Here is a 55887-nt window from a genome sequence, read left to right as displayed (position 1 = left end):
GCCGAGGGCGCGGACCTGTTCCTGTGCGAGGCCTCCTTCACGTACGGCAAGGAGGCCATCCCGGACCTCCACCTCAACGGCCGCGAGGCCGGCGAGTACGCGCGCGACGGCCGGGTCGGGCGGCTCGTGCTGACGCACATCCCGCCGTGGACCGACGCCGGGCAGAACCTGGCGGACGCCCGCGCGGTCTACGACGGCCGCGTCGACCTCGCGCAGGCCGGCGCCGTCTACGAGGTCTGATACGAACGACGGAGCCCCCGCCCTCCCTTCCGGGAGAGCGGGGGCTCCGTCGCGTAGTGCCGCCTACGAAACCTACTTGGCCTCGGCCTTCGCCAGCTCCGCGAGCTCCTCGTCGGACTCGCGGCCCGGCGTCGGCAGGTTCCACTTGGTGATCGCGAAGCGGAAGATCACGTAGTAGAGCGCCGCGAAGCAGAGGCCGACCAGCGCCAGCCCGGCCGGGTTCGTGGCCTTGCCGAGGTTCAGCAGGTAGTCGATGGCGCCGGCGGAGAAGCCGAAGCCGTCCTTCATGCCCAGCGCCCAGGTGAGGGCCATGGAGACACCGGTCAGGACCGCGTGGACGGCGTAGAGCACCGGCGCGATGAACATGAAGGTGAACTCGATGGGCTCGGTCACGCCGGTGACGAACGAGGTCAGCGCGAGGGAGAGCATCATGCCGCCGACGACCTTGCGGCGCTCGGGGCGGGCGCAGTGGACGATCGCGAGGCACGCGGCCGGCAGGGCGAACATCATGATCGGGAAGAAGCCGGTCATGAACTGTCCGGCGCTCGGGTCGCCGGCGAGGAAGCGGGCGATGTCGCCGCTCTTGCCGTTGTACTCGCCCGCCTGGAACCACGGGAAGGAGTTGAGCAGGTGGTGCATGCCGACCGCGATCAGACCGCGGTTGGCGACGCCGAAGATGCCCGCGCCGACGGCGCCGGAACCGACGAGCCACTCACCGAAGCTGTGCAGACCCGTGCCGAGGACCGGCCAGATGAGGCCGAAGACGATGCCGATCAGCAGGCCGGCGAAGGCCGAGAGGATCGGGACCAGGCGGCGGCCGCCGAAGAAGCCCGCCCACTCGGGGAGCTTGGTCCGGTAGAACTTCTGGTAGATCAGGGCGACCACGAGGCCCATGACGACGCCGCCGAGGACCTTGGCGTCCACCGGCGCCTCGACCATGGCGATCTTCCCGTCGACCACCTTGGCGATCTTCGGGAGGTTGGAGTCGGTGAACGTGGCGAGCACGTTCTTGAAGACCAGGTAGCCGGTGACGGCGGCCAGGGCCGTCGAGCCGTCCGACTTCTTCGCGTAGCCGATCGCGATGCCCACGGCGAACAGCAGCGCCATGTTGTCCAGGATCGCGCCGCCGCCCGCGGACATGTAGCCGGCGATCTTGTTGATGAACTCCGGCATCGAGGCCGAGCCCAGCATGTCCTTGTCGCCGAGGCGGACCAGCAGTGCGGCGGCCGGCAGCACCGCGACGGGGAGCATGAGGCTCCGGCCGATGCGCTGCATGACGGCCATCACGCCAGCGCCCTTCTTCTTCTCCGCAGCGGTCGCTGTGGACATGGGCTTCCTCCAGTGGGCAAGGCGCTGCCAGGGACAGGGGAGAATGGGGTGGCGGCGTCTCGGAAGAGACCACTGGCTGCTCCGCAGCGGCATGGTCTACACCATTAGGTGGTGTAGACCAGTTGTAGCACGGTCGGGGTTAGATAAGGAACCTTCGATTTTGTGTGGCCTAGGCCACAGGACGAAGGGCCTCCGGATCGCTGGATCCGAAGGCCCGGGCCTTGCGTCACAAGGGGCTCGCCCCCAGGGCTACGCCTTGGTGTTCTCCCTCCGCATCGCCTCGATCTCCTCGTCCGACTCCCGCCCCGGCGTCGGGATCCCGAACTTCGTGATCGCGAAGCGGAACACGACGTAGTACACCGCCGCGAAGCACAGCCCGATCGGAATGATCAGCAGCGGTTTCGTCGCCAGGCTGAAGTTGATGACGTAGTCGATCAGACCCGCGGAGAAGGCGAAGCCGTCGTGGACCCCCAGCGCCCACGACACCGCCATCGACACGCCCGTCAGCACCGCGTGCACCGCGTACAGCACCGGCGCCACGAAGAGGAACGAGTACTCGATCGGCTCCGTGATCCCCGTGACGAACGAGGTCAGCCCGACCGACAGCATCAGACCCGCCACCTCCTTGCGCCGCTGCGGCTTCGCACAGTGGGTGATCGCCAGCGCCGCCGCGGGCAGCGCGAACATCATGATCGGGAAGAAGCCGGTCGTGAACTGCCCCGCGTCCGGGTCGCCCGCCAGGAACATGTTGATGTCACCGTGCACCGTCGTCCCGTCCGGCTTGGTGTAGCTGCCGAACTGGAACCACACCGGCACGTTCAGGAACTGGTGCAGCCCGACCACCAGCAACGCCCGGTTCGCCACCCCGAAGACGCCCGACCCCCAGGGCCCCAGCCGCGTCAGCCAGTCGGAGAAGCTCTCCAGCGCACCGCCCACCGGCGGCCAGATCCACAGGCACAGCGCCGCGAACGCGATCGCCACGAACGACATGACGATCGGCACCAGCCGACGGCCGTTGAAGAAGCCCAGCCAGTCGACCAGCCTCACCCGGTGGAAACGCTGCCAGAACCAGGCGGTCAGCAGGCCCATGACGATGCCGCCGAACACCCCCGGGTTCTGGTACGTGAACTCCACGAACGTGTTGTTCGGCCCCAGGCAGCCGCCGCGGATGTCGACGGTCCCGGCCGGACAGACATTGGGGAACGCGTGCAGCACGCCCCGGTAGACGAGGAAGCCCGCCACCGCGGCCAGCGCCGTCGAACCGTCCGCCTTCTTCGCCATCCCGATCGAGACGCCGACGCAGAAGAGCAGCGGCAGGCCGATGTCCGCGTTCAGCAGCGCGCCGCCCGCGGCCGCCATCACCTTCGCCACGACCGTCCACCCCAGGCCCTCCTCGCCCAGGACCCGGACCTGCCCCAGCCCGATCAGCAGCCCGGCCGCCGGCAGCACCGCGATCGGCAGCTGGAGACTGCGCCCCATCTTCTGCAGCCCCGGGTACAGGCCGCTCCACCACTTCGGCTGCGGTGCCGCCTCGGCACTGCTCGCGCTCATCCGCGTCCTCCCTGTGCCGGGCCCGTTTGGGCAGCCGCAGCACGTGCGGCACACTGGTGTAGACCAGTTGTGGGCAGGGTGCTGTTGATCGTCATCATTCGGCAGGCATCCCGCTCCCGCTCGCGTAGATGGGCCAACCGTGAGCTACCGTGACGAAGCGGACGCAGCTGGTTACGGCCGCCGAGACTCGTTCTTCGCCACACTCAGGGAGAAACACATGGCCACCAAGGCTGAGAAGATCGTCGCCGGGCTCGGCGGAATCGAGAACATCGAAGAGGTCGAGGGCTGCATCACCCGCCTGCGCACCGAGGTCGTCAACCCCGACCTCGTCGACGAAGCCGCCCTCAAGGCCGCCGGCGCCCACGGCGTCGTCAGGATGGGCACCGCCGTCCAGGTCGTCATCGGCACCGACGCCGACCCCATCGCCGGCGAGATCGAAGACATGATGTGAACCGCCCCCGCACCACCGCATGACGAGGACCCCGCACCGGCCCGACCGGACGGGGTCCACCCGTACCCCGCCGCACCCGCACCCGCACCACCCCCGCCCCCGCCCGTACTCCCGCCCGTCACCCGGCCCGTCCCCGCAACGACTAGGCTCACAGCCATGTCTCGCATCGACGGCCGCACGCCCGAACAGCTCCGCCCGGTCACCATCGAACGCGGATGGAGCAAGCACGCCGAGGGCTCCGTCCTCATCTCCTTCGGAGACACCAAGGTCTTCTGCACCGCCTCCTTCACCGAAGGCGTCCCGCGCTGGCGCAAGGGCAGCGGCGAAGGCTGGGTCACCTCCGAGTACTCGATGCTGCCCCGCTCCACCAACACCCGCGGCGACCGCGAATCCGTCCGCGGCAAGATCGGCGGCCGCACCCACGAGATCTCCCGCCTCATCGGCCGCTCGCTGCGTGCCGTCATCGACTACAAGGCCCTCGGCGAGAACACCATCGTCCTCGACTGCGACGTCCTCCAGGCCGACGGCGGCACCCGCACCGCCGCCATCACCGGCGCCTACGTCGCCCTCGCCGACGCCATCGCCTGGGGCCAGCAGAAGAAGCTGATCAAGGCCGGCCGCAAGCCCCTCACCGGCACCGTCGCCGCCGTCAGCGTCGGCATCGTCGACGGCGTCCCCCTCCTCGACCTCTGCTACGAGGAGGACGTCCGCGCCGAGACCGACATGAACGTCGTCTGCACCGGCGACGGCCGCTTCGTCGAGGTCCAGGGCACCGCCGAGGGCGAGCCCTTCGACCGCAAGGAGCTCAACGCCCTCCTCGACCTCGCCGCCGGCGGCTGCGCCGACCTCGAAGCCCTCCAGCTCGCCGCCCTGGACCTCCAGGCCCCGTAGCAACCGCACGGCGCGAGCACGCGTCTACGCCGGTACGGGCGCACGGAGTCATCACCGTGCGCCCGTACCCGTACCCACACCCCCGGGGGGACCCGTATGAACCGCACCCAGCCGAAACTCCGCGTCGCGGCCGTGGCCCTGGCCGCCGCCCTCACCGTCCCGGCCCTCACCTCCTGCGACGCCATCTCCACCGCCATGGACTGCGCCAACACGGCGGTCGCGATAGCCAACAGCGTCGACAACCTCCAGCAGGCCGTCTCGAACGCCGGCAACAGCGTCCAGGACACCCAGAACGCGCTCAACCAGATCGACACGGACCTCAAGAAGATCAAGGACCAGACCGGCAACGCCGACCTCGGCAAGGCCGTCGACTCGATGGCCACGGCCGTCAAGAACGTCCGCACCTCCGTGGAACAGGGCAACACCGCCCCCGACATCAAGCCGGTCGCCGACGCCGCCGCGGAGATCTCCAAGGTCTGCACCCCCGGCTGACGGCCCGGGCCGACCGGGATAATGGCGGCATGACCCGCCTGATCCTCGCCACCCGCAACGCGGGCAAAGTCACCGAACTCCGCGCCATCCTGTCCGACGCCGGCCTGCCGCACGAGCTGGTCGGCGCGGACGCGTACCCGGAGGTCCCGGACGTCAAGGAAACCGGCGTCACCTTCGCCGAGAACGCCCTCCTCAAGGCCCACGCCCTGGCCCGGGCCACCGGCCACCCCGCCATCGCCGACGACTCCGGCCTGTGCGTCGACGTCCTGAACGGCGCCCCCGGCATCTTCTCGGCCCGCTGGGCCGGCGCCCACGGCGACGACCGGGCCAACCTGGACCTCCTGCTGAACCAGCTCGGCGACATCGCCGACGAACACCGCGGCGCCCACTTCTTCTGCGCCGCCGCCCTCGCCCTCCCGGACGGCACCGAACGCGTCGTCGAGGGCCGCCTCCTGGGCACCCTGCGCCACACCCCGGCGGGCGACGGCGGCTTCGGCTACGACCCGATCCTCCAGCCCGAGGGCGAGACCCGCACCTGCGCGGAACTCACCCCGGCGGAGAAGAACGCCATCTCCCACCGCGGCCAGGCCTTCCGCGCCCTGATCCCGGTCCTGCACGAACTCCTGGGCTGACTCCGACCGGACAGCCCGAAGGCCCCGCGCGCGGATCCACGGATCCTGCGCACGGGGCCTTCGCGGTGGGCCCGGTGGGACTCGAACCCACGACACACCGGACCTAAACCGGCGCCCTCTGGCCAGCTGGGGTACGGGCCCAACGCGGCTACTTTACTGTGCCCCTCCTCGGGTTGTGCGGTGAGATCGTTTCGCGAACGTTCCTGTCTGGCTATGGCAGGACGGGCAGAGGTAGCGCAGGTTCTCGCGGCGGTTGTCCAGCCTGTCTCCGTTGATGTGGTCGATCTCCAGAACGAGCCGCTTGCCCTGCCAGGTGTCGTCGGTTCCGCATTCCTCGCAGACATGCGGTATGCCGAGGTCATCCAGCGCACGGCGCAGCACGGCGGTCTTCTCGCGGGCCGATCCGGCATCCAGACGCCGCAGGATGGCCTCGGCTGACCTGCGCGTCGGGGACGGGCGTCCCACGGTGTGGCCTTGCCCGGTGAAGTGCGCCGTCGACAGGCCGTACTCCTCGAAGCTCCGCCGGGCGCGTGCCCGTCCCCCACCGCCCGACTCGGGTTGCCCCAGCGATCGCATCACGCCAGCCATGCTCCGAGACTCGGCGACGGCACGGGTGATCTCATCACGTCCGAAGAGGCGTTCGCCCCGACCTGGTTGGCGGAGGAAGTGCGAGGTGTCGATCCCGAATGCATCGAGCTTTTTTCGGAGGTGCTTGAACACGCTGCCGTAGGGGACGACGCCCATGCGGTCGAGCATCTCGTTGAGGGTGGCCGAGCGGGCTGCGGCCTCGGCCAGACGCTCCTTCGTGTAGGACTGCGGTATCCGGGCAGGAAGAGCCTCCTCGCGGAAGTGCGAAGTGTCGATCCCGTAGTGGGCCAGCCGCTTGCGCAGGTAGTTGCGGGGGCTGCTGGTGAGCGGGGCGCCAAGGCGCCGCATGAGATCAACGAGGCTGGTGGCGTCCCGCGCCGTCTCCGTGAGCAGATCGCGTGTGTATCGCGGGCGCTTCATGAGGCCCTCCGGCGCTTCCGCCCGCGGTACGTGTCGGTCACTGCGTGACAGTTGGGGCAGAGGAGCCGCAGGTTCTCCGGCCGGTTGTCCCACCAGTCGCCGTTGACGTGATCGACTTCGTGGCGCAGCGGGCTGCCGTTCCACTCCACCCCGACACCGCAGTCCGCGCACTCCTCCGGCACGCCGGAGTTGAGGAGGGCCCGGCGCAGCCGCTCTCCCGGGACCCGCCCGTCCTCGGGCGCCCTCAGGGCGAGCACGGGTCCCAGGGTTCCCTTCGGGCGTGGCCGCCGTGACACCTGGAAGTGTGACGTGTCGATCCCCAGCGCCGCTATGCGTCGGCTGATGTGGGTCTGGTTCCCTCCCGCTTGGCTGATGCCGAGCCGGGCGACCACCTCCTTGACGGAGGCCGACACGGCGACCAGCTCGCGCAGCCGCTCCTCCGTGTGTCGCACCCACCGGGTGGGGAAATGCGAGAAGTCGACACCCGCTTCCGTCATCTTCGCGCGGATGTAGCGCCTGGAGCCCGGTGTCGGCGTGCCTCCGCACCATCGGACCGCGTCGTCGAAGTTCTTCGTTGAGCGGGCCGCCTCTTCCAGGAGTTCCCGCGTGTACCGCACCGCCATCGTTCCCCTCCATGCCGTGCCGTCCCGGCCGCGTGTTCGTGGCCTCGTACGGGCTAACGAACCGGTCTGCGGAGCGTTACGTCCGATAAGCGGAACGGCCCGCACCGGGAGGGTGCGGGCCGTTGTTCGGGGCCGGACGGGGGTCAGATGCCCAGGTCCTTGATGATCTTCGCTACGTGGCCGGTCGCCTTGACGTTGTAGAAGGCGTGCTCGACCTTGCCCTCCTCGTCCACGACCACCGTGGAGCGGATGACCCCGGTCACCGTCTTGCCGTACAGCTTCTTCTCGCCGAAGGCCCCGTACGCCGTCAGGACCTCCTTCTCCGGGTCGCCGACCAGGGTCACCTTCAGGTGCTCCTTCTCGCGGAACTTCGCGAGCTTCTCCGGCTTGTCGGGGGAGACTCCGATGACGTCGTAGCCGGCCGCGGCCAGGACGTCCAGGTTGTCCGTGAAGTCGCAGGCCTGCTTCGTGCAGCCCGGGGTCAGGGCCGCCGGGTAGAAGTACACGATCACCTTGCGGCCCTTGTGGTCGGCGAGCGAGACCTCGTTGCCGTCCGCGTCGGGCAGGGTGAAGGCGGGGGCGGTGACGCCCGGCTGGAGTCGCTCGCTCATGTCAGTGCTCTCCTCGGGAGGGGATCCGTACGGCATGAGCCTAAGCTGACTGAGCTGACAGACTGTCCATGACGGATCAAGCCCACACACGACGACACGACGACGGAGGCAGCGCGGTGCCGGAAGCCAGGACCCCCGCACAGATCGAGGCGGACATCGTCCGCCGCCGGGAGCAGCTCGCCGAGACGCTCGACGAGATCGGCGTGCGCATGCACCCGCAGACGATCATCGGGGACGCGAAGGCCAGGGTCGCCTCGACCGTCGACCACACCCTCGGGCGTGCCGTCGCGCGCGTCAACCGGCTCATCACCGACGTGACGGACGGCCTGCGCGACGAGAACGGCGCCCCGCGCGTCGAGCGGATCGTCCCCGTGGCGCTGCTCGCGGCCGGGGCGGTCGGGCTGGTCGTGGTCTCCGTGCGCCGCAAGCGGTGATGCGCACCCTCCGGCATGCGCCGCGCGCGGGGGCAGGTAGGTTCGGAGCGTGAGCGAGAACACCACCCACGACAAGCTGCCCATCCGCATGCTCCACGACCGCGTGCTCGTGAAGTCCGACACCCCCGAGGGCGAACGGCGCTCGGGCGGCGGGATCCTGATCCCGGCGACGGCCGCGGTGGGCAAGAGGCTCGCCTGGGCCGAGGTGGTCGCGGTCGGGCAGAACGTACGGAGCGTGGAGCCCGGTGACCGTGTGCTGTACGACCCCGAGGACCGTGCCGAGGTCGAGGTGCGCGGGGCGACGTACGTGCTGATGCGCGAGCGGGACCTGCACGCCGTGGCGGCGGAGCGGCTGGAGGGGTCGGAGGACTCCACGGGGCTGTACCTGTAGCAGGGGAGCGGGATGAGGGCTGGTGACCCTGGTCACCAGCCCTTTTTGCATTCCCTTTGCTACGGTGGTGGGGAACCACCCCGACGAGACGCGCCGTACCGGGTAGCTGGACGCAAAGACGACGCACCCCCGTTCCGTTCTCGTCCCGGAGGTGCCTGTCATGGCCTGGGTTCTGCTTCTCGTCGCCGGTCTGCTCGAGGTCGGCTGGTCGATCGGTATGAAGTTCACCGAGGGTTTCACGCGGCTGTGGCCGTCGGTGTTCACCGGTGCCGGGATCGTCGCGAGCATGGTGCTGCTGTCCTACGCTGCCAAGACCCTGCCCATCGGTACGGCGTACGGGGTCTGGGTGGGCATCGGTGCGGCGGGTGCGGCGGTGCTCGGCATGGCGGTGCTGGGGGAGCCCGTGACCGCCGCCCGGATCTTCTTCATCTGTCTGCTGCTGGTCGCGGTGGTGGGGCTGAAGGCCACCTCCGGTCACTGACGACCGGTCCTCCGCCGGTCCTCCGTCCTGCGTCCGTCTTCCGTCCGTCCGCCGGTCATTCGAGGAAGGCGGACGGGGGGCGGCGCGGGGTGAGGCCGCCGCCGGTGGTCTGGCCGCCGCCGTTGGTGTCGCCGCCGGTGGTCCGGCCGCCGTCGGTCTGGCCTCCGGTGGTCTGGCCGCCGTTCGTCTGGCCCCCGGTGGTCTGGCCGCCGTTGGTGTCGCCGCCCGTGGTCTGGCCGCCGTTGTTCTGGCCGCCGTTGTTCTGGCCGCCCTGGGTGCGGCCGCCGTTGTCCTGGCCGCCCTGGTTCTGCCCGCCGTTGTCCTGGCCGCCGTTGGGCGGGGTCGGCGGGTTGGGCCGGCCGCTCTGGTCCGGCGCCCATGGCGGGCGGCTGCCCTGCGGCGGCTGCGGGGTGCCGGTCTGCGGGGGCGGCGGGGGCTGGGCCGCGCCGGGCTGGAGCTCCAGGTCGAAGTCCTCCGGATCGCTGCCCTCCAGGGCCTTCTTCGTGTACGCCGCCCAGATCCGCGCCGGGTAGCCGCCGCCTCCGACGCGGGGCTCGCCCAGGGCCCCGTACAGGGACTGGAGGGTGCCGGTGTCCGGGTCCTGGCCCATCATCGAGACCACGGTCACCAGGTCCGGGGTGTACGCGGCGAACCAGGCGGCGCGGTCCTGCTCGGCGGTGCCGGTCTTGCCGGCGGCCGGGCGTCCGGCGGCGAGGGCCTCGGTGCCGGTGCCGTTGTCCACGACGCTGTTCAGCATGGACGTGGTGGTGTCGGCCGCCTCCCGGCTGATGGCCTGCTGCGGGGTGCGGTCGGGCAGGTGGACGTTCTCCCCCTCCTTCGTGATCTTCTCCACCAGGGTGTAGGGGGTGCGGCGGCCGTGGTCGGCGAGGGTGGCGTAGGCCTGGGCCATGTCGAGCACGCTGGCCTGCATGGTGCCGAGCGCCATGGCCGGGCCCGCGTCGAAGTTCGGGGTGTCCTCGGGGATGCCGAGGTCGATGGCGGTCTGCTTGACCTTGGCCGTGCCGACGTCGACGACCATCTGGGCGAAGACCGTGTTCACGGAGAGGTCGGTGGCGGTGTTGACGGTGATCGGGCCGTACGACTGCTGGCCCTCGTTCTCCGGGGCGTACGGGATCCGGGTGCCGACCACGGGGCGCTTGTTGTCGCCGTTGTAGACCGTGTTCGGGGTGATCCGGCGGCCGTCGCGGGTGCGGGAGTCGTTCTCGACGGCGGAGGCGAAGACGAAGGGCTTGAAGGTGGAGGCCACCTGGTAGTCGTGGCGGGTCGCGTTGTTGACGTACTGCTTGGTGTAGTCGGTGCCGCCGTACAGGGCGACGACCTTGCCGGTGGCCGGGTCGATGGAGGCCCCGCCGGCCCGCACCACCCGGTCCGCCGGCCGCGCCGCCGGGTCGAGCTTGTCGGCCATCTGCTTGCGGACGGCGTCGACGAAGGCGTTCTCGCGGCGCTTGTCGATGGTGGTGGTGATCCGGTAGCCGCCCTCGGCGAGGGTCTTGTCGTCGAGGATCTTGTGGTCGGTGATGTAGTCCCGGACGGCCTCCACGAGGTAGCCGCGCTGGCCGGAGAGGCCGGCGGCGGCGCGGACCTTGCCGGGCTCGGGGAAGGTGGCGGCGGCGCGCTCCTGCGGGGTCATCCACTTCTTCTTGACCATGCCGTCGAGCACGTAGTTCCAGCGGGCGAGGGCGCGGTCGCGGCTCTGCGGGTGCGAGACGACGTCGAAGGCGCTGGGGGAGTTGAGGAGGGTGGCGAGGTAGGCGCCCTCGGCGGTGGTGAGCTTGTTGACGTCCTTGCCGTAGTAGGCCTGGGCGGCGGCCTGGATGCCGTAGGCGTTGCGGCCGAAGTAGCTGGTGTTGAGGTAGCCCTCCAGGATGTAGTCCTTCGACTTCTCGCGACCGAGTTTGATCGCGATGAAGAACTCCTTGACCTTGCGCTTGATCGTCTGCTCCTGGCCCAGGTAGTAGTTCTTGACGTACTGCTGGGTGATGGTGGAGCCGGACTGCGTGCCCTTGCCGGTCGCGGTGTTCCAGGCGGCGCGGACCATCGCCTTGGGGTCCACCGCCCGTTCGGAGTAGAAGTCGCGGTCCTCGGCGGCCAGCACGGCTTCCTGGACGCTGCGGGGGATCTGGGACAGCGGGACGTTGACGCGGTTGACCTCTCCGTCGCGGGCGAGCGGGGACCCGTCGGCGTACAGGTACACGTTGGACTGGGCGGTGGCGGCCGCGTTGGCCGGGGGGATGTCGACCAGCAGGTAGCCGGCGACGAGCATGCCGCCGACCAGGAGGACGAGCAGCAGGATCCCGCCGACGACCATCCGCCAGGTGGGGACGAGGCGGCGCCATCCGGTGCGCCGGCGTCCGTTCCTCCCGCCCTTGGGCGCGCCGCCGCCCTTGCCGCGGGGAGCGGGGCCGCCCCCGGGCCGGGGGGTGTCCGGATCGCGAGGGGTCCAGCCCTGGGGCGGTGACTGGTCGCTCATCTCCGGGACTCCTCGTGACCGTGTGAATTACCCACATTTGTACCTCATGGCGGCTGCCCGGCGGCCGCTTGGCTCCGCTCCGGACGGGCAGGAAAAGCGGTCGCGCGGCCCGCCCCCGCGCACTAGGCTCGCGCGCTTTGGCCGACGTAGGAACGACGTGGGAAACGGAGGGATACGGTGCGGCTCTATCTGGCCGTCGCGGCGGGCGGGTTCCGGCGCTACGCGGCCTACGGGACGGCGACGGCCGCCGGGGTGTTCACCAACACCGTCTTCGGCTTCATCGTCGCGTACACGTACATCGCCCTGTGGGACGAGCGCCCGCACCTGGGCGGCTACGACCGGGCCCAGGCCCTGACCTTCGTCTGGGTCAGCCAGTCCCTGCTGGCGGCCGCCTCGCTCATCGGCGGCGGCTTCCAGGAGGAGCTCCAGGAGCGCATCCGTACGGGTGACATCGCCGTCGACCTGTACCGCCCGGCCGACCTCCAGGCCTGGTGGCTCGCCGCCGACCTCGGCCGGGCGGGCTTCCAGCTGCTGGGGCGCGGGCTGCTGCCCCTGGTGGCGGGGGCGCTGGCCTTCACGCTCGCGCTGCCGTCCGATCCGCTGCGCTGGCTGCTGTTCCTGCTGTCGGTCGGGCTCGGGCTGGTCGTCGGGTTCGGGGTGCGGTACCTGCTGGGGCTGGCGGCGTTCTGGCTGCTGGACGGGGCGGGGGTCAACCTCATGGCCACCGTCGTGACCATCTTCTGCTCCGGGATGCTGCTGCCGCTGACCGTCTTCCCCGGGGGCTTCGGCGAGGTGCTGCGGCTGCTGCCGTGGGCGGCGATGCTCCAGGTCCCGCTGGACGTGCTGCTCGGCACCCACGCCGGGGCCGGGGGAGCCGTGCGGGCGCTGGGCTTCCAGGCCGTGTGGGCCCTGGTGCTGCTGGGGGCGGGTCGGTTGGTGCAGTCGGCGGCCACGCGGAAGGTGGTGGTCCAGGGTGGCTGAGGCGACGGCGGTCCCGGCGGAGCCGGCGGGTGGTGCGGGGGCGGTCGGGACAGGGCCGGTCGGGACAGGGCCGGTCGGGACAGGGCCGGTCGGGCCGGGGGCGGTGGTGGCCGGGGCGGGGTACGGCGCCCCGGGGTACGGCGGCCGGCTCCGCGACGGGCTGCGCGGCTACGGGCTGATCGTCGGGATGTGGATCCGCTCGACGATGACGTACCGGATGTCGTTCCTGCTGGCCACCGTCGGGAACGCGGCGATCACCGTCCTCGACTTCGTCGCGATCGCCGTCATGTTCTCCCACGTGGAGGCGCTCGGCGGTTTCACCCTGCCCGAGATCGCCCTCCTCTACGGGGCCTGCTCGGCCTCCCTGGGCCTGGCCGACCTGCTCCTCGGCAACACCGACCGCGTCGGCGCCCGGATCCGCGACGGCTCCCTCGACACCATGCTGGTGCGCCCCGTCCCGCTGCTCGCGCAGGTCGCCGCGGACCGGTTCGCGCTGCGCCGGCTGGGGCGGATCGTGCAGGGGCTGGCGGTGCTGGGCTGGGCGATCTCGGTGCTGGACGTGCACTGGACGCCGGGGAAGGTGCTGCTGGTGCCGGTCATGGTGGTGGCCGGGGCGGGGATCTTCGGCGCGGTGCTGGTGGCCGGCGCCGCCTTCCAGTTCGTGGCCGGGGACGCGGCGGAGGTCCAGAACTCCTTCACCTACGGGGGCTGCACCATGCTCCAGTACCCGCCGACGGTGTTCGCGAAGGACCTGCTGCGCGGGGTGACCTTCGTCGTCCCGCTGGCCTTCGTCAACTGGCTGCCCGCGCTGTACGTGCTCGGGCGGCCCGATCCGCTGGGGCTGCCGGGGTGGGTCGCGTACCTGAGCCCGCTGGTGGCCTTCGCGGTGTTCCTGCCCGCGTCGCTGGCCTGGCGCGCGGGGGTCCGTTCGTACCGAAGCACGGGGAGCTAGTCGTGTCCGATGCCCTCATCTCTCTCGACGCGGTCGAGAAGGTCTTCGACGTGCGGCGCCGTTCGGGGCTGATGCGCCGGGAGAAGCGCCGGGTCACGGCGGTGGACGGGATCAGCTTCGAGATCGCGCGGGGCGAGGTCGTCGGCTACATCGGGCCCAACGGCGCCGGGAAGTCCACCACGATCAAGATGCTGACCGGCATCCTCACCCCGAGCGGCGGCCGGCTGCGCGTCGCCGGCATCGACCCCGCGCGGGAGCGGATGCGGCTCGCGCACCGGATCGGGGTGGTCTTCGGGCAGCGCACCACCCTGTGGTGGGACCTCCCGCTGAAGGACTCGTACGGGCTGATGCGCCGGATGTACCGGATCCCGGAGGCCCGCTTCCGGGAGAACCTGGACCGCTGCGTGGACCGGCTCGACCTCGCCGCGCTGCTGGACGTACCGGTGCGGCAGCTCTCGCTGGGCCAGCGGATGCGCGGGGACATCGCGGCGGCGCTGCTGCACGACCCGGAGGTGCTGTACCTGGACGAGCCGACGATCGGGCTGGACGTGGTCAGCAAGGCGCGGGTGCGGGGTTTCCTGCGGCAGCTGAACGAGGAGCTCGGGACGACGGTGCTGCTGACGACGCACGACCTCCAGGACATCGAGCAGCTGTGCGAGCGCGTGATGGTGATCGACCACGGCCGGCTGATGTACGACGGGGCGCTGGGCGGGCTGCACGCGATGGGGGAGGGCGGCGAACGGACGCTGGTGGTCGACCTGGAGCGGGAGCTGCCGCCGCTGGAGGTCGCGGGGGCGCGGGTGGTGCGGGTGGAGGGGCCGCGGCAGTGGCTGGCCTTCCCGGCCCGGTCCTCGGCGGCGCCGCTGGTGGCGGCGGTCGCGGCGGAGTACCCGCTGCTGGACCTGTCGGTGCGCGAGCCGGACATCGAGGACGTGATCGCGCGGATGTACGCGGGGCGGGGGTAGGCGGGGGTACGCGGGGCGGGGCGGGAAGGTAGGGGGGAAATCAGGGGCGGTCCCGGGGTACGAACCGGGGTCCGGGCCGTTCAACCGGGCGGTTTCCCTGCATAGTCTGACCCGCATGAGTGACGAGCGCCCGGAGCAGGCGACGCCGGAGAAGACCTCCCTGGAGAAGACCTCCCTGGAGAAGGCCCCTCAGGGGGCGGCGGTTTCGTCCATGAGGGCGTCGGACGCCGACCGCGAGCGGGTGGTCGAGCGTCTGCGGGACGCCGTCGCGGAGGGCCGGCTCGACATGGAGGAGTTCGAGGAGCGGCTGGAGGCGGCGTACGCGTCCCGTACCTATGCGGAACTCGAACCCCTGACCAGGGACCTGCCGGCGTCCGCCGAGGCCTTCTCGCCTCCCTCCGCCCCTTCGTCCGCGTCCTCCTGGCAGTCCCGGGTCAGCGGTTCGGGGGGTGCCTCCTCCTCGGCGGTCGCGATCATGTCGGGGTTCCAGCGCAAGGGGCGCTGGACGGTGCCCGCGCAGTTCAACGCCGTGGCCTTCTGGGGCGGCGGGGAGCTCGACCTGCGCGAGGCCGACTTCGCGGCGCCCGAGGTCGTGATCACCTGCGTGGCCATCATGGGCGGCATCGAGATCACGGTCCCGCCGGGCGTCGAGGTCGACGTCCGGGGCATCGGCATCATGGGGGGCTTCGACCAGGGCCGGTCCCCGGAGAACCGTCCGGAACCGGGTGCTCCGCGGGTTGTCGTGAACGGCCTCGCCTTCTGGGGCGGGGTGGCGGTGAAGGTCAAGCAGCCCAAGCCGCCGAAGGAGCTCAAGCGGTCGAAGGGCGGCAAGGACCTGGGCGGCGGAGAGGTCCGCAAGGAGCTCTAGCCGGGACCGGGGATCCCGTCAGCGGCGCGCCGGGAACTCCTCGGCCCTCCCGGGAGTCGGATGCTATGCAGACAAAACCGGCCATCGGGGGAAGGCAGGAGCAGCACGTGAAAGATCCGGGAACGCCAGCGCCACCACTGTCACCACCAGCGCCTCCGCCGTCGCCGTCCGCCGTCCGCGGCGCGTTCGTCTTCAACGAGGCGGACGAGGAGCGGCGGCGCGGCGTCCGCCGCATGAAGACCACCGCGACCGGCCTGCTGATCGTCGTCGCCGCGGTCTACGCCCTGGCCAAATGCGCCCAGCAGGCGTGGGGCGCGGGTGCCTGGGCCGGATACGTCGCCGCCGCGGCGGAGGCCGGCATGGTCGGCGCGCTCGCGGACTGGTTCGCCGTGACGGCCCTCTTCCGCCGGCCCCTGGGACTGCCCATCCCGCACACGGCGATCATCCCCACGAAGAAGGACCAGCTGGGGGTCTCGCTCGGCGAGTTCGTGGGCGAGAACTTCCTCTCCGCGGACGTGGTGCGCGCCCGGCTGCACGCCCTCGGCATCGGCGGCCGGCTCGGCGCCTGGCTGGCCGAGCCCGAGCACGCCGACCGGGTCACGGCGGAACTGGCCACCGCCCTGCGCGGGGCCCTGACCGTACTGCGCGACTCCGACGTCCAGGCGGTGGTGGGCGAGGCGATCACCCGGCGGGCGGAGGCGGCGGAGATCGCGCCGGGCCTGGGCAAGACCCTCCAGCGCGTCGTCGCCGACGGCGGCCACCGCCGCGCGGTCGACCTGGTCTGCGCCAGGGCCCACGATTGGCTGGTCACCCACGGGGACTCCGTCATGGACGCGGTCCAGGGCGGGGCCCCCGGCTGGACCCCGCGCTTCGTCGACCGCAAGGTCGGCGACCGCGTGTACAAGGAGCTGCTCCGGTTCGTCACGGAGATGCGCGACATGCCGGGCCACCCGGCGCGCGCTGCCGTGGACCGCTTCCTCGTCGACTTCGCCGCGGACCTCCAGTCGGACACGGAGACGCGGGCGCGGGTGGAGCGGCTGAAGTCCGAGATCCTGGCGCGGGGCGAGGTCCAGGACGTGATCGCGTCGGCGTGGACCGCGGTCCGCTCGATGGTCATCTCGGCGGCGGAGGACGAACGCAGCGAGCTGCGGCTGCGCGTCCGCTCCTCCCTGATGTCCCTGGGCGCCCGCCTGGCGACGGACGGGCGGCTCCAGTCGAAGCTGGAGGGCTGGATCGAGGGCGCGGTGGTCTACGTGGTCACGACGTACCGCGCGGAGATCACCTCGCTGATCACGGACACGGTGGCCGCCTGGGACGCGGAGCACACCTCCCGCAAGATCGAGGCCCACATCGGCCGCGACCTCCAGTTCATCCGCATCAACGGCACGGTGGTGGGCGCACTGGCGGGCCTGCTGATCTACACGGTGTCGCGGCTGCTGGGCGGGTAGGGGGAGAGGGAGGCAGGGGGTAGGGGGAGGCAGGAGGTAAGGGGAGGCAGGGGGTAGGGGGGGAGGGGGTAGGGGGTAGGGGGCGCCGTCCGGGGTGGTGAGGGTCGGCGTCCGACCCGGGCGGCCTCAGAGCCGGTCTGGGGGGTTCCCGGCAGTCCTTGTCCTTCCGACCTCGGCCGCTCTGCGGAGCGGGCGGGGGCGCCGGGCGGCTACCGGCTGCCCGGATCCGGGCGCGTGGAGGTCTCGTCCTGGGTTGATGGCCGCACCCGGGGACGCAGGAGCCGCCAGGTGGCAGCGGATCGCTCCGCGCTGCTCGGGTCTCGGTGTCCGGCGGCTGTTCCGTGCCGGGGGCCCGTTCGGGCGGCTGTGGTGTCGGTTCCTCCGGGACCGGGCGCCTGTCCGGCGTGCCGCCCGGTCGGCGGCGCGCCGGACAGGCGGTACATGTCCGTCACCCCGCCTGGAGGCGGGCCCGGAGCCCCGGAGGGGCCGGTCAGGCCCGGTCGGCGACCGCCCAGGCCGTGGCGGCGACGACGCCCGCCGCGCCGACGACGGCCGGCCAGGCGCCGACCTTCTTCGCCAGCGGGTGCGCCCCCGCGAAGCCCGCCAGGTACAGCGCCCCCAGGCCGGCCGCCGCCGGCACCCCGCCGCGGCGGTGCCACTCGCGCCCGGCCACGACGCCGGCGGCGCCGAGCACGACCCCGCCCAGGGGCCGCTTCTTCGTCCAGCGGGCGACGGCGTAGCCGCCGATCAGCCCGGCCGCCGCCACCGCGGAACTCGGTACCCGCGCCATGTCGAACTCCCTCGTCGTGTCATCGGTACGTCATACAAACCGGTCATCTCGTGCGATGAACCGCTGTCGAGGCTAACGCGGACGCCTGGAGCCCCGACGGACACCCGTCGCCCCGAGCGCGAGCACGGCCCCGCCCACCACGGCGTGCGGCACCGCCTCCCTCAGGGCGCGCGGCAGCAGCGCCACGACCCCGAGCACGAGAAGAAAGGCGAGCGCGCACCGCCCCGCCACCCGCAACACTCTGTCCACGGCTGCTCAACGCCCCGCGCCGCCCCGCGACACGCACCCGCGGCGGCCGAATTGTCGGCACACGCCGGGTTCCTCCCCTCCGGGCGTTCGGGAACCCCAATCGCATAGTTTCGGTCTTCCACCCCAAAACGCCCTCCCCCACGCCCATACACCCCGGAGCCGCACGTGATCTCCTACGGCCGTTCCGTCCTCGACCTGGCCGACGAACTCGTGGACGCCTATGCCGACGTCTTCTCCGCCCCGCCCTGGAACGAAGACGCAGAAACCATTCGCCAGTTCGCGGACCGCCTCCAGAGCGACGTCCGGCGCGCCGGATTCCGTACGGCCTTCGCCCAGTCCCCCACCGGCATCGACGGCTTTGCCACCGCCTGGCTGACCCAGGCCCCCTTCCCCCGGGGCCGCGGCTACCCCCAGGTCGCCGCCCAGCTCGGCCCGGACCGGGTGCGCGAGCTGCTGATCGGGGCGCTGGAGATAGACGAACTGGCCGTACGGGCCTACGCGCGCGGCACCGGCACCGGGCGGGCCCTCCTCACCGAGATCACCGCCGATGCCCCGCACCACCGCGCCTGGCTACTGACGTCCCGCCTCGCCACGGAGACCGTCGCCACCTACCACCGCCTCGGCTGGCACGAGGTCCCCGCGCTCCCCGGCACGGAAACCAACGTGGTCGTCTTCCTGGCCCCGAACCACCCCGGCCGCCCCTGACCCCCCCAGCCGCCCCAACCTGCCTCTGCCCCCCTCGGCTCCGACCTGTCTGTGGCCCCGGTCCGTCCGGGCCGTCTGTGCCCCCCCGTGGGCTCCGACCTGTCTGTGGCCCCGGTCCGTCCGGGCCGCCCCTGCCCCCAGCCCGCCCCAACCTGCCGCTGGCCCCGCGACCTGCCCCGGCCACCCCGCCCCTCCGCCACCCGAAAGGGACGACTGGACCTCTCGGGACCGGGCATACCGGGGCCATGATCACCCACAAGGCCCCCGAGCCCTTCGCCCGCCGGCAGCTGAACCTCGCCACCCGCCACCAGCTCACCACCGCCGCCGGCGTCCCCCACGCCACCCTCACCTCGCGCACCCGTCCCGGAGGTCCCTGGCAACGCCTGCTGCCCCGCGTCTACCTCCTCCAGACGGGCCCTCCCGACCACCGCCAACGCGCCCTGGCCGCCGTCCTGTACGCCGCCGAACCCGCCGCGGACCCCCTCTCCGGTGACACGGCCGCCCTCACCGGCGGAGCCGCCCTCGCCCTCCTCGGCATCCGCGACGCCCCGCGTGCCCCGGCCGACGTCCTGATCCGCAGTCCGCGCCGGCTCACCGCCCTCGCGCAGGTCCGCCCCGTGACGACCTCCCGCTGGCCGGGCACCCTGACCGTCTCGGGCGTGCCCAGCGCCCGCCCGGTCCGCGCCGCCGCCGACTTCGCCGCCCGCTGCCCGAGCCCCGACCGGGTCCGCTCCGTCCTGGCCCAGGTCGTCCAGTCCGGCTGGTGCCACCCGCGCGACCTCCACGCCGAACTCCGCAGCGCCCGCCTCCTGTCCCGCCCCGCGATCCGCGCCGCCGCCGGGGAACTCCTGGCCGGGGTCCGCTCGATCGCCGAGGCCCGGGCCCGCGACGTCCTCACCGGCACGGACCTCCCGACCCCGCTGTGGAACGCCCGCCTCTACACCCCGGACGGCACCTTCCTGGCCAGCCCGGACGCCTACTGGCCCGACGAGGGCGTGGCCCTGGAGGTCGACTCGGCGGAGTACCACTACACCCGCGACGCCTGGCACGCCACCCTCCGCCGCCGCCTGCGCCTGGAATCCCACGGCGTCCTGGTGGTCAGCGCCACCCCGTCGATCATCCGCGACACCCCCACGGAAGTCCTGAACGCCCTCCGCACCCTCCTCACCCTCACCACCCCCCACCGAACCCCACCCACCCTCAAGGCCCGCGGCCACCAGCAACTGCCTTTGTTCGGCGCTTAGAAGGACAGGTTCCGGCTGCGGATACACTCCGATTCCCATGAGCGACCAGTCACCAGAAGGCATTGCTTGGACCCCTCCGCCTGGGTCCTGGGCTTCATCTGCGGCGAACCGTCGGAGCATGCGGGGCAACCGGAGCCGGGACACGTCTCCGGAGCGGGCGCTGCGCTCCCTGCTCCATGCGCGGGGGCTCCGATACCGGGTGGCGGCCAAGCCGCTCCCGGGGATGAGGAGGACGGCTGACCTTGTGTTCCGCCCCGCGAAAGTAGCGGTGTTCGTCGACGGATGTTTCTGGCACGGATGCCCGGACCACTTCGTTCCTCCGAAGACGAACCCCAGCTACTGGCGGGACAAGATCGGGGGAAACGTCAGGAGGGACCGGGAGACTGACGCGAGGCTTGCTGCCGAGGGGTGGCTCGTCATGCGCTTCTGGGAGCATGAGGGCGCAGCAGCCTGCGCGGAGGCAGTCGTGGAGGCAGTGAGCGCGCGCCGTAACCAAAATCGGTAGCTGTCCGCGGCCTGCGGGGCCGCGGACAGGGACTTGACTCTTGGCTCTGCGTTCTACGCCGATTCCTAGGCGGAAGCTGTGCCGGTGTCGGCGAACAGGGATCCGGGCGCCTTCATGCGGGCCGCGTCTACCGCGCTGTCTTCCGTGAAGCTGTATCCCTTGATCAGCTCTTCGCGGCGTTCCGGGCGCAGCACGGCGGCGATGGCGCGGCCGATGGCCTCGGCTACCGGCGGGGGGAACGCGTTGCCCACTTGGCGGTACTGGGCCGTCTTGCCGCCAGAGAACTTCCAGTTGCGGAATCCCTGGATCTGCGCGGCCTGTTCGACGGTGAGCATCGGGCCCTTCTCGCGGAAGAGGTCGCGCTCGGGATCGCACGCTTCCATTGTGTTGGCCACGCCATTGCCGTCGACGCCAAGCAGGGCCCATGCATTCTTGGCCCGAGTGGGACCCAGGTCTGCACCGCCGTGCTTGCGGGAGCCGCCGACCAGCGTCGGGGCGACTGTCACCCCGCGGTCCTCGGCCTCCTTGGCCTTCGTACGCCACCGGCCGAAGGCCTCTTCGCCGGTCAGGTCGAGGCCTGGAACCGGCTTCACGCCCCAGTAGGCCTTATAGCGCGGGAGCATCGTCTTCTCCAGCGTCTCGCGCAGAGTTTCACCGGCCAGGTCATCCTTTACCGGCCAGGCAAATTCATGCTCCGACACCACATCCTTGTGAATCGCGACAAGAATAGCCCGGGGGCGCAGCTGGGGAACCCCGAAGTGCTTGGCGTCCACGCGGCGCCAGACTCGCCGCATGACACGATCCTGCTCCTGCGGTGAATCGGTGCTCTTCACTTCGGGAACGTCGTAGCCAAGCTCGCGCAGCCTGTCGAGGATCTTGCGCCGGTAATCAATAAATACTTCGGGGGGTTCGAGGATTCCGCGGACGTTCTCGATCATTATGGCCCGCGGCTTGAGCTTCTCCACGATATCCAGCATGTCCGGAAAGAGGTCACGCTCATCGTCCGGCCCGAGCTGCTTTCCGGCGAGGGAGAACGGAGGGCAGGGCACTCCGCCCGCCAGGAGGTCGATCTCCTGGCCGTTGCTGACGATGTTCTTGTAGTCGTCGGACTCCAGGAATTTCCGCACGTCGCCCGGGGCGAGGCTGTCGATCTTCTTCTTCGTCCAGCCCGGCCACGAGGTGATGTTCGCCTTGAGGGTCTCCACTGCGTGGGCGTCCCACTCGACGAGCGCCTCGTGGTCGAAGCCCGCCTCGTGGAGCCCGGACGCCTGCCCGCCTGCGCCGGCACAGATCTCGACAGAGACGAGCGGCGTGTCGAACTTTGGGCGGGTCCGCCGGGCGGTCATCGGATCTCCTCATGTGTGGCGCGAGCAGCAAGTCTGGCAGGGTACGCCAGACGCCATCCTCACATGAAGTCGCAGCCTGTGCCGGCAACAGATCCGGGATGGGGTCTGCCGCCGGCACTGCGGGGGGCTCCTAGTGCTTCCTGAGGTGCCCGAGGAGGGCCGCGACGTCCTCCGGCCCCAGCCCCGCTGCGACCGACGGCTCCTCCTCCAAGTCCGCAAGCTGCTGAACCGAGGGGTCGTCCAAGATCTTCCCCATGAACTCCAGCTTCTGGTCGAGTCTGACTTCGACGACCTCGTCGATGGTGTTCCGCGCGGCCAGCACCGTGACACGCGTCTCGGTATCGGGGGCGAGCCCCAGGCGGTGGATCCGGTCGAGGCTCTGGAGATAGCGGCCGGCGACGAAGTCGCGCTCCACGTAGACAGCGTCATGGCAGACCTGGTGGAGGCTGATTCCCTCGCCCAGGGTTGCCGGGTTGGAGATCAGTACGGCGCAGTCGGCACTCTCCCGGAACCTGCGGATCTGCTCGTCGCGGTCAGGTGTTCCGCCATGGACCACCGCTGGCGAGAATTCGGAAAGGAGGCGTTCCAAAGTGGTAAGGCTTCGCACAAAGGTTGTCCAGACGAGCGTCTTGCGGCCTGAGGCGGCGTTCTTCGCCACGATAGCCGCCGTCTCCGCGTATTTCGGCGACAGCTCGTAGTCCGGCAGCTTCTGCATCAGGGAGTAGAGGGAGTGCCCGCGAGGGATATCCAAAGGATCCAGCTGGTAGGTCAGGGGCTCGTAGCGGTGGCCTCCTTCCAGGAGGAGCGCGGGGCTGGTCGCGGCCATCAGCAGCCGCAGCGCAGTCTTCCCGAGGGCCGTGAGATCGTCCCTTCCAGGCAGGGCCCCTTCCCTGCCGACCAGGGCATCGTAGATTTCCGAATGGAGCGGCGGCATGTCGACGTAGCGGACCCGGGGCTCCATCGGAGGCAGGCCGAGCTCCTGCTTCGTGGTCCTGGTGAACAGCGGCTTCAGAGCCTTGCTCGCATCGGCAAGCGAGCCCCCGCTGACAGCACGCTCCACGGCCCGCTGGCCGTGCCCCGGCCAGACGAACCCCAGCAGGTTCTCCAGGTCCTTTCGCCCGTTGGGCGCCGGCGTACCAGTCAGGATGAGTCGGCGCTTGGCGAGCGGGCCGAGTGCCATACAGGCGGCGCCGTAGGTACCGCGCGCCCCCAGCTTCATCCGGTGGGCCTCGTCCAGAATGAGCATGGCGGGCTCCTTCTCCAGCCATGCGGACAGAGTGGGGAGCGCCCGGTCCAGTCGCTCGTAGTTGACGATCAGCACTTCCGCGTACTGGTCCATGGCCTTGTCGAGCACGTGGGGCCGCAGCGCGTGCCTGAAGCAGACGGCGGTCTCGTACTGCCAGGACTCGTAAGCGGACTTCGGACACACAACAAGCAGGCGTGTAACGAGGCCTGCGGCCTTCTGCGCCGCGTAGACGCCGAGCGCGCTCCGGGTCTTCCCCGCGCCGGGAACGCTGAAGTTCGCTCCGTGCTGCAGGCTGAGGGTTTTGGCGATGTCTCTCAGCTGGAACGCCCCGAGCGGGGCCGTCCACTCGTCGCCGAGCAGCGCTGGAACCTCGTCTGCGCTGATTTCGTCGGCGAGCGCGGCTTCTGGGCTGCGAAGCCGCTGCTCCACCTTTGCGGCGTCCTGGATGGTGCTGACGACGAGGTTCCTCAGATCGTCAGCCCACCGCACGCCGGCCTGGTCGGGCCAAGAGGAGAGCTGGTCGACCCGGGTGAGGACATCGTCGAGGTCGGCGACGGCAGTGCCGGGCCCCAGATGGCCGCCAGCGCGGAAGCGCCCCGCGAGCTGGACGAGGTCGTCCGCGAAGCCGACGGCCGCGCGGAAGACGACCTTGGTGCGCGTCTCATCGAACTCAAGACGCAGAGTGACTGCCTGCCCGGAGCTGTCGGTCATTCGCCCGCCCCGGCGGCGGAGGCGTGGAGAAGCCATGCCACGCCGTCGCCCGCGGTGTCGATTCGCTCCGCCTGGTCGGCGAGCTTGGCGAGGCTCTTGCGCAGCTGGAGGAGGGCGTCATCGAAGGCGGGGACGTCGAGCGTCCGGGACGCCCGAGCCTCTACGAGGTCCACCACGCACTGGTCGATGTCGGCGCAGGCGTCGGCCAGCCGTGCGGGAGCCAGCTGTTTGCGCTTGCGGACCCGGGCATCACGGCCAGCGTCGTCAATGGCCTTGTCGAATGCGGCCCTAGCGGCGTTGAAAGTCTCTCGGGCAGCCTGCCGCTCGCTGTCGGGGCAGTCGCCCGGCGCGTCGATGACAGCCTTGGCCCGGAGGACCTGGTCGTTGAGGGCGCGAGCGGCGGACACCTTGGAGGTGTCGCCGGCGACGGAGATCCCAAGGCCGGGCACGACGATGGAGTCCGGCGCCTTCTCCCCGCCGAGCCCCATGCCTTCAGGCAGGTTCCGGTCCAGGTAGTCGGACTTGGCGAAGTTCTCGTCGATGTGGCGGACGTCTGTTTTGGAGAAGCCCATGAGGATTGCAGCCAGACGCCATTCCCGGATGACCTCGGCCTCGTCCCGCTCCACCTCGGAGAGGTTCTTGTACAGGCGCTCGAGCTCCTTCAGCTTCTCCTGATCCCCCTCGAAGGCCAACAGGGAGAGCACAGCGGCCCCGGTGCGGCTGCGCTCGATGAGCTCCCGGATCGTCGTGAGGATCCAGCGCTCCTGGTGGTACGTCTTGGTCTGAACGCGGAACTCCTTCGCGATGTGCTCGGGTGTGCGGCCCAACTGGGCCTGCTCCTCCATGGCCAGCAGCCGGTTGAGGTACGAGTAGTCGCGGCGGTGGTCCTTGCGGAGCTGCAGAGACAGCTCGACGGCGTTGATGTCCGCCCACGAGAACGATGCCGGCAGCACACCTACCCGCATCGACTGGGCACCGAGCTCGCGCAGGGCGGCGGCCCTTGTGTTGCCGTTGACCAGTACCCCGTGATGGGTGACCAGACCCGGGTCGTTCTGGCCGAACTGTGCGAGGCTCTCCTTGAGCTTCTCGAAGGCGGCATCCCGCATCGCCGGATTGGCGGGGTCCGCCTGCAGGAGGTACGCCAGGTACTCCTGGCCGGAAGTCTCCCAGGGAGCCTCTTCCAGCTGCCCGTCACGGGCCGGGTCGTGGCTGCGCTGGGCCCGGATCCGATGCGTGCCGGGGTTGAAGTACAGGCTGCTCAGCGGCAGGTCGATGACCTCGACATGCGCGGTCTGGGAGTTCCAGTCGACGGTGACCGTCTCGCGGGTTCCCCCTGCCTCCTTTACCTCTTCCACCTTTGCCTTGATGAGCGCGCTGAACTCCTCGGCGCGCGGCGGTGCTGCAAATTCCCGGAACACGGGCCACTCCCTATTTATGTGTGTGCTGCTACGACTGGGTGCCGTCGGACACTGCATCGCGGATCGCCTGCCGGGATGCGGCGGGCAGGGTGCGGTATACCCCCCACAGGGCTTCCAGCGAGCCGCGGACGCGGCGGTCCGAGGCGATCCAGCCGGCCAGGGCGTTCTTTTCCAGAGGGGACAGCGCGGCCACCGCATCCAGCGTCCCGGCCAAGTCCGCTACCTCCCCCGAGCTGGAGCTGATGCACCGGCTGCACGCGGTCTCCAGCTGGTAGTCGACCGTGCCGTCGGGCAGCAGGACCTCGCGCCGGGCTACGCCGAGCTGCTTCGAGCTGCCCGGTCCGTCGATGTACTTCTCGGCTACGCCGATGCCGCAGGTCCGGCAGAGGAAGTCGTCCTCGCGCAGCACCTTGGCGCGCTGGGCCGCGCTGAGGCTGTGCTTGTGCTTAGGCAGTGACGCCTGGCCCGGCAGCCAGATGTCTGCGCCCTTGGCGACGAACTTCTGCTCCTGCTGCTTCAGGGCGGGATTGTCGCGGCTTGTGTCGATCTGCCATCCGTGGTCGCGCAGTTCGCGGAGCCGACGGTCGATCTGGGTGTTCTCCGGGAAGGCCTGACGGAGCATCGCCTTGGTGAAGATGCCGCCGACTCCGACCACCTCCACGAGCCAGAGGGCCGCGCGGGCCTTGGCGCCGAGCTCGGTGTCCGTCCATGAGGGAACTGCCATGCCGATACTCCGTTCGGTTGCCAGCCCGCTGATTGGAAGGTCGGGATAGACATCAGCGGGAAGGAGGTGAAAGGAATGCAAACCTGATCTTTGGCTCTGCGTCGCTTTTCTGCGTTCTGCAGCGCTCCTAGCGGAATCGCGGCGTGATCGCGGATCCCATTAATGACTGGCGCCGCTGCCGGAGTCCAGAGGTTTCGAGAGTTGCTCGATAACTTGGCAACAATCTGGCGGCAGTCGTCATAGCTATGCCGCTGAATCCCTTGACGGGGAGGCTAGGGTGGGGAGTTGCCTGAGATCGGCCACGGCCCAGTGCGGCCGTCGGTGCTCGGCAGAGGGCGGACAGGGGAGGGCGTGTATGAGTGGCTGGAAAAAGCCTGCTGGTAGGTCTCTACCGGCGGGGCGGCAGCACTTTCTCGGGATTCTCAAGAACCTGGAGGAGGTGATTGCTGCAGACTCCCAGGCGCACCTGGTGCGCCTGCTGCAAGAGCGGGGCTGCCCCGTCGACCGCAGCTCGCTCTCCAGATATCTCGGCGGGCAGCGCAATCCGGGGCAGCGGTTCGTCGCTGGACTGTACGAGCTTGCCGTGCATCGTGCAGGGGAGCCGGAAGCGGTGGGCCTGACATGGCCTGAAGTGGCTGAAGCGCATGAGCGTACCGAGCTTCGCAAGGCGCCCAAGTGCTCTAACTGTGTTGTCTTGGAAGGAAGAAACGCGGAGTTGGGGGCCGCCTTGGCGGCGGCGGAAGCCGGCCCTCGCAGTGTCGCTTCTGCGGTGCGGGGTGCGCCGACGCCGCCGCCGGTCCCCCTGAGGAGGGGGGACCGGCGGCGAGACGGATCCGATGCGCGAGCCGCCGAGCGCTTTGCCGCGAGCGCTATGGCGCTGGATGCGGACGGCAGAGTGAACGAGGTCGTGGCCGCGATGGCGGACGCGGTTGACTTCCTGACGCCGGTGGAGGCCGCAGCGGCGTACGTGGCGCTGGGTGCTGGGGGAGACGGCCAACTCGCTGGTTCTCTTGGTCAGATGTATGCGCGGGAGCGCCAAGGCCGCACCGTCATCCGGATGGCCCTAGAGCTGCAGGACAAGGGGATGGCCCAGGACGCGACCGCGATCCTGAGATGGGCCGCAGCCGTCGATGGTGTGGAGCGGGCTGCCAACAGTGAAGCCGGCCGGCGGCCCTGAGCCGGCGCGCTCACGGCAGGCGAATGGGCGGACCGCAGTTCCCAGCCGGTCCGCCCATTCGCCGGGTGTGCGGGCGACGAGCCTGTCGTTGCTAAGCCGCCCCTGCGCCGTGGCACTCCGCGTACGGCTTGCCCGAGGTGCACCAGCAGGGGGACGTGGGGGTGGGGGGCCAGGGGGTGGCTTTGCCTCGGGCGGCCAGGGTGGTGGCGTATTCCGCCAGGAGGGACGGGGAGGCCGGGGAGGACTTCTCCGAGGCGGCGAAGGCCTCGTACGAGGGGACGCTGCCCGTGACGATGCCCAGGTTCGTGGTGCCCGAGGCGGCCAGGGCGCGGAGGGAGGACTCGACCTTCGCCAGGTGGGCCTCGTGGGAGGGGTACTCCGAGGTGAGGGTGGGGTAGCCGGTCAGGAGCTCGGCCAGTTCGCGGGCGGGCCAGTGGAGGATGGCCACGGGGAAGGGGCGCGAGAGGGCGGCGCGGCGGTCGCCGAGTTCGGCGCGCAGGCGGGCGATCTCGGCGCGGAGCTCCGCCGGGTCGTTGGAGCCCAGGGCCCAGATGCGCTTGGGGTCGTGGAGCTCGTCCAGCGGGATCGGGCCGATGTGGCGGGTGTCCGCGACCATGTCCCAGTCGTCGTGGGGGAGGGCGAGGAGCCGGCGGACGCGGTGGCGGCCCGTCAGGAGGGCGGTCGTGGCCTGGGTGAGGGGGGTGTCCTCCGAGGTGAGGAGGGTGGCCGCCTCGGTGAAGCACTCGTGTGAGGCTTCCAGCTCGTCGTGGGATTCGAGGGCCTCCGCGATGACCTCCCAGGGTGCGGGGTCCGTGGGCGCGGCGGCGCGGATGCCGGAGATGAGGGCGCGGGCCTCGGCCTCGTGGCCGTACTCCCACAGGTTCGCGGCCTGGCGGGCCTTGATCAGGTGGGGGTTGGCGGGGGAGGCGGAGAGGAGGCGGTCGTAGAGCGCGCTCGCGCGGTCCCGGGCGTCGCCCAGTTCGAGGTGGGCCGCTGCCTGGAGGAGCAGGGGCTCCTGGTCCTCGGGGTAGCGGGTCGCCGTGCGGATGAGGCGCTCGGCTTCGGCGATGTGCTCTGCAGGCGTGTCGGGGCGCATGGTTCACACCGTACTGCCGCTGGTCAGTTGAGGGGGGAAGTCTTAGGGTGCCGGCCGTGCGGGATCGCGTGCGGGTGGTGGTGCAGGGGGGCGGTCGGCGGGCGCGCCGGATCGGGCTCGCGCGGCTGCTGTGGGTGGGGGCCGAGGTGATCACCACGGTGGGGGTGGTGGTGGCGCTGTTGGTGGTGCACCAGGTGTGGTGGACCAATCGGCAGGCCGTGGCCGGCGCCGAGGAGCAGGTCCGGGCGCTGGAGAGGCGCTGGGCGGGTGGGGGCGGGGATGGGGATGGGGTTGGGGGCGCGGGCGGGGGTGGGGGGCCGGATGTGCCTGGGGTGGAGGAGGCTCCGGGAGTGGTCGTGGGGGGATCGGAGGGTGGCTCGGGCGGAGGGGCCGGGGGCGGTGCCGGCGTGGGGGCGTCGCCTCCCGCGGGGGCCGGTGCGCGGCCCGCGCCGGCGGGTTCCGGTCCGGCGCGGGACGAGGCGTACGGCGTGTTGCGGATCCCGAAGCTGGGGCTGTCGGTGCCCGTGGCGGAGGGGGTGGACCGGCGGGCCGTGCTGGACAAGGGGTACGTCGGGCACTATCCGGGGACGGCGCAGCCCGGAGCGGAGGGGAACTTCGCGGTGGCCGGGCACCGGAACACGCACGGGGAGCCGTTCCGGTACCTGAACCGGCTGCGGGAGGGCGACGAGGTGCTCGTCGATCTGCGGGGGCGGCGGTACACGTACGTGGTGGGGAAGGTGCTGGCGGAGACGAGCCCGGGGGACGTGGGGGTCATCGCGCCGGTGCCGCGGAGCGGGGTGGGGCCCGGGTACGGGTACGGGGAGCCCGGGTCCTACATCACGCTGACGACCTGCACGCCCGAGTACACCTCGAAGTACCGGATGGTGGTCTGGGGGGTTCTCAAGGGCGTTGTCGGTGCCGGCCGTTAGGGTTGACTAGGATCGAGTGTGCGTTCTGGTGAAGTGAGTTGAGGGGGTGGTTCGTGTGGGGCGGATGGTTCGTGCACGGTCCTTCCTGTCTTCCTTCTCCTTCTCGTCCCTGCTCGTCGCCCTGCTGTTGCTCGGCGGGGTCCTCGGGCTGCTGTCCGGGGAGGCCGGGCTGGCGGCCGGGATGGTCGTGCTGGCCGCGGCGGTCGCCGTGGGCGCGGCCGTGCTGGCGGGCTGCCTCGTGCGGCCCGTGCCGCCGCACCGAATACGCACCGCGATGCGTGATCGCGAGCAGCGCACGGCGTTCCTGCCGCAGCGCGATCCCGACGCCTCGGGCCGGTCGCGGCCCAGGGCTCCCGGCCGTCCGTTCCCGACGGCCGCGTAGGGGCGCGCAGTGTCCGCTGCCTTCCGCTCTTCCTCTGACTGAACGCTGTTGCCGCCCCTCGCGGGTCGTCACGCCGAAATGCACCGTTTTCGACGTTTGACGAGACCCCTCGGAGGGCCCGCGTGTCCGTTTTCACTCATCTCGTTGCCCAGCTGGGCCGGCTCCTGGAGCCGGTGCTGGCCGAGTCCGCGACCGCTGCCGCGATCGTGCTGTTCACCCTGCTGGTACGGCTCGCCCTGTACCCGCTGGGCCGTGCCGCGTTCCGTGCGGCGACCCCGGGGGCGGGGTGTCTGCCGATGCTGTTGCAGCTGCCGGTGTTCTACCTGATGTACCGCTCGTTCTCCTCGGGGGACGAGCTGCTGGGCCACCGGCTGTTCGCCGCGCCCCTCGGGGCCCGGTGGTCCGCGGCGCTGGAGGAGGGCGGCCCGTTCGGGGCGCAGGGGCTGGTGTTCCTCGGGCTGTTCGCCGCGATCGCGGCGGTGGCCGCGTGGAGTGCGGTGCGGGGGCGGCGGGCCGCGGCGGCCGCGCCGGCCGTGGCGCCCGTCCTGCCCGCGGTGAAGGGCGCGGCGGGGGCGGCGGCCGCGCCGACGGCCGAGCAGCTGGCGGCGATGCGCAAGCTGGGCGGCGTACTGCCCCTGCTGTCGTTCGGGACGCTGATCACGGCTGCCGTCGTACCGCTGGCCGCCGGGCTGTACCTGCTGACCACGACGGCCTGGTCGGTGGCCGAGCGGGCCTGGCTCCAGCGGCGGGCGGCCGCCGGAGCGGCGAGCGGAGCCGCGGCGGGTGCGGCGAGCTGAACGGGGGCGGGTGCGGCGAGCTGAGCGGGGGAGTGGGGCTGGGGGGTGGGGCGGGCAGGGGCGCGGAGCAGCGCGTTCCAGTCCGTGAACAGGGTCTTGCGGATTGGTCGGACATCTTGGAGGATCAGCCAATCCTCCGATGGCCGCAACCCATCGGCCGGCCCTGGGCGCGCCCCGGGCCGACCACCCACGACCACGGGAGAATGCTCATGAAGCTGCTGCGTGTCGGACCCGTCGGGTCGGAGCGCCCCGCGCTGCTCGACCAGGACGGGACCCTCCGGGACCTGTCCGGCCTGATCACGGATGTGGACGGGGCCCTGCTGGCCGACGACTCCGTGCTGTCCCGCGTACGGGAGGCCGCGGCGGACGGCGGGCTTCCGGTGCTCGACGCGGAGGGGCTGCGCATCGGCTCCCCGGTCGGCCGGATCGGCAAGGTCGTGGGCATCGGCCTGAACTACTTCGGGCACGCGGCCGAGATCGGTGCGGAGCCGCCCGCCGAGCCGATCCTGTTCCTGAAGGCCGCGGACACCGTGGGCGGCCCGGACGACACCGTGCTGATCCCGCGCGGCAGCGTGAAGACCGACTGGGAGGCCGAGCTCGGCGTCGTCATCGGCAGCACCGCCCGCTACCTGGGCTCCGCCGAGGAGGGCCTCGCGCACGTCGGCGGCTACGTGCTGGTCAACGACGTGTCGGAGCGCGAGTTCCAGATCGAGCGCGGCGGCACCTGGGACAAGGGCAAGAACTGCGAGACGTTCACCCCGCTCGGCCCCTGGCTGGTCACCGCCGACGAGGTCCCGGACCCGCAGGTCCTGGACGTGAAGCTGTGGGTCAACGGCGAGCTCAGGCAGGACGGCAACACCTCGGACCAGATCTTCCCGGTGGGCGAGGTCGTGCGGTACCTGAGCCGGTTCATGACGCTGTACCCGGGCGACGTGATCGTCACGGGGACCCCGGCGGGCGTGGCCATGGGCCAGCCGGAGCCGAAGCCGTACCTGAGGGCGGGTGACGTCGTGGAGCTGGAGATCGAGGGGCTCGGGCGTCAGCGGCAGGAGTTCAAGGGCGCGTAGGGCCTTCGGCGAAGGGGAGGGGCGGGCCGCCCGGGCGGCCCGCCCCTTCGGGTGCGTGCGGGTACGCGTCGCGCGGGCGGGTCAGCCTTCGGCCGACGCGCGGCGGCGGCGGTTGGCCACGACCAGGCCGGCGCCCGCGGCCAGGGTGCCGGCGGCGGCGCCCGCCATCCAGGTGGTCCCGCTGCCGGCGCCGGTGCTGGCCAGCGGGCCGGAGGAGGAGCCGCCCGCCGGGGCGGTGTTGCCGTTGCCCTTGCCGGTGCCCGTGGCGACGGCCTGCTGGACGCCGTCCTTGGTGCCGGCACCGGCACCGGCACCGGTTCCGTTGCCCGTGCCCGTGCCCGTGCCGTGGCCCTCGTCCTTGGCGCGGGCCACGTGCTGGCCGGTCTTGAGGAACGCGGTGCGGTCCTCGGGCGTGCCCTTGAGGGCGGCGAGGGCGGCCTTCTTCAGCTCCGGACCGGCCTTCGCGACCATGGACGCGATCAGCACCTTGTTGTCGTCGTCGCGCAGCTCGAACTGCGTGGTCGTCATGAAGGTGCGCAGCTGCGCCGGGGTCGGGTTGCCTTCGAGGAACTTGATGATCCCCTCCTTCAGGCCCGGCCCCGCGTCCTTGAGCATCCCGAACAGCGCCACCCGGTCGTCCTCGGCACGGACCTTGTGCTGGCCGGTCGCGACGAACTCACGGATCTGCTCGCGCGTGCCGTGGTCCATCAGCTCGTTGACGGCCCGCGTGATGCCCCGGCCGGCGCCGTTCAGCATGCGCATCATCTCGACGCGGTCGTCCTCCAGGCGGGCCACGTGCTGCCCCTCCTTCAGGAACTGGGTGAACGCCTCCTGGGTGTCCTTCCGGAGCGCCTCCTTCGCGGCGGCCTTCACGGCGCGGCCGCCGAAGTGGTGGATCCGCGAGATGAGGACCGCGTCGTCGTCGAACTGCTGCTCCGCCAGCTCGACCGTCAGGAAGTGCCGCATCTGCTCGGGCGTGCCCTTGAGCGCCTTCGCGGCCGCCTCGCGGACGCCGGGGCCGCGCGCCGGGTCGGCCAGGATCTTCTCGATCTCGGCCCGGTCCTTCGCCGCCTGGGGGTCCTCGGCGGGCTTGTCCGCCGCCGGCTTCCCCTCGACGCCGCGGTCGGGCGCGGTCGGGGACGACGGCGTGGCGGCCGCGCCGTCCGCCGTGTCGGCCGCGAAGGCGGGCGAGGAGAGCAGGACGGCCGGGGCGATCGCGGCGGTGGCCACGATCGATGCGATCCGGGGCAGCTTCACAGGTGGGGTTTCCATTCTTCACATGTGTGATGAGCGGCAGCCTGTGCAGGATAGATCGTTTAAGCGTTCGAAAACCGTCGATTTTGCGACAGGCTGGATCACACGGCGACGACCGACCCGTCGCGGGACGAAGTGCGCGCCGCCTCCAGCACCGCCAGGCACTGGGCCGCCTCGTACGCCGTGACCGGGGCCGGGCCGCCCGTGCGCAGCGCCTCCTCGACCGCCGCGTAGTAGGCGGGGTAGTCGCCCGGGACCGTGGGCACCGGCACCCCGCCGCCGGTCAGCGGGGATTCGCCGGAGCCGAGCCGTCCCCACAGGTGCTCCGGCTCCTCGCCCCAGGCCGCCCCGCCCGCACCGCCCGGCCGCAGCCCCTCGCGCAGGGCGGCCTCCTGCGGGTCCAGCCCGTACTTGACGTAGCCGGCCCGCGAGCCGAGGACGCGGAAGCGCGGACCGAGCTGCGCGGCGGTGGCGCTGACGTAGAGGTGCGAACGGACGCCGTTCGCGTGCGTGATCGCGATGAACGTGTCGTCGTCGGCCTCGGCGCCCGGACGGCGCACGTCGGTCTCCGCGTAGACCCGTACGGCCGGGCCGAACAGCACCAGCGCCTGGTCGACGACGTGGCTGCCGAGGTCGTAGAGCAGGCCGCCGATCTCCTCCGGCGCGCCGGACTCGCGCCAGCCGCCCTTGAGCTGGGGGCGCCAGCGCTCGTAGCGGGACTCGAAGCGCTGGATCTCGCCGAGTTCGCCGTCGGCGAGGAGGCGGCGCACGGTGAGGAAGTCGTTGTCCCAGCGGCGGTTCTGGAAGACGGACAGGAAGGTCCCGGTCCGCTCGGCGAGCGCGGCGAGTTCGCGGGCCTCGGCGGCGGTGGCGGCGAGCGGCTTGTCCACGACGACCGGGATGCCGGCGGTGAGGGCCGCGGTGGCGAGCGGGACGTGGGTCTTGTTCGGGGAGGCGATGACGACGAGGCCGAGGGCGTCCTCGCCGTCGCCCGCGCGCTCCCACAGCTCGTCGGCGGAGCCGGTGACGTGGACACCGGGGTGGGCCTCGCGGGCCTGGGCCTGCCGGCCGGGGTCGGAGGTGACGACGGTGTCGAGGACGAGGCCCTCGGTCGCGGACACGAGCGGGGCGTGGAAGACGGAGCCGGCGAGCCCGTAGCCGATGAGCGCGACGCGCAGCGGGGTGCGGGGGGCGGCGGCGGAGGAGGCCGAGGGGGAGGTCGAGGGGGAGGCGTTCATGGGATCCACTTTGGCAACAGTGTTGTGTAAGTGCAAGGAGGGTGGACAATGGGTGGGTGAACAGGGGAAACGCGGAGGGCGGCCGGGGCGGCGGGAGCGGCGGCGGCCGGGGCGGGGTGAACCTGCCGGCGCTGCGCGGGCACAACGAGGCCCTGCTGCTGGACCTGCTCCGCGCCGCGGGTCCGCCGGGGCTGGGGCGCCCCGAGCTCGCCGCCCGTACGGGGCTCACCCCGCAGGCCGTCAGCAAGATCACCGCCCGGCTCGCGGCCGAGGGCCTGGTCGCCGAGGCGGGCCGTGACGCGTCGACCGGAGGCAAGCCCCGGACCCGGCTGCGGCTGGTCCCCGGCGCCCGGCACGCCGTGGGGGTGCACCTGGACCGCGACGGGCTCAGGGCCGTACGGGTCGACCTGGCGGGCGGCGTCGTCGCCGAGTGGAGCGGCCCGCTGGACTTCGGGGCGGGCCCGGAGGCGGCGGTGGACGCCGTCGTACGGGCGGTGGTGCGCGTCGCGGGCGGCGGCGCGGGGGCTCCGCCGCTGCTCGGGGTGGGTGTGGCGGCGCCGGGACCGCTGGACTGGCGCAGCGGGGTGCTGGGGCGGGTGACGGGGTTCCCGGAGTGGGAGGGGTTCCCGTTGCGGGAGGTGCTCGCGGGGCGGTTGGGGGCCGCGGTGGTGGTGGACAAGGACACCAACGCCGGGGTCGCGGCGGTGGGGCCGGACGCGCCGGGTGTGCCGGGCGGGGCCGGTGCCGCCGCCGGGCCGGGCTCCGGATCTTCCGTGTACCTGCACGTCGGGACCGGGCTCGGGGCGGGGCTGCGGCTGGACGGCGCGGTCTACCGGGGTGCGCGGTCGGGCGCGGGGGAGTTCGGGCACCAGGTGCTGCGGCTGGACGGCCCGCCCTGCCGGTGCGGGGGCCGGGGCTGCCTGGAGGTGCTCTGCCTCGACGCCGTGGCCCGGGGCGATCTGGCGGAGGCGGCGCGGGTGCTGGGCGAGGGGGCGGCGAACCTGGTGGCGCTGCTGGACGTGGACCGGGTGCTGCTGGGGGGCCGGGTGGTGGCGGCGGAGCCGGAGGTGTTCGTGGAGGGGGTGCGGGAGGTGCTGGCCGCCCGCGCTTTGACGGCCGGCCCGCCGCCGGTGGTGGCGCCGGCGCCGGCCGGGGTCGCGGAGGGCGCGGCGGAGCTGGCGCTGGCGCCGCTGTTCGGGCGCGGCTGAACCCGCCGGGGGCCGGGGCGGGCAGGTCCGGGCGGGCGGGGTGGGCCGGTGGCAGGGAACGCCGGTCGGGTCCGGGGCGCGGGCCGGCGTCTGCGGTGTCGGGAGGGGGTGCGGCACGGTGGGTGCTGCGGGTCCAGGGCCGGGGCACGGGTCGGCGGGTGCGTGCCCCTCGGGCCCGGGGTGGGCCGGTGGTCGGGAAGGGCGGTCGGGTCGGCCGCGGGCCGGCGTCTGCGGTGCCGGGAGGGGGTGCGGCACGGGGGGCGCTGGGGGTCCAGGGTCGGGGCACGGTCCGGCGGGTGCGTGCCCCTCGGGCCCGTCTGGCCGCGTCTGGCCATGTCTGAGCCCGTCTGGCCCGTCGCCCGGTGGGTCGCCCCGTCCGGGCTTGGCCGACGGGGTGGGTTTCGGCTCGGGCCGGGGGCCATCCGGGGGTAAAGCGGGAGGACTCGGGCGTGGGCGTGGGGAGGGGGAGCGGGGGCGTGGGAAGGTGCGGGCGGAGGCGGGGTGATTGTCGCCTCGTCCGATCATCACTTCCGTCCGGCGAGCAGCGAGGTCTTCCATGCGACTGCGCAACGCCCTTGCCCTCACGGCCCTGCTCCTCTTCCTCGCCGCACCCTCCGCCGGCGCGGACAACGGCACCGGCGGCGCCCCCCACCCCGCGCCCGCCCCGGCCATGCCCGCGCCCGCGACGCCCTCCCGCGCCCGCGCCACCTGCGGGGACGGCAAGAGCGGCGCCTTCCCCATCGGGGCCCGGATCCGCGGCGGACCGGTGGTCTACCGGGCCGGCGGCGGACCGCAGGGCTGGCTGCTGGACCTGACGAACACCACCGGCGGCCCCTGCACCGCCATCCACCCCGTCATCGTCTTCACCGACCCCGCCAGGGCCCTGCGCCCCGCGCACCTCCGCATGGCGTTCGAGGCCCCCGGCGGCCCCTACCCCGTGACCCTGGAGCGCAGCGACCGCGACGAGATCATCGCGGTGTTCGACGGGAAGGACGCCTTCCCCGGCTTCTCCGTGCCGGCCGGCGCCTCCGTCACCGTCAAGGTGCAGCTGGCCTTCGCCCCTGACGCCCCCCTCGGCGAGGTGGTCGCCGACGCCGCCCTGGTGCAGCGCAAGGGGGACGACGGGGAATGGGTGGGCGAGGCCGGCGGGTACCGGTTCTCCGTGGAGGGCCCCGAGGACCCCGACGACGCCGTCACGGCGGGCTCGCTCGCGCACACCGGCCGGCGGGACCGCGCCTACGGGGCCGGAGCCCTCGCCGCCCTGGCCGTCGGCGGCGGCCTGCTGCTCGGCGCCCGCCGCCTGCGCCGGAACCCGCGCTGAGCCCCACCGCGGCCGCCCCCCCGCACCCCCGTCCCCGCCCGCACCTCCCGTACACCTCCCGCACGTACAGTCCGACCGTGGAAGAACAGAACCGCCCCGCCGCCCCCCACCGCCCCGGCTCGCCCGTCCGCTCCGGGATCCCCGAGCACGGCCGCATCCCCAAGTACTACGCCGTCAAGGCCCGCATCGCCGATCTCCTCGACGAGCTCGGCGAAGGCGGGGCGCTGCCCACCGAGCGGGACCTCGCCGAGCGGTACGAGGTGTCCCGCGAGACCGTGCGGCAGGCCCTGCGGGAGCTGCTGCTGGAAGGCCGCCTGCGCCGCTCCGGCCGCGGCACCGTCGTCGCGGGACCCAAGCTGGAGCAGCCCCTCTCCCTCGCCAGCTACACCGAGGGCGTGCGCCGCCAGGGCCGCCGGCCCGGCCGTAACCTGATCGGCCTGGAGCGGTTCCCCTGCCCGCCCGAACTCGCCCGCGGCATCGGCGCCGAGCCGGGCGAGCCCGTCTGGCACCTGGAGCGCGTGCTGCTCGCCGACGACGAGCGCGTCGGGCTGGAGAGCACGTACGTCCGGGTCGCCCGGGCCCCCCGCCTCGACATCGATTTCCAGCCGGACTCCTCCTTCTACGGATACCTCCGCGACAGCCTCGGGATCTCCTTCGGGGACGCCGACGAAAAGCTGGAGACGGTCCTCGCCACCCCTCGCGAGGCCCTGCTGATCGGCACCCCGCCCGCGCTCCCGATGCTGCTCATCCACCGCTTCTCGCGCGACCAGGACGGCCTGCCGCTGGAGCGGGTGCGTTCGCTCTACCGTGGCGACCGGTTCAGCTTCACGACCCGCCTGCGGCCCGAATAGTCCCCGAAGAAAAGGAATCCAGCCGACAAACCAGACCAATCGACATCACGGAACGGTAACGGGTCTAGTCCAAGCGTCGAGGGCTGTTCACCGGCCCGTCGCCCGCCCGATCCTCCGGGGTCACGGACCGCCCCGACGGTGGACGGCGTGAGAGTCATAGTCGTCGGAGGCGGCGTGGTCGGCACCATGCACGCCTGGCAAGCAGTCCAACGCGGCCACGAGGTCGTCCAGATCGAGCGCGAGGCCGAGGCGCGCGGCGCCTCACTGCGCAATTTCGGCCAGATCTGGGTCAGCGGCCGGGCCGGGGGCGAGGAGCTCGACACCGCCCTGCGCGCCCGCGAGCTCTGGGAGCGGATCGGCGCGGAGGTGCCCGGCCTGGGTTTCCGCGCCATCGGCTCCCTCACCCCCGTACGCAACGCCCGCGAGCACGCGGTCGCCGAGGCGGCCGTCGCCCGCCCCGACGCCGCCGCCCGCGGCTACAAGCTGGTCACCGCCGCCGAGGCGCGGGAGATCAACCCGGCCCTGCGCGGCGCCTTCGAGGCCGCCCTGTGGTGCGAGCGCGACGCCGCCGTCGAACCGCGCACCGCCCAGCTCCACCTCCGCGAGGCCCTCCGCGCCTCCGGCCGCTACACCTTCCTGCCCGGGCGCGAGGTCCGCGACCTGGCCGGCCCCGGCGCCGTCCGCGACGACCACGGCGACGTCCACCGCGGCGACGCCGTCGTCCTCGCCACCGGAGCCTGGCTCTCCGGAATGGTCCGCGAGCTCGTCCCCGACCTGCCCGTGCGCCGCGTCCGGCTCCAGATGATGCAGACCGCCCCCCTCGGCGAGCCGCTCACCACCTCCGTCGCGGACGCCGACAGCTTCCGCTACTACCCCGCCTACCAGAGCGACGCGCTCGACCGCCTCAACGCCGAGCAGGCCCAGACGCCCGTCGCCGCCGCGCACAAGATGCAGCTGCTGATGGTCCAGCGCCAGGACGGCGGCCTGACCATCGGCGACACCCACGAGTACGAGCACCCCTTCGCGTTCGACACCGTCGAGGACCCCTACGACCACCTCACCGCGGTCGTCGAGTCCTTCCTGGGCCGCCCGCTGCCGAAGATCGGGCACCGCTGGGCGGGCGTGTACGCGCAGTGCACCGACACCAGCCGCGTCGTCCACCGCCAGCAGGTCGGCGAAGGCGTCTGGCTCGTCACCGGACCGGGCGGCCGGGGCATGACCTGCTCGCCCGCCATCGCCGAAACCACCGCGAACGAACTGGGCTGGTGAGCCGCATGACCGAAACCCGCACCCCCGGGAAGCTGATCGTCCTCGACATGGCCGGCACCACCGTCGCCGACGGCGGACTCGTCGAGCGCGCCTTCGAGCGCGCCGCCGAACGCCTCGGCGTGGAGCCCGGCACCCCCGACCACGCCGACAAGCTCCAGTACGTCCGGGACACCATGGGCGAGTCGAAGATCTCCGTCTTCCGCCACCTCTTCGGCACCGAGGAGCGCGCCCGGCTCGCCAACTCCGCCTTCGAGCAGGCCTACGCGCAGCTCGTCGACGGCGGCCTCGTCACCGAGATCCCCGGAGCCCGCGCGACCATCGAGCGGCTCCGCGCCGACGGCCACACCGTCGCCCTGACCACCGGCTTCGCCCGCGTCACCCAGGACGCCATCCTCGCCGCCCTCGGCTGGCGGGACCTGGCCGACCTCACCCTCTGCCCCGCCGACGCGGGCGGCCGCGGCCGCCCCCACCCCGACATGGTGCTGGCCGCGTTCCTGCGTACCGGCGCCGTGGCGGACGTGCGCGAGACCGTCGTCGCCGGCGACACCGCCTACGACATGCTCAGCGGCAGCCGCGCCGGCGCCGGCATCGTCGCCGGGGTCCTCACCGGAGCCCACGACCGCCCCGCGCTCACCGCGCACGGCGCCACGCACGTCCTCGGCTCCGTCGCCGAACTCCCGGCGCTGCTCGCGGAGTCGGATCCCTCGTGAGCGGCATCCGCTTCGACTCCGTCTCGGTCGCCTACCACGGCACCACCGTCCTGGACTCCCTCGACCTCACCGTCGAACCCGGCGAGGTCATGGCCCTGCTCGGCCCCTCCGGCTCCGGGAAGACCACCGCCCTGCGCGCCGTCGCCGGCTTCGTCCGGCCCGCCGCCGGCCGGGTGCTGATCGGCGGCCGGGACGTCACCGCCCTCCCGCCGCACAAGCGCGGCATCGGCATGGTCGTCCAGCAGTACGCGCTCTTCCCGCACCTGAGGGTCGAGGACAACGTCGCCTTCGGCCTGCGCGCCCAGAAGGCCCCCAAGGCCGAGATCCCGGCCCGGGTCACCGAGGCCCTGGAGATGACGGGGATGGCCGCCTACGCCAAACGCCACCCCCGCGAGCTCTCCGGCGGACAGCAGCAGCGGGTGGCCATCGCCCGGGCCCTCGCCATCCGCCCCGGGGTCCTCCTGCTCGACGAGCCCCTCTCGGCCCTCGACGCCCAGCTGCGCTCCGGGATGCTGGCCGAGCTCGCCCGGCTGCACCGCGAACTCCCGGACGTCTCCATCCTGTACGTCACCCACGACCAGGTCGAGGCCCTCACCCTGGCCGACCGGATCGCCGTCATGGACCGGGCCCGCCTCCAGGACTGCGGCACCCCGCAGCAGCTGTACCGGGCCCCGCGCACGGAGTTCACCGCGTCCTTCGTCGGCAACGCCAACCTGCTCCCGGTGACGGTCGCCGAGGGCGGCGCCCTGTTCGAGGGCCGCTCCCTGACCCTCGACCGGGGCCCGGCGGCCCCCGGCTCCACCGCCACCCTGTGCGTACGGCCGCACCTGCTGGCCCTCGGCGAGGGGCCCAACGCCCTGCGCGGCACCATCGCCGAGGTGCAGTGGCGCGGCTCCACGCACCGGCTGTACGTCGACGTCGGCGGGCACCGCGTCAAGGCCGACCTCCCCGAGCTGCGGGAGACCCCGGCCCTGGGCGACGAGGTCACCCTCCACTTCGAGCCCCGCGACGCGGTGCTCCTGGCGGCGGGGGTCGCCCGTGCCTGAGGCCGCCCGGCGCCCGGCAGCCCCCGCCCCGGGCCGCCCCGCCACCGCCACGGCGGCCCCCGCCGCCCCCGACCCGGCCCGCCCGTCCCCGCCGATCCCGGCCCCGGCGGCGGCCCCCGCCCCCGTCACCGCACCGCCCCCCGCGCCCGACCCCGCCCCCGTACCCGCACCGCCCGCCGCCCCCGACCCCGGAACCGCCCCGCGGGGGAGCCGGCGTGCGCCGCGGGCCCTCTGGGCCCTGCCTCCCGTCGCCCTGCTCGGGCTGGTGTTCCTCTACCCGCTCGCCCTGGTCGTCCAGCAGTCCCTCACCCCCGACGACGGCGGCGGCGCCCTCGACGCCTACTCCGCCGTCTTCGCCTCCCACGCCTTCCGCGAAGCCCTCGGCACCACCGTCTGGCTGGCCCTCGCCGCCACCGCCGGCTGCCTCCTCCTCGGCTTCACCCTGGCGCTGGTCATCGCCTTCGTCCCCTTCCCCGGAGCCAAGGCCGTCGCCAAGTTCATCGACGTCTTCCTCTCCTTCCCCTCCTTCCTCATCACCCTCGCCCTCCTCTTCATCTACGGAACCGTCGGCCTGGCCAACGGCCTCTGGACCGAGACCCTCGGCGGCGCCGAAGGCCCGTTCCACTTCCTCACCACCCCCTGGGGCGTCCTCCTCGCGGAGATCACGTACTTCACCCCCTTCGTGATGCGCCCGCTGCTCGCCGCCTTCTCCCAGCTGGAGACCGCCCAGCTGGAGGTGGCCGCCGGCCTCGGCGCCCGCCCCGCCCGGATCGTCCGGCAGGTGATCCTCCCCGAGGCCCTCCCCGCCCTCGCGGCGGGCGGCAGCCTCGTCCTGGTCATGTGCCTCAACGAGTTCGGGATCGTCCTCTTCACCGGCGCCAAGGGCGTCACGACCCTGCCGATGCTCGTCTACGGCAAGGCGATCCTCGAATCCGACTACCCGGCCGCCTGCGTGGTCGCCGTCGTCAACATCGCCATATCCATCGGCCTGTTCGGCCTCTACCGGGTGGTGGGCAAGCGTGCTGGTGCATAGCAGGGGCGGCCGCTGGGCCGCCTGGACCCTGTTCGGGATCCTCTTCGTCCCCCTCTTCGCCCTTCCCCTCCTCGTGGTCGTGGCCGCCTCCTTCGCCACCCACTGGTCCGGCGCCTTCCCCTCCGGCCCGACCACCGCGAACTACGCCTCCGCCGTCCAGGGGGAGTCGCTCCAGGCCCTGACCACCTCCCTGGTCACCGCCCTGGCCGCCAGCCTCCTCGCGCTCACCGCCGGCACCTGGGCCGCCCTGGCCGCCGCCGCGCTCGGCCGGCGCGGCAAGCGAGTCCTCCACGCGCTGTTCATGCTGCCGGTCGCCGTGCCGTCCGTGGTCGTCGGCCTCGCCGTCCTCGTCGCGTTCAGCAAGCCCCCGCTGCTGCTCAACGGCACCAGCACGATCGTGGTCCTGGCGCACACGATTCTTGTCACGGCGTTCGCCTTCCAGTCGGTCTCGGCCGCCATGGTGCGTCTCGACCCCGCGTACGAGCAGGCGGCCGCCTCCCTGGGCGCCCGTCCCGCGTACGTGCTGTGGCGGGTCAAGCTCCCCCTCCTGCTGCCGTCCCTCACCGCGGCCGCCGGACTCTGCTTCGCCCTCTCCATGGGCGAGCTGAGCGCCACGATGATGCTCTACCCGCCGGACTGGACGCCCCTCCCGGTCCGGATCTTCACCGCCACCGACCGCGGTTCGCTCTTCGGCGGATCCGCCGTCGCCGTCGTACTGATGGCCACCACCCTGCTGGTCCTCCTGGCCGTCTCCCGCGTCCGCACCAGGGCCTCCTACCGCTGACACCCCCCCCGCACACCCCCGCCCCGCCCCTTCCCCCATAAGGAACCCCCGTGTCCAGAGCCCTCCTGCTCCGCACCGCCACCGCCCTCACCACCGGCCTCGCGCTCGCCACCACCCTCACCGCCTGCGGCGGCGGCTCCTCCTCCGCCTCCGCCGGTTCCGACTCCGCGGGCGGCGGCGGGAAGACCGTCACCGTCTACAGCGCCGACGGCCTCAAGAGCGACAAGGGCGACGGCTGGTACGACAAGGTCTTCGCCGACTTCACCAAGAAGACCGGCATCGAGGTCAAGTACGTCGAGGGCGGCTCCGGCGAGATGGTCCAGCGCGCCGTCCGCGAGAAGACCAACACCCAGGCCGACGTGCTGGTCACCCTGCCGCCCTTCATCCAGCAGGCCGACGGCAAGGGCCTGCTCCAGGCCTACGCCCCCCAGGGCTCCGACAAGGTCAACGGCGCCGACAAGTCCGCCGACTCCAAGTGGACCTCCGTCGTCAACAACTACTTCGGCTTCGTCTACAACAAGAAGGAGCTGACCTCCGCCCCCAGGACCTGGGAGGAGCTCCTCGACGCCAAGTACAAGGGCAAGCTCCAGTACTCCACCCCCGGCGTCGCCGGCGACGGAACGGCCGTCCTCGTCAAGTCGATGCACGACTTCGGCGGCAAGGACCAGGCGATGGAGTACCTCAAGAAGCTCCAGGCCAACAATGTCGGCCCGTCGTCCTCCACCAGCAAGCTCGCGCCGAAGACCGACAAGGGCGAGCTGCTCGTCGCCAACGGCGACGTCCAGATGAACTTCGCCCAGTCCAAGTCCATGCCGAACCTCGGCATCTGGTTCCCCGCCAAGGACGGCGGCAAGCCCACCACCTTCGCCCTCCCGTACGCGGCCGGCCTGGTCGCCAAGGCCCCGCACACCGAGAACGGCAAGAAGCTCCTCGACTACCTGCTCGGCGAGGACGCCCAGAAGCTGGTCAGCGAGGTCGGCGGCGGCTTCCCCGCCCGCACGGACGTCAAGCCCACCGACGCCAACGCCATCGAACTCACCAAGCTGATGGGCGGCGTCGAGGTCTTCGAGCCGGACTGGGCCGACATCGACAAGAACCTCACGGGCTACGTCGACGCGTGGAAGTCCGCGACCGGCAGCTGAGCCTTAACCTCCCGGCCACCCCCGCCGGGAACCATATCGAACAGATAACGGGTCTGGACCGAGGCTGTACCTCGGTCCGGACCCGCCGCATGCGCGCCCGTCCACGCGCTGCGGCGCCCGCACGCGCACACACGCCACACACACCCAGCTGCTCCTGGAGGAGTACGTGTCCCCTGTCCTGCGCGGACGCACCCTCGCCGTGACCGCCACCGCCACGGCCCTGCTCGCCACCACCCTCGGCCTCACCGCCACGGCCACCGCCGCCACCGGCGACCCCAGGGCCGCGGCGGAAGCGGCGGCCAGGGCCGCCGCGGCCGCCCCTCCGGCCGCCGCCGGCTCCACCGACAAGGTCCTCGTCATCGGCCTCGACGGCGTGGTCCTCGACCGGGTCAAGGCCGCCAACGCCCCCAATTTGAAGGGCCTGATGGCCGAGGGCCTCACCGCCCGCAGCACCCTCTACGCGAGCCCCATGGCCGCCACCTCCTCCGGCCCCGGCTGGTCCACCATCGCCACCGGCGTCTGGCCCGACCAGCACGGCGTGAAGGACAACTCCTTCACCGGCAAGAACTACGCCGCCCACCCGGACTTCCTCACCCGCGCCGAGAACGCCGAGCCGGCCCTCAACACCTACGCGGCCGCCGACTGGGAGCCCATCACCTCCACCGACGCCGGCGGCCCGATCTTCTCCGCCAAGGTCGACAAGCGCCTCTCCCTCAAGGGCGACCGCGACGGCTACGGCAGCGAGGACCCGAAGATCGCCACGGCCGCCTCCGCCGAGCTGCGCGACGGCAACCCCGACGCCTCCTTCGTCTACTTCGGCCAGGTCGACGGCGCCGGCCACTCCTACGGCGCCGCCAGCCAGCAGTACCTCGACGCCATCGCCCGCGTCGACACCCTCGTCGGCCAGGTCCTCACCGCCGTCAAGGCCCGCCCCTCCTACGCACAGGAGAACTGGAAGATCCTGGTCACCACCGACCACGGCCACACCGACGCCGGCGGCCACGGCGGCTCCACCCTCCAGGAGCGCGGCACGTTCGTCATCGCCAAGGGCGCCGGGATCCCCGCCGGTTCGGTACGCGACGACGTCAAGCTCGTCGACGTCGCCGCCACCGCCCTCGCCCAGGTCGGCGTCCCCACCACCGGACTGGACGGCGTCCCCCTCGACGCCCCCGGCGACGACCCCTTCGACACCCTGCGCCCCGCCCTCCAGGCCCGCGTGGACGAGACCGGCATCCCGGCCGGGACGAAGGGCTTCACGCACGCCCCGCCCGCCGGCTGGTCCGTGGACAACTCGAAGATGGGCACGGGCGGCGTCACCGAGTGGGCCGGATGGGCCTTCGCCACCGACGAGTTCTGGACCCAGGCCCAGCGCGACCAGTGGCGCGAGCTGAACGTCCGCTCCCGTGACGTGTTCGCCGTCGCCGACTCCGACGAGTGGGACGACAAGAGCCACACCGGCACCTTCGACTCCACCCTGATCACCCCCAAGTGGCCCGTCACCGGCGGCTCCACGCGCACCCTGTCCTTCCAGACGCACTACCGCCACGAGGCCGGCCAGACCGCCCAGGTGCTCGTCTCCTACGACGGCGCGCCCCCGGTCGTGGTGAAGACGTACACGGCCGACGCCGTCGCGAAGGCCGAGTCCCTCCCGCTCCAGATCCCGGCGGGCGCCACCGACGTCCGGATCCGCTTCCGCTACAGCGGCACCAACAACTGGTTCTGGACCGTCGACGACGTCCGCCTGGGCTAGGCCGTCCGGGCCGTGGACGTCCCCGGCGTCCACGGCCCGCGCCCGATAGGGTGGTGGTACAGACCACAGACCCACAGGTCAGAGGCCACCAGAGCGGAGAGAAGTCCGTGGCAGAGCGCAAGCCGATCGAATCCTGGCTCACCGACATGGACGGCGTCCTCATCCACGAGGGCACGCCGATCCCCGGCGCCGATGCCTTCATCAAGCGGCTGCGCGAGTCCGGCAAGCCCTTCCTGGTCCTCACCAACAACTCGATCTACACCCCGCGCGACCTGCAGGCCCGGCTCAGCCGCATGGGCCTGGACGTGCCCGTGGACAACATCTGGACCTCGGCCCTCGCCACCGCGAAGTTCCTCGACGACCAGCGCCCGGGCGGCACGGCCTACGTCATCGGCGAGGCGGGCCTGACCACCGCCCTGCACGACATCGGCTACATCCTCACCGACCACCAGCCCGACTACGTGGTCCTGGGCGAGACGCGCACCTACAGCTTCGAGGCCATGACCAAGGCCGTCCGCCTGATCAACGCCGGCGCCCGCTTCATCTGCACCAACCCCGACGAGACCGGCCCCTCCACCGAGGGCCCGCTCCCGGCCACCGGCGCGGTCGCCGCGCTCATCACCAAGGCGACCGGCAAGCAGCCGTACTTCGCCGGCAAGCCCAACCCGCTGATGATGCGCACGGGCCTCAACGCCATCGGCGCCCACTCCGAGACCAGCGCGATGATCGGCGACCGGATGGACACCGACGTGCTGGCCGGCCTGGAGGCGGGCATGCAGACCTTCCTCGTGCTGACCGGGCTGACCACGATCGAGGACACCGAGAAGTTCCCCTACCGCCCCACCAGGACGGTCGACTCCATCGCGGACCTCGTCGGCCTCGTGTAGCCCCCCGTGGGCCGGGCGGGGGACCCGAGGGCGGCGGGCGTTGGGGCGTATGGATGACACGTACGGGCCAAAAGGGCGCCGCTCCGGATGCGGGGCGGCGCGCCGCGCGTGAATCTCCTTGTCGAGGAGGTTCACCATGCGCTGTTCTCTGACCGCTCTCCGTGCCGCGGCGGTGGCCGTGACCCTGGCGGCCTGCACCGCCGTGACCGCCCCCGCCGCCCTGGCGAACGAAGGGGACCGCGGAGGTGTCTCCGTCGAGCCCAACCCGGTCGAACCGGGCGGGCGCGTCAAGGTCCGGGTCCGGGCCTGCGAGGGCGACTGGGCGGTGGCCCGGTCCCCCGTCTTCGACTCCGAGGTCCGGCTGCGCAAGGGCCACGAGGACCCGCGCACCCTCTTCGGCGAGGCCGAGATCCGCTCGCACGCCGACCCCGGCTGGCACGAGGTCCGCGTCAAGTGCGAGGGCCGTGACGAGGGCCTGCGCGGCTCCCTGGAGGTCCGCCACCGCGACCACCGCCCCGAGCCCCACCACTCGCCCGTCTGGCCGGTCCACGCCGGCGGCGGCGCGATGGCCGCCCAGGTCGCGGAGACCACCCGGCTGGCCGCCGCCGCGAAGAAGAGCCACCACGGCGACGGCCCCGGCCTGCCGCAGACCGTCATCGGCGCGGTCCTGGCCGCCGCGGCCACGCTGGCGGTCGCCGGACGCGCCCTGACCCTGCGCCGCCGCCGCAACGGCGGATGAGCGGGCCCCGGCCCGCCGCCGGCGGCCGGCTGGTGACCTTCACCGCCTGGTCGGTGCTGGTGCTCGGCCTCTGGCTGTGGGGCAAGGAGATCACCGGCGTGCCGGCCGGTCCGCCCTCCGCGGGGGCCGGCGGCCGGGCGGCCGGCCCGGGTCTGCCCGCCGCGCGGCCGCCGCTGACCGCGGCGATGCCCGCACGGGTCGACGTACCGTCCCTGGGGGTGCAGGCGCCGGTGATCGCGCGGGGCCTGGACCGCCACGGGGCGGTCGAGCCACCGCCGTACGAGCTCCCCGGCACGGTGGGCTGGTGGGGCGCGGGCCCGGCGCCCGGCGCGGCGGGGGCGGCGCTGATGGTGGGGCACGTGGACACGAAGTCCAAGCCGGCGGTGTTCTTCGGGCTGAGCTCGGTCAAGCCGGGGGAGAAGGTCCGCGTGGCGCGGGCGGACGGGACGGTCGCCGAGTTCACCGTCGAGGACGTGCGGGTCTACGAGCGCGCGGGCTTCGACCCCCACAAGGCGTACGGGCCCCGGATCGAGGGCCGCGCGGAGCTGCGGCTGGTGACCTGCGGCGGGACCTACGACAAGGCGGCCGGGCAGTACTCGGCGAACGTGGTGGTCTCGGCGTACCTGACGGGCGCGGGGACCGGGCGGGGCGCGGCGGCTTAGCCGTCGGCCGGACGACGAAGAAGCCCCCCGCAGCTTTCGCTGCGGGGGGCTTCCCCTGTCTGTGCGCCGCCAGGGACTCGAACCCCGGACCCGCTGATTAAGAGTCAGCTGCTCTAACCAACTGAGCTAGCGGCGCTTGCTGACAGGGAAAACTCTACCCCACTTCCAGTGGTGCTCGTGACCAGCCGCGCCCGCGTTGTCCGATTAACCCATGTTTGAGGGGTTTGTCGTGCACGATATGTCTGGGCCGGGCCGCTTCTGACGCTCCGTCGGATACGGGCCGGGCCCTGACCGACGCCGAGCAGGAGCGATCGGGCCGCTCAGGACCGATCAGGGGAGTGGACGGAACCGCATGACGACGCAGCCTCCGGTGCACGGACCGACGCCGACGCCGATGCCGATGCCTGTCTTCGAGGAGTACGAGCCCGTCGGCGACTGCGTGTGCCCCGGGTGCGCGCAGCGGCGCCGGACCCTCGCCCGCGGGCGGGCCATAGCGCTGCGCGACGCCGGGCTCCCGGCCGTGCGGGGGGCCCGCAGGGCACTGGTGCTGGCCACGGCGGCCGGGGTGGTCCTGGGCGGCGGCGGTCCGGCGGCCGCGCTGGCGGACCACCCGGCCCCGGCGCGACCGCGCCCGTCGGAGCCGGCACCCCTCCCGGGCCGGGCGACCGCCCCCGAGCCCACGGGCGACGCCCCGCCCGGGGCCTCCCCCGGGCACGGCGAGGCACCGCACGCGGCCGGCGCCGGCCGCGCGGGCCGCCGCGGCCCCGGCACCGGCACGCCGCCCGCGGCAGGCCCCGGGCGCGAGGCAGGTCCTGGGCGCGCACCCGGTTCCGGGCGTGGCGCCGGCGCTCCGCACGCGGTCGGCGCCCCGCGCCCTCCGCACGCGGCCGGCGCCCCGCGCACTTCCCCGCACGCGCCCCCGTACGCTCCTGCGCAAGCTCCCGGGAACGCCCCTTCGCAGGCCCCTTCCCACGGCCCTGCGCCGACGTCCGGACCCGGGCCCTCGGGCCGGGACACCCCGGGGAGCCCGCAGGGCGGACGGGCCCCGCTGCACGGCCGCCCGCCCTCCACCGGAGGCCGCCCCCCGACCCACGGACCGGGCCGGCCGGGTGCGCCCTCCCTGGCGCGGCGCATCGACCGGGCCACGATCATCAACCGGGCGAAGCTGTGGCTGGAGGCGCAGGTCCCCTACAGCATGTCCGAGTACTGGACGGACGGATACCGGCAGGACTGCTCGGGATACGTCTCCATGGCCTGGAACCTCGGCACGAACGAGTGGACCGGCAGCCTCGACACCTTCGCCACGAAGATCACCAAGGACGAGCTCCTGCCCGGGGACATGCTGCTCTTCCACAACCCGGCCGACCCCAACAAGGGCTCGCACGTGGTCCTCTTCGGCGGCTGGGTCGACGAGACGCACACGCACTACACCGCCTACGAGCAGACCCCGCCGGTCACGCGGCGGCTGGCCACGCCGTACGGGTACTGGGAGAACGGCGCCAAGTACGTCCCGTACCGCTTCAACGGGGTGGCCGGCGGGATCCTCCCGGGCGACGCGGTGCCGCCCGCGCAGCAGCCCACGGTCACCTTCCCCGGGGCGGCGAAGTTCGGGCCCGGCGCCGACAACAAGTACGTCGCCGAGCTGGCCCGGATGCTGATCGACCGCGGCGCCCTGCGGTTCTACCCGCACGGGCCGAGCACGAAGTGGAGCGAGGCCGACCGGCAGGCCACGCAGGCGTTCCAGCTGGCGCAGGGCTGGACGGGCGCCGATGCGGACGGCATCCCCGGGGAGCACACCTGGCGGCTGCTGGTCCAGCGGCAGGGCAACGACATCGTGCCCACGAGCCGCACGACGCCCCCGCCGGCCCCGCTTCCCGGCCCCGCAGGGGCTCCCGCCTACCCGGGGCGGGGGGTCTTCCGGCCGGGCGGCTCCCATCCGGCGATCGCGGCGATGGGCCGCCGGCTGGTGCAGAAGGGCTTCGGCAAGTACTACACGTCCGGCCCGGGCCAGGCCTGGACGGAGGCCGACCGCCGCAACGTCGAGGCCTTCCAGCGCGCGCAGGGCTGGCGCGGCGCCATGGCCGACGGCTACCCGGGCCCGGAAACCTGGCGCCGGCTGTTCGCATGACGGAGGCAACGATGCAACCCACCCGCACCACGTCCACGACGGGCACGTTCCACCCCTGCGCGCCCTCCGCCACCCGACCGACCGAACCCGCCGCGACGGCCTCGGGCCCGCCCCCGTCCGCGCAGGCGCCGACGCACCCCGCCCCCGCGCAGCCCCGGCACGAAGCCCCGCCACCCGAGCTCCGCCCCGACGCCCCGACCAGCGAACGGCTGCCGGCGTCGCCTCGGTCCGGGCAGGCGGGGGCGTACCCCGGCGCTCCGGAGTCCGGGTACGGCGGTTCGACCCCTGAGGCCGCGCCAGGTGCCCCGAGCAGCGGGCCTCCGTCGGTGTCGCCTCGGTCCGGGCAGGCGGGGGCGTACCCCGGCACCCCGGAGGTCCGGCTCGATGCCCCGAGCGTGCCGCCCGCGTCCCCGGCCGGGCAGGCCGCGGCGTACCCGGGAGCCCCGTGGGCCCGGTACGGCAGCCTGCCGCCCGCGTCCGGGCCCGATGCCCCGGCCCCCCAGCGGCCCACCCCGCCGGGGACGGCCCCGGCCGGGCAGGACGCCGCCACCCCGGAGTCCCGGGAGGGCGGTCCGACCTCCGAGGCCCGGGCCGGTGCCCCGAGCAGCCCTCAGCGGCCCACCCCGCCGGGACCGCCCCTGGCCGGGCAGGCCACGGCGTACCCCGCCGCCCGGGAGTCCCGGGAGGGCGGTTCGACGTCCGATGCCCTGGCCCCACAGCGGCCCACCCAGCCGGGGACGATCCCGGGGGCCACGGCGTACCCCGCCGCCCGGGAGTCCCGGTACGGCGGTCCGGAGCCCGAGGCCCGGGCCGGTGGCCCCGCCGCGCAGCGGTCGACGCCGCCCACAGCGAGGGAGGTGACGGCCGCGGCCCGTGACACGGAGCCCGGCGCCCTGTCGCCGGTCTCCCGGTTCGACGGCTCCGGCCCCGAGCCGCACCCGGCTCCCGTCCGCACCGAAAGCACCGCGCCACGGGGCCGGACCGGCGGTGCCGCCTCGGCCTGGGCCCCGGATCCGACGCGCGTGGTCCGGGCCGCGGCTCCCGCGTCCGCGTGCCCGACGGGCCCGGGTGCGGAGCCCCGCCCGGCCGGAGCCACCCGCTTCACCTCCGGCCCCGCCGCCCCGGCCCTGACGGCCCGCCCGGAGCCGCAGGCCCCCGCCTCGCCCGGGCACCCGGGCGAGGCGCCGCCCGCACACACCGCCACCCCGGCCGAACCGGTACGGGCGGCTCAGCCCGCCGGTCCGCGCGCGGCGGCCCCCGTGCCGCAGCCGAACCTGCCCGGACACGCCACCGCGGCGCGTGCGGAGACGGCGCTGCCGTCGGCCGGCCCCACCGCGGTGGCTTCGTCCGGGACTCCGGAGCCGTCGATCCAGGCCGGCCACCCCGCGGACACCGATCCCGCCCGACAGCCCGCGGCCGGCCCGCCCCGGCCAGTCCCGGAGGCGACCGCTTCGGCCCGGGCGACCTCGCCCTCGCCGGAGGCGACCGTCCCGGGCCGGGTGACGGGTTCCGTGTCGGAGGCCGCGGCCCGGGACCGGTTGGCCGCTTGCGTGTCGGGGGCGACTGCCCTAGGCCGGGCGACCTTGGCCTCGCCGGAGGTGACTGTCTCGGGCCGGGCGACGGGTTCCGTGCCGGAGGCCGCGGCCAGGGACCGGATGGTCGCTCCTGTGTCGGGGGCGACCGTTTCGGCCCGGGCGCCGCTTCCGACGCCGGAGGCGACTGCCCGCCCGGGGCGGACGCCTGATCCCGTGTCGGGGGCCACCGCCCCGGGCCGGATGGCCGCTCCCGTGCCGGGGGCCACCGCCCCGGGCCAGGCGGACCTTCCCTCGCCGGAGGTGACCGACTCGGCTCGGGCAGCCGTTCCCGGGCCGGACGTTCACGTCGCCGACGTGCTCCGCCTCCCGGCCCCGGCCGGGGCCGCCGCCGGGGAGGCGGGCGCCGATGCCCCGGCCCCGTGCCCCCGGGCCGCCCTCGCGGAGCCGCCCTACCCCGGCGCCCCCGCCTCCCGGGCGGAGCCGGAGTCCGTGGACGGCCCGGGGCGCACCGCGCCGCAGGCCCCGGCCACGTCCACCCCCCGCACCGGACCGCAGGGCGACCCCGCCCTCGCGGAGCCGTCGCAGCCGGCCACCCGCAGGGAGCCCCACCGCTTCGCCCCCGGCGGGCAGCCGCCGCACCCGGACGCCGCCCGCGCGGAGCCGACGCCCCCGGCCGCCCCCGCCCCCCGTACCGCGCCCCCCGCCCACGCCGGGCCGTACGAACGCGACCACACCGCCCGGCCGCCGGAGCCGGGGCGTGCCGGTGGTTCGCGGGGGGAGGTGCCCGCCGCGCGGGAGGCGGCCCCCGTGGGGATTCCGCACCCGCAGGGGTCCGGCGTTCCCGGGCCCGGCGTGGCCGAGATCGTCGCCCAGGCCGTCGCCCGGGGGATCGACGGCAGGGACGGGGTGCGCGGGGACGGCGACGCCGGCCCGCTCGCGCGCCGCGGGCCCGTACGGGGGGCCGCCGTGACGGAGGTTCCGGTGCACCTGCCGTTCCGCCCCCGGCCCGGGGCCCCCGCCCCCGCCCCCGCCCGCCACCCCGCGGAGCGCACGGCGCAGCCCGGGCGGCGGGTGCCCCGGGCGGACGAGCGGCTCCGGGAGCACCGGGGTCCGGTCCTGCCCGGGTGGATCGCCGTGGTCGTCGGCGCGCTCGCCCTCGCCGGCTGCGCGGCCGTGCTGTGGCGGGCCGGGGTGGTCCCCGCCCCCCTGGTGGCCGCCTTCGGGGTGCGGCCCCGCCCCTACCACGGGCTCCGCGCCACCCACTGGCCCCCGCTCGCCTTCCTCGGCGTCGTCACCCTGCTCTCCCTCGGCGGCCTCGGCCGGGCCAGGGCCGGCCACGCCTGGGTGCTCACCCTCTTCGGCAGCTACCGCGGCACCGTCCGCCGTACCGGCCTGACCTGGATCAGCCCGCTCCTGCTGCGCCGCCGCGTGGACGTCCGGCTGCGGCACTGGCGCAGCGAGCCCATGCCCGCCGTGGACTCGGGCGGCCTCGCCCTCCAGGTGGTCGTCCAGGTCGTCTGGCAGGTCCGGGACACCGCCCGCGCCACCCTCGCCGTCGAGGACCACATCGAGTACCTCGCCGAGCAGGTCGAGTCGGCCACGGCCCGGGTCCTGTCCCGGCTCCCGGCCGACGCCTTCCACGACGACGCCCCGACCCTGCGCGACGCCGAGGCCGTCGGCGAGGCGCTGACCCGGGCCCTCGCCGCCGACACCGAGGCCGTCGGCATCGAGGTGTTCTCCGCCCAGCCCACCCGTATCGAGTACGCCCCGGAGGTCGCCGAGGCGATGCGCCGCCGACGGGTCGCGGCGATCGACGCCAAGCACCGGGACACCGTCCTCACCGCCGTCGTCGACGCCGTGGACGACACCGTCCAGCGGCTCACCTCGCGCGGGATCGTCGAGCTCGACGACTACGAGCGCAAGGCCCTGGTGAAGGACCTGACCGTCGCCTTCTACACGGGCAGGTCCGACCAGTAGCCGCCGAAACGGGTGGCCGGTGACGACCGGACCACCCGTTTTCGCATTGGTATAGACATGGCCAACTCCCGTCAATACTGTGGGACTTGGTCTAGACCTAGTACCCCACGCCGGCACCCCTCCCCGCCGAGGGGCCCCGCACCCCTCCCCGGCGCGTCCCCGCGCGCGCACGCCCCGCCAGGCCTCCCCCCCCACACCCAAGGAGCATCATGCGCCCCTTCCGCATACCCGGACGCGCCGCCGGCGCCACCGCGCTCGGCGCCGCCCTCCTCGCCGGCGCGACCCTGTTCGCCGCCCCCACCGCCAGCGGCCACGGCTACACCGACACCCCCATCAGCCGCCAGAAGCTATGCGCCAACAAGACCGTCCCCGACTGCGGCCCGATCCAGTGGGAGCCGCAGAGCGTCGAGGGCTACAAGGGCTTCCCGGCGGCCGGCCCCGCCGACGGCCAGATCTGCTCCGGCGGACACAGTGAGTTCGCCCAGCTCGACGACCCCCGCGGCGGCACCTGGCCCGCGACCCGGGTGAACTCCGGCCAGCCCTTCGACTTCCGCTGGCAGTTCACCGCGAACCACTCCACCACCGACTTCAAGTACTACGTCACCAAGAACGGCTGGGACCCCGCCAAGCCGCTCACCCGGGCCTCCCTCGACCCCCAGCCCTTCCTCGTCGTCCCCTACAACGGCGGGCGCCCGGACATGACCACCATCCACCGCGGCTCCATGCCCGCCGGCAAGTCCGGCCGGCACATGATCCTCGCCGTCTGGACCGTCAACGACACCCCCATGGCGTTCTACGCCTGCTCCGACGTTCAGTTCTGACGAAACGTCAGCTACCCTCCGGCGGCATGCCGACGACGACCACGACCGAAACCGGTCCCGCTCCGGAGCCCGGGGCGGGAACCGTCGCGGAGCTCATCGCGCGCCAGTGGGGCGACCACCGGCCCGGGCTGAAGCACGGCGCGGAGGGCGGCCCCGGCGCCGCCCGGACGCCGGCCGCCGTCCTCAGCCGCCACCGGACCGCCCAGCAGTCCGCCGCCCGCGCCGCGCTCCTCGTCGACCTCCTGCCGCCGGGGGCCGAGCCGCACGTGGGGGTGCTGCTCGACAACACCCCCGAGTTCCCCTTCTGGCTCGGTGCGGCGGCCCTCGCCGGGGCCGCCGTCGCCGGGATCAACCCCACCCGGCGCGGCCCCGAGCTGGCCCGCGACATCCTGCACACCGACTGCCGCCTCCTGGTCACCGAGCCCTCCCACCTCCCCCTCCTGCGCGGCCTCGACCTGCCCGGCGTACGGATCCTGGTGACCGGCACCGAGGAGTACGGGGCCCTGCTCGCCCCCTACGCCGCGGCCCGGCCCGGCGAGGCCCGCGTACGCCCCGGCGGACCCGGCCCGGACACCCGGCTGCTCCTCTACTTCACCTCCGGCTCCACCGGCGCCCCCAAGGCCGCCATCTGCAGCCAGGGCCGCCTCGCCGCAGCCGGCCACTCCCTCGCCCGCCACTTCCGCGTCACCCCCGACGACGTCCACTACATCTGCATGCCGCTCTTCCACGGCAACGCCGTCATGGCCTGCTGGCTGCCCGCCCTCGCCGCCGACGCCCCCGTCGCCCTGCGCCGCCGCTTCTCCGCCTCCGCGTTCCTGGACGACGTACGGAGCTACGGCGCCACCTACTTCACCTACGTCGGCCGGGCCGTCCAGTACCTCCTCGCCACCGACCCCCGCCCCGACGACCGCGAGCACCCCCTGCGCCTCGGCTTCGGCACCGAGGCCGGGGCCGTGGACGCGGCCCGCTTCGAGGAGCGGTTCGGCGCCCGCCTGGTCGAGGGGTACGGGGCCACCGAGGGCGGCGCCTCCGTCCAGCGCACCCCCGACACCCCGCAGGGCGCCCTCGGCCGGGCCGGAGCGGGTGACGACCTGGCCGTCGTCGACCCGCAGACGGGCCGCGAATGCCCTCCGGCCGTCCTCGACGCGCGGGGCCGCCTGTGCAACGGCGAGGAGGCCATAGGGGAGCTGGTCAACCGGGGCCGCAGCCGCTTCGAGGGCTACTGGCGCAACCCCGGGGCCGAAGCCGCCCGTACCCGCCGGGGCTCCTCCGGGACGGGGCCCGGGGAGGGCTGGTACTGGACCGGCGACCTGTTCTTCCGCGACCCGGACGGCTTCCTCTACTTCGCGGGCCGCACGGACGACCGGCTGCGCGTCGACAGCGAGAACCTGGCCGCCGCGATGATCGAGAACATCCTGGCCCGCTGGGAGGCGGCGGCCGCCGTCGCGGTGTACGCCGTCCCGGACGAGGCGGCGGGGGACCAGGTGATGGCCGCCGTGGCCCTGCGCGAGGGCGCGTCCTTCGCCCCGGAGGACTTCGCCGCCTTCCTCGCCGCGCAGCCGGACCTGGGGACGAAGATGGCCCCGCGCTACGTCCGGATCCTCGACGCCCTGCCCGTCACGGCGACGAACAAGGTCCACCGGGCCGCCCTGCGCCGGACCGGCTTCCTCCCGCGCCCGGCGCCGGGCGGCGCCCCGGCCCCCGGGCCCGTCTGGCACCGCGTCGGCGGGGCCTACCGCCCGCTCGACGGGCCGGCCCTGGACGCGCTGCTGTCGGCGTACGAGGCCCACGGCCGCCGGGATCTGCTGGAGGGCTGAGCGGAACCGGAGCGGGCGCGGAGCCCTCTTCACCGGGGAGGGGGGTTCCCATGACGACCACACCACCCGCCGCGCCGTCGCCCGCGAAGGCCTGGGCGGCAGCGGCGGCCCTGCTCCTGAGCCTCGCCCTGGCGGCGTGCGGCGCGCACGTGGCGGGCCGGGCGGCCCCGCCCTCCCCCCTCCCGGCCTCCTCCACCTGCGGCCCGGGCGCCGCGGACCTCCCGACGGAGGAGCGGACCGGCAGCACTCCCGAACCCCCGACCGAGGACGAGACCGCCCCCGCCCCCCAACCCCCGACGGACGAGGACCCGGGCACCCCCCAACCCCCGACGGACGAGGACCGGGGCACCCCCCAACCCCCCACGGACGAGGACCACGGCGCCCCCGGCCCGCCCACCGACGGCGGCGCCGGTGCCGCGCGCCCCTGCCCGGTCGTGGACGGCTGGTACGACATGACCCGCGAGTTCGAGGCCTACTACGCCCGCCACCG

Annotated in this window: 52 protein-coding genes, 2 tRNA genes, 1 pseudogene and 1 riboswitch (2 of these 56 cut by a window edge); of the genes and pseudogenes, 39 read left to right on the top strand and 16 right to left on the bottom strand. The window is 73.1% G+C overall.

Features of this window, described 5'->3' with window-relative positions; all coding sequences use genetic code 11:
• Positions 1-240, top strand: partial view of an MBL fold metallo-hydrolase gene (locus ACIRBY_RS29665; RefSeq protein ID WP_403906200.1) — the 3' portion only. The gene continues 513 nt to the left of window position 1, outside the view; only the last 240 of its 753 coding nucleotides appear in the window; its start codon lies off the left edge, out of view; it ends in the stop codon at positions 238-240.
• Between the two features lie 72 nt (positions 241-312).
• Here ACIRBY_RS29665 and ACIRBY_RS29660 read toward each other — a convergent pair whose 3' ends face one another.
• Both ACIRBY_RS29660 and ACIRBY_RS29655 read right to left on the bottom strand, forming a co-directional pair.
• Positions 313-1569 (bottom strand): PTS transporter subunit EIIC, encoded by a 1257-nt coding sequence (locus ACIRBY_RS29660; RefSeq protein ID WP_403906198.1) that lies wholly within the window; start codon positions 1567-1569, stop codon positions 313-315.
• Between the two features lie 249 nt (positions 1570-1818).
• Entirely contained in the window at positions 1819-3120 is a 1302-nt protein-coding gene (locus tag ACIRBY_RS29655) for a PTS transporter subunit EIIC (protein WP_403906195.1), read from the bottom strand.
• A 139-nt stretch (positions 3121-3259) separates the two neighbouring features.
• Between ACIRBY_RS29655 and ACIRBY_RS29650 the strand changes: the two genes are divergently transcribed.
• From ACIRBY_RS29650 to rdgB, 4 genes are all read left to right on the top strand, one after another.
• Entirely contained in the window at positions 3260-3571 is a 312-nt protein-coding gene (locus ACIRBY_RS29650) for a PTS glucose/sucrose transporter subunit IIB (protein WP_281187150.1), read from the top strand.
• A gap of 156 nt (positions 3572-3727) precedes the next feature.
• Positions 3728-4462, top strand: coding sequence for a ribonuclease PH (gene rph / locus ACIRBY_RS29645; RefSeq protein ID WP_042809242.1), 735 nt, complete (start codon positions 3728-3730; stop codon positions 4460-4462).
• A gap of 96 nt (positions 4463-4558) precedes the next feature.
• A complete protein-coding gene (locus ACIRBY_RS29640; protein ID WP_403906192.1) occupies positions 4559-4954 on the top strand; it encodes a hypothetical protein in 396 nt (131 codons plus the stop codon).
• Positions 4955-4983: 29 nt separating this feature from the next.
• On the top strand, positions 4984-5586 hold the full coding sequence (rdgB, locus tag ACIRBY_RS29635; RefSeq protein ID WP_403906189.1) for an RdgB/HAM1 family non-canonical purine NTP pyrophosphatase: 603 nt from the start codon (positions 4984-4986) through the stop codon (positions 5584-5586).
• A 66-nt stretch (positions 5587-5652) separates the two neighbouring features.
• On the opposite strand, the gene ACIRBY_RS29630 is transcribed toward rdgB, so the two are convergent.
• The 4 genes from ACIRBY_RS29630 to bcp form a co-directional block, all read right to left on the bottom strand.
• Positions 5653-5727: transfer RNA gene (locus ACIRBY_RS29630), tRNA-Leu, on the bottom strand.
• A 12-nt stretch (positions 5728-5739) separates the two neighbouring features.
• Positions 5740-6594 (bottom strand): HNH endonuclease, encoded by an 855-nt coding sequence (locus ACIRBY_RS29625; protein ID WP_403906186.1) that lies wholly within the window; start codon positions 6592-6594, stop codon positions 5740-5742.
• Positions 6591-7217 carry an HNH endonuclease gene (locus ACIRBY_RS29620; protein ID WP_403906184.1) on the bottom strand — a complete coding sequence of 209 codons (627 nt, stop codon included), beginning with the start codon at positions 7215-7217 and terminating at the stop codon, positions 6591-6593. The genes ACIRBY_RS29625 and ACIRBY_RS29620 overlap by 4 nt, the downstream gene beginning before the upstream one ends.
• Before the next feature lie 143 nt (positions 7218-7360).
• Positions 7361-7828, bottom strand: a complete 468-nt coding sequence (gene bcp / locus ACIRBY_RS29615; protein ID WP_390687477.1) for a thioredoxin-dependent thiol peroxidase — start codon at positions 7826-7828, stop codon at positions 7361-7363.
• Between the two features lie 116 nt (positions 7829-7944).
• Between bcp and ACIRBY_RS29610 the strand changes: the two genes are divergently transcribed.
• The 3 genes from ACIRBY_RS29610 (at position 7945) to ACIRBY_RS29600 (ending at position 9134) form a co-directional block, all read left to right on the top strand.
• Positions 7945-8262 (top strand): DUF3618 domain-containing protein, encoded by a 318-nt coding sequence (locus tag ACIRBY_RS29610; RefSeq protein WP_403906181.1) that lies wholly within the window; start codon positions 7945-7947, stop codon positions 8260-8262.
• Positions 8263-8311: 49 nt separating this feature from the next.
• On the top strand, positions 8312-8653 hold the full coding sequence (locus ACIRBY_RS29605; protein WP_042809247.1) for a co-chaperone GroES: 342 nt from the start codon (positions 8312-8314) through the stop codon (positions 8651-8653).
• A gap of 59 nt (positions 8654-8712) precedes the next feature.
• Positions 8713-8781, top strand: a riboswitch (guanidine-III (ykkC-III) riboswitch).
• Between the two features lie 32 nt (positions 8782-8813).
• Positions 8814-9134 carry a multidrug efflux SMR transporter gene (locus tag ACIRBY_RS29600; protein ID WP_030158619.1) on the top strand — a complete coding sequence of 107 codons (321 nt, stop codon included), beginning with the start codon at positions 8814-8816 and terminating at the stop codon, positions 9132-9134.
• Positions 9135-9189: 55 nt separating this feature from the next.
• Here the strand turns inward: ACIRBY_RS29600 and ACIRBY_RS29595 are convergent, their stop codons facing one another.
• Positions 9190-11625: a transglycosylase domain-containing protein gene (locus ACIRBY_RS29595; protein ID WP_403906178.1), complete on the bottom strand. Its 2436-nt coding sequence runs from the start codon at positions 11623-11625 to the stop codon at positions 9190-9192.
• Positions 11626-11802: 177 nt separating this feature from the next.
• Between ACIRBY_RS29595 and ACIRBY_RS29590 the strand changes: the two genes are divergently transcribed.
• From ACIRBY_RS29590 to ACIRBY_RS29570, 5 genes and pseudogenes are all read left to right on the top strand, one after another.
• Positions 11803-12606: an ABC transporter permease gene (locus ACIRBY_RS29590; RefSeq protein WP_403906175.1), complete on the top strand. Its 804-nt coding sequence runs from the start codon at positions 11803-11805 to the stop codon at positions 12604-12606.
• 106 nt (positions 12607-12712) lie between these two features.
• The gene (locus ACIRBY_RS29585) at positions 12713-13558 is read left to right on the top strand and encodes an ABC transporter permease (protein WP_403906172.1); all 846 of its coding nucleotides are present in this window, start codon (positions 12713-12715) and stop codon (positions 13556-13558) included.
• 2 nt (positions 13559-13560) lie between these two features.
• Positions 13561-14523, top strand: a complete 963-nt coding sequence (locus ACIRBY_RS29580) for an ATP-binding cassette domain-containing protein (protein WP_403906169.1) — start codon at positions 13561-13563, stop codon at positions 14521-14523.
• Positions 14524-14734: 211 nt separating this feature from the next.
• Positions 14735-15388: pseudogene (locus ACIRBY_RS29575) on the top strand (DUF1707 domain-containing protein); the annotation flags it as partial.
• Positions 15389-15624: 236 nt separating this feature from the next.
• Positions 15625-16839, top strand: a complete 1215-nt coding sequence (locus tag ACIRBY_RS29570; RefSeq protein ID WP_403906167.1) for a DUF445 domain-containing protein — start codon at positions 15625-15627, stop codon at positions 16837-16839.
• 490 nt (positions 16840-17329) lie between these two features.
• Here ACIRBY_RS29570 and ACIRBY_RS29565 read toward each other — a convergent pair whose 3' ends face one another.
• Complete coding sequence (locus ACIRBY_RS29565) at positions 17330-17629, bottom strand: hypothetical protein (RefSeq protein ID WP_366452184.1); 300 nt, start codon at positions 17627-17629, stop codon at positions 17330-17332.
• 414 nt (positions 17630-18043) lie between these two features.
• On the opposite strand from ACIRBY_RS29565, the gene ACIRBY_RS29560 reads away from it, so the two are divergent.
• From ACIRBY_RS29560 to ACIRBY_RS29550, 3 genes are all read left to right on the top strand, one after another.
• Positions 18044-18583 (top strand): N-acetyltransferase, encoded by a 540-nt coding sequence (locus ACIRBY_RS29560; RefSeq protein WP_403906165.1) that lies wholly within the window; start codon positions 18044-18046, stop codon positions 18581-18583.
• 245 nt (positions 18584-18828) lie between these two features.
• Positions 18829-19827: a hypothetical protein gene (locus ACIRBY_RS29555; RefSeq protein WP_403906162.1), complete on the top strand. Its 999-nt coding sequence runs from the start codon at positions 18829-18831 to the stop codon at positions 19825-19827.
• A gap of 37 nt (positions 19828-19864) precedes the next feature.
• A complete protein-coding gene (locus ACIRBY_RS29550) occupies positions 19865-20332 on the top strand; it encodes a very short patch repair endonuclease (RefSeq protein WP_403906160.1) in 468 nt (155 codons plus the stop codon).
• A 65-nt stretch (positions 20333-20397) separates the two neighbouring features.
• Here the strand turns inward: ACIRBY_RS29550 and ACIRBY_RS29545 are convergent, their stop codons facing one another.
• The 4 genes from ACIRBY_RS29545 to ACIRBY_RS29530 form a co-directional block, all read right to left on the bottom strand.
• Positions 20398-21678: a DNA cytosine methyltransferase gene (locus ACIRBY_RS29545; protein ID WP_403906158.1), complete on the bottom strand. Its 1281-nt coding sequence runs from the start codon at positions 21676-21678 to the stop codon at positions 20398-20400.
• A 130-nt stretch (positions 21679-21808) separates the two neighbouring features.
• Positions 21809-23635 carry a DEAD/DEAH box helicase gene (locus ACIRBY_RS29540; RefSeq protein WP_403906155.1) on the bottom strand — a complete coding sequence of 609 codons (1827 nt, stop codon included), beginning with the start codon at positions 23633-23635 and terminating at the stop codon, positions 21809-21811.
• Entirely contained in the window at positions 23632-25053 is a 1422-nt protein-coding gene (locus tag ACIRBY_RS29535) for a hypothetical protein (protein ID WP_403906153.1), read from the bottom strand. The genes ACIRBY_RS29540 and ACIRBY_RS29535 overlap by 4 nt, the downstream gene beginning before the upstream one ends.
• 28 nt (positions 25054-25081) lie before the next feature.
• Positions 25082-25777: a hypothetical protein gene (locus tag ACIRBY_RS29530; protein ID WP_403906151.1), complete on the bottom strand. Its 696-nt coding sequence runs from the start codon at positions 25775-25777 to the stop codon at positions 25082-25084.
• A 355-nt stretch (positions 25778-26132) separates the two neighbouring features.
• Here ACIRBY_RS29530 and ACIRBY_RS29525 point away from each other — a divergent pair, with 355 nt between their 5' ends.
• Positions 26133-26954 (top strand): hypothetical protein, encoded by an 822-nt coding sequence (locus tag ACIRBY_RS29525; RefSeq protein WP_403906149.1) that lies wholly within the window; start codon positions 26133-26135, stop codon positions 26952-26954.
• Positions 26955-27045: 91 nt separating this feature from the next.
• On the opposite strand, the gene ACIRBY_RS29520 is transcribed toward ACIRBY_RS29525, so the two are convergent.
• Complete coding sequence (locus ACIRBY_RS29520) at positions 27046-28050, bottom strand: SEC-C metal-binding domain-containing protein (protein WP_403906146.1); 1005 nt, start codon at positions 28048-28050, stop codon at positions 27046-27048.
• A gap of 47 nt (positions 28051-28097) precedes the next feature.
• On the opposite strand from ACIRBY_RS29520, the gene ACIRBY_RS29515 reads away from it, so the two are divergent.
• From ACIRBY_RS29515 to ACIRBY_RS29500, 4 genes are all read left to right on the top strand, one after another.
• The gene (locus ACIRBY_RS29515) at positions 28098-28979 is read left to right on the top strand and encodes a class E sortase (protein WP_403906143.1); all 882 of its coding nucleotides are present in this window, start codon (positions 28098-28100) and stop codon (positions 28977-28979) included.
• A 64-nt stretch (positions 28980-29043) separates the two neighbouring features.
• Entirely contained in the window at positions 29044-29361 is a 318-nt protein-coding gene (locus ACIRBY_RS29510; RefSeq protein WP_403906141.1) for a DUF6412 domain-containing protein, read from the top strand.
• Between the two features lie 122 nt (positions 29362-29483).
• Positions 29484-30158 carry a YidC/Oxa1 family membrane protein insertase gene (locus ACIRBY_RS29505; protein ID WP_403906138.1) on the top strand — a complete coding sequence of 225 codons (675 nt, stop codon included), beginning with the start codon at positions 29484-29486 and terminating at the stop codon, positions 30156-30158.
• A gap of 209 nt (positions 30159-30367) precedes the next feature.
• The gene (locus ACIRBY_RS29500; protein WP_403906136.1) at positions 30368-31225 is read left to right on the top strand and encodes a fumarylacetoacetate hydrolase family protein; all 858 of its coding nucleotides are present in this window, start codon (positions 30368-30370) and stop codon (positions 31223-31225) included.
• Positions 31226-31306: 81 nt separating this feature from the next.
• Here ACIRBY_RS29500 and ACIRBY_RS29495 read toward each other — a convergent pair whose 3' ends face one another.
• Together ACIRBY_RS29495 and ACIRBY_RS29490 are read right to left on the bottom strand one after the other, a co-directional pair.
• Positions 31307-32497: an ALF repeat-containing protein gene (locus tag ACIRBY_RS29495; RefSeq protein WP_403906133.1), complete on the bottom strand. Its 1191-nt coding sequence runs from the start codon at positions 32495-32497 to the stop codon at positions 31307-31309.
• Between the two features lie 83 nt (positions 32498-32580).
• The gene (locus ACIRBY_RS29490) at positions 32581-33717 is read right to left on the bottom strand and encodes a Gfo/Idh/MocA family oxidoreductase (protein WP_403906131.1); all 1137 of its coding nucleotides are present in this window, start codon (positions 33715-33717) and stop codon (positions 32581-32583) included.
• 56 nt (positions 33718-33773) lie between these two features.
• Here ACIRBY_RS29490 and ACIRBY_RS29485 point away from each other — a divergent pair, with 56 nt between their 5' ends.
• The 13 genes from ACIRBY_RS29485 to ACIRBY_RS29425 all read left to right on the top strand — a co-directional run bounded on the left by ACIRBY_RS29485 (position 33774) and on the right by ACIRBY_RS29425 (position 47119).
• Positions 33774-34925: an ROK family protein gene (locus tag ACIRBY_RS29485; protein WP_403906128.1), complete on the top strand. Its 1152-nt coding sequence runs from the start codon at positions 33774-33776 to the stop codon at positions 34923-34925.
• Positions 34926-35481: 556 nt separating this feature from the next.
• Positions 35482-36246, top strand: a complete 765-nt coding sequence (locus ACIRBY_RS29480) for a hypothetical protein (protein ID WP_403906126.1) — start codon at positions 35482-35484, stop codon at positions 36244-36246.
• A gap of 77 nt (positions 36247-36323) precedes the next feature.
• Positions 36324-37097, top strand: a complete 774-nt coding sequence (locus ACIRBY_RS29475) for a GntR family transcriptional regulator (protein ID WP_403906123.1) — start codon at positions 36324-36326, stop codon at positions 37095-37097.
• A 147-nt stretch (positions 37098-37244) separates the two neighbouring features.
• Positions 37245-38366: a TIGR03364 family FAD-dependent oxidoreductase gene (locus ACIRBY_RS29470; RefSeq protein ID WP_403906121.1), complete on the top strand. Its 1122-nt coding sequence runs from the start codon at positions 37245-37247 to the stop codon at positions 38364-38366.
• 5 nt (positions 38367-38371) lie between these two features.
• Positions 38372-39076 (top strand): phosphonatase-like hydrolase, encoded by a 705-nt coding sequence (locus ACIRBY_RS29465; protein WP_403906118.1) that lies wholly within the window; start codon positions 38372-38374, stop codon positions 39074-39076.
• Complete coding sequence (locus tag ACIRBY_RS29460) at positions 39073-40122, top strand: ABC transporter ATP-binding protein (RefSeq protein ID WP_403906115.1); 1050 nt, start codon at positions 39073-39075, stop codon at positions 40120-40122. Before ACIRBY_RS29465 ends, ACIRBY_RS29460 begins: the two co-directional genes overlap by 4 nt.
• Before the next feature lie 94 nt (positions 40123-40216).
• Positions 40217-41155 (top strand): 2-aminoethylphosphonate ABC transporter permease subunit, encoded by a 939-nt coding sequence (locus ACIRBY_RS29455; protein WP_403906280.1) that lies wholly within the window; start codon positions 40217-40219, stop codon positions 41153-41155.
• Positions 41142-41939 carry an ABC transporter permease gene (locus tag ACIRBY_RS29450; protein WP_403906113.1) on the top strand — a complete coding sequence of 266 codons (798 nt, stop codon included), beginning with the start codon at positions 41142-41144 and terminating at the stop codon, positions 41937-41939. The genes ACIRBY_RS29455 and ACIRBY_RS29450 overlap by 14 nt, the downstream gene beginning before the upstream one ends.
• 65 nt (positions 41940-42004) lie before the next feature.
• Positions 42005-43081, top strand: a complete 1077-nt coding sequence (locus ACIRBY_RS29445) for a 2-aminoethylphosphonate ABC transporter substrate-binding protein (protein WP_403906277.1) — start codon at positions 42005-42007, stop codon at positions 43079-43081.
• Between the two features lie 166 nt (positions 43082-43247).
• The gene (locus tag ACIRBY_RS29440; RefSeq protein WP_403906111.1) at positions 43248-44831 is read left to right on the top strand and encodes an alkaline phosphatase family protein; all 1584 of its coding nucleotides are present in this window, start codon (positions 43248-43250) and stop codon (positions 44829-44831) included.
• A gap of 107 nt (positions 44832-44938) precedes the next feature.
• Positions 44939-45718, top strand: a complete 780-nt coding sequence (locus tag ACIRBY_RS29435; protein WP_403906108.1) for an HAD-IIA family hydrolase — start codon at positions 44939-44941, stop codon at positions 45716-45718.
• Positions 45719-45854: 136 nt separating this feature from the next.
• A complete protein-coding gene (locus tag ACIRBY_RS29430) occupies positions 45855-46457 on the top strand; it encodes a hypothetical protein (protein WP_403906106.1) in 603 nt (200 codons plus the stop codon).
• Positions 46454-47119, top strand: a complete 666-nt coding sequence (locus tag ACIRBY_RS29425; RefSeq protein ID WP_403906103.1) for a class F sortase — start codon at positions 46454-46456, stop codon at positions 47117-47119. The genes ACIRBY_RS29430 and ACIRBY_RS29425 overlap by 4 nt, the downstream gene beginning before the upstream one ends.
• A gap of 62 nt (positions 47120-47181) precedes the next feature.
• On the opposite strand, the gene ACIRBY_RS29420 is transcribed toward ACIRBY_RS29425, so the two are convergent.
• Positions 47182-47255 (bottom strand) — tRNA-Lys (locus ACIRBY_RS29420).
• 258 nt (positions 47256-47513) lie between these two features.
• Here ACIRBY_RS29420 and ACIRBY_RS29415 point away from each other — a divergent pair.
• From ACIRBY_RS29415 to ACIRBY_RS29395, 5 genes are all read left to right on the top strand, one after another.
• The gene (locus tag ACIRBY_RS29415; protein ID WP_403906101.1) at positions 47514-49247 is read left to right on the top strand and encodes a peptidoglycan-binding protein; all 1734 of its coding nucleotides are present in this window, start codon (positions 47514-47516) and stop codon (positions 49245-49247) included.
• A 1889-nt stretch (positions 49248-51136) separates the two neighbouring features.
• The gene (locus tag ACIRBY_RS29410) at positions 51137-52759 is read left to right on the top strand and encodes an SPFH domain-containing protein (RefSeq protein WP_403906098.1); all 1623 of its coding nucleotides are present in this window, start codon (positions 51137-51139) and stop codon (positions 52757-52759) included.
• Between the two features lie 209 nt (positions 52760-52968).
• Positions 52969-53580, top strand: a complete 612-nt coding sequence (locus tag ACIRBY_RS29405) for a lytic polysaccharide monooxygenase (protein WP_403906095.1) — start codon at positions 52969-52971, stop codon at positions 53578-53580.
• 26 nt (positions 53581-53606) lie between these two features.
• A complete protein-coding gene (locus ACIRBY_RS29400; protein WP_403906092.1) occupies positions 53607-55397 on the top strand; it encodes an AMP-binding protein in 1791 nt (596 codons plus the stop codon).
• 50 nt (positions 55398-55447) lie between these two features.
• Positions 55448-55887: the 5' portion of a hypothetical protein gene (locus tag ACIRBY_RS29395; RefSeq protein ID WP_403906089.1), read on the top strand. 241 nt of this gene lie beyond the right edge of the window; the window shows 440 of its 681 coding nt (coding positions 1-440); the start codon lies at positions 55448-55450; its stop codon lies beyond the right edge, outside the window.

Origin of the sequence: Streptomyces sp. NPDC096136 (assembly GCF_044763325.1) — a bacterium.
GTDB lineage: Bacteria > Actinomycetota > Actinomycetes > Streptomycetales > Streptomycetaceae > Streptomyces.
This window is presented reverse-complemented; position numbering and strand designations above follow the sequence as displayed.

Coding starts and splice junctions, on each gene's coding strand:
- ACIRBY_RS29660 (WP_403906198.1), bottom strand. CDS start 1,569: ATGTCCACAGCGACCGCTGCGGAGAAGAAGAAGGGCGCTGGCGTGATG.
- ACIRBY_RS29655 (WP_403906195.1), bottom strand. CDS start 3,120: ATGAGCGCGAGCAGTGCCGAGGCGGCACCGCAGCCGAAGTGGTGGAGC.
- rph (WP_042809242.1), top strand. CDS start 3,728: ATGTCTCGCATCGACGGCCGCACGCCCGAACAGCTCCGCCCGGTCACC.
- ACIRBY_RS29640 (WP_403906192.1), top strand. CDS start 4,559: ATGAACCGCACCCAGCCGAAACTCCGCGTCGCGGCCGTGGCCCTGGCC.
- rdgB (WP_403906189.1), top strand. CDS start 4,984: ATGACCCGCCTGATCCTCGCCACCCGCAACGCGGGCAAAGTCACCGAA.
- ACIRBY_RS29625 (WP_403906186.1), bottom strand. CDS start 6,594: ATGAAGCGCCCGCGATACACACGCGATCTGCTCACGGAGACGGCGCGG.
- ACIRBY_RS29620 (WP_403906184.1), bottom strand. CDS start 7,217: ATGGCGGTGCGGTACACGCGGGAACTCCTGGAAGAGGCGGCCCGCTCA.
- bcp (WP_390687477.1), bottom strand. CDS start 7,828: ATGAGCGAGCGACTCCAGCCGGGCGTCACCGCCCCCGCCTTCACCCTG.
- ACIRBY_RS29600 (WP_030158619.1), top strand. CDS start 8,814: ATGGCCTGGGTTCTGCTTCTCGTCGCCGGTCTGCTCGAGGTCGGCTGG.
- ACIRBY_RS29595 (WP_403906178.1), bottom strand. CDS start 11,625: ATGAGCGACCAGTCACCGCCCCAGGGCTGGACCCCTCGCGATCCGGAC.
- ACIRBY_RS29570 (WP_403906167.1), top strand. CDS start 15,625: ATGAAGACCACCGCGACCGGCCTGCTGATCGTCGTCGCCGCGGTCTAC.
- ACIRBY_RS29565 (WP_366452184.1), bottom strand. CDS start 17,629: ATGGCGCGGGTACCGAGTTCCGCGGTGGCGGCGGCCGGGCTGATCGGC.
- ACIRBY_RS29555 (WP_403906162.1), top strand. CDS start 18,829: ATGATCACCCACAAGGCCCCCGAGCCCTTCGCCCGCCGGCAGCTGAAC.
- ACIRBY_RS29550 (WP_403906160.1), top strand. CDS start 19,865: ATGAGCGACCAGTCACCAGAAGGCATTGCTTGGACCCCTCCGCCTGGG.
- ACIRBY_RS29545 (WP_403906158.1), bottom strand. CDS start 21,678: ATGACCGCCCGGCGGACCCGCCCAAAGTTCGACACGCCGCTCGTCTCT.
- ACIRBY_RS29540 (WP_403906155.1), bottom strand. CDS start 23,635: ATGACCGACAGCTCCGGGCAGGCAGTCACTCTGCGTCTTGAGTTCGAT.
- ACIRBY_RS29530 (WP_403906151.1), bottom strand. CDS start 25,777: ATGGCAGTTCCCTCATGGACGGACACCGAGCTCGGCGCCAAGGCCCGC.
- ACIRBY_RS29525 (WP_403906149.1), top strand. CDS start 26,133: ATGAGTGGCTGGAAAAAGCCTGCTGGTAGGTCTCTACCGGCGGGGCGG.
- ACIRBY_RS29520 (WP_403906146.1), bottom strand. CDS start 28,050: ATGCGCCCCGACACGCCTGCAGAGCACATCGCCGAAGCCGAGCGCCTC.
- ACIRBY_RS29510 (WP_403906141.1), top strand. CDS start 29,044: ATGGTTCGTGCACGGTCCTTCCTGTCTTCCTTCTCCTTCTCGTCCCTG.
- ACIRBY_RS29500 (WP_403906136.1), top strand. CDS start 30,368: ATGAAGCTGCTGCGTGTCGGACCCGTCGGGTCGGAGCGCCCCGCGCTG.
- ACIRBY_RS29495 (WP_403906133.1), bottom strand. CDS start 32,497: ATGGAAACCCCACCTGTGAAGCTGCCCCGGATCGCATCGATCGTGGCC.
- ACIRBY_RS29490 (WP_403906131.1), bottom strand. CDS start 33,717: ATGAACGCCTCCCCCTCGACCTCCCCCTCGGCCTCCTCCGCCGCCGCC.
- ACIRBY_RS29480 (WP_403906126.1), top strand. CDS start 35,482: ATGCGACTGCGCAACGCCCTTGCCCTCACGGCCCTGCTCCTCTTCCTC.
- ACIRBY_RS29465 (WP_403906118.1), top strand. CDS start 38,372: ATGACCGAAACCCGCACCCCCGGGAAGCTGATCGTCCTCGACATGGCC.
- ACIRBY_RS29430 (WP_403906106.1), top strand. CDS start 45,855: ATGCGCTGTTCTCTGACCGCTCTCCGTGCCGCGGCGGTGGCCGTGACC.
- ACIRBY_RS29425 (WP_403906103.1), top strand. CDS start 46,454: ATGAGCGGGCCCCGGCCCGCCGCCGGCGGCCGGCTGGTGACCTTCACC.
- ACIRBY_RS29415 (WP_403906101.1), top strand. CDS start 47,514: ATGCCGATGCCTGTCTTCGAGGAGTACGAGCCCGTCGGCGACTGCGTG.
- ACIRBY_RS29405 (WP_403906095.1), top strand. CDS start 52,969: ATGCGCCCCTTCCGCATACCCGGACGCGCCGCCGGCGCCACCGCGCTC.
- ACIRBY_RS29400 (WP_403906092.1), top strand. CDS start 53,607: ATGCCGACGACGACCACGACCGAAACCGGTCCCGCTCCGGAGCCCGGG.